The sequence below is a fragment of the Desulfosarcina alkanivorans genome (genome assembly GCF_009688945.1).
In the GTDB taxonomy this organism is placed as follows: domain Bacteria; phylum Desulfobacterota; class Desulfobacteria; order Desulfobacterales; family Desulfosarcinaceae; genus Desulfosarcina; species Desulfosarcina alkanivorans.
Genome location: NZ_AP021874.1, coordinates 6502823 through 6559847 on the forward strand (window position 1 = coordinate 6502823; position 57025 = coordinate 6559847).

52 protein-coding genes (1 of these 52 only partly in view) are annotated in these 57025 nt (G+C 59.0%); 33 read left to right on the top strand and 19 right to left on the bottom strand.

The window, feature by feature from the left end; all coding sequences use genetic code 11:
- A protein-coding gene (locus DSCA_RS28215; protein ID WP_155319617.1) for a hypothetical protein crosses the window boundary here: on the top strand, positions 1-347 show its end. It extends 823 nt beyond the left edge of the window; the window shows 347 of its 1170 coding nt (coding positions 824-1170); the start codon falls outside the window, past its left edge; the stop codon is at positions 345-347.
- A gap of 96 nt (positions 348-443) precedes the next feature.
- Here DSCA_RS28215 and DSCA_RS28220 read toward each other — a convergent pair whose 3' ends face one another.
- Positions 444-1862 (bottom strand): MATE family efflux transporter, encoded by a 1419-nt coding sequence (locus DSCA_RS28220; RefSeq protein WP_155319618.1) that lies wholly within the window; start codon positions 1860-1862, stop codon positions 444-446.
- Between the two features lie 2 nt (positions 1863-1864).
- Positions 1865-2377, bottom strand: a complete 513-nt coding sequence (locus tag DSCA_RS28225) for a MarR family winged helix-turn-helix transcriptional regulator (RefSeq protein WP_197904684.1) — start codon at positions 2375-2377, stop codon at positions 1865-1867.
- Positions 2378-2832: 455 nt separating this feature from the next.
- On the opposite strand from DSCA_RS28225, the gene DSCA_RS28230 reads away from it, so the two are divergent.
- From DSCA_RS28230 to DSCA_RS28250, 5 genes are all read left to right on the top strand, one after another.
- A complete protein-coding gene (locus DSCA_RS28230) occupies positions 2833-4422 on the top strand; it encodes an ABC transporter substrate-binding protein (RefSeq protein ID WP_155319619.1) in 1590 nt (529 codons plus the stop codon).
- Entirely contained in the window at positions 4422-5393 is a 972-nt protein-coding gene (locus tag DSCA_RS28235) for an ABC transporter permease (protein ID WP_155319620.1), read from the top strand. Before DSCA_RS28230 ends, DSCA_RS28235 begins: the two co-directional genes overlap by 1 nt.
- 20 nt (positions 5394-5413) lie before the next feature.
- On the top strand, positions 5414-6241 hold the full coding sequence (locus DSCA_RS28240; protein WP_155319621.1) for an ABC transporter permease: 828 nt from the start codon (positions 5414-5416) through the stop codon (positions 6239-6241).
- Between the two features lie 205 nt (positions 6242-6446).
- A complete protein-coding gene (locus DSCA_RS28245; protein ID WP_155319622.1) occupies positions 6447-8057 on the top strand; it encodes an ABC transporter ATP-binding protein in 1611 nt (536 codons plus the stop codon).
- 159 nt (positions 8058-8216) lie between these two features.
- The gene (locus DSCA_RS28250; RefSeq protein WP_155319623.1) at positions 8217-8780 is read left to right on the top strand and encodes a TM7S3/TM198-like domain-containing protein; all 564 of its coding nucleotides are present in this window, start codon (positions 8217-8219) and stop codon (positions 8778-8780) included.
- Between the two features lie 42 nt (positions 8781-8822).
- Here the strand turns inward: DSCA_RS28250 and DSCA_RS28255 are convergent, their stop codons facing one another.
- Genes DSCA_RS28255 through DSCA_RS28265 form a run of 3 tightly spaced genes read right to left on the bottom strand, consistent with a single transcriptional unit; the run spans position 8823 to position 12349 of the window.
- The gene (locus DSCA_RS28255; RefSeq protein ID WP_155319624.1) at positions 8823-9476 is read right to left on the bottom strand and encodes a potassium channel family protein; all 654 of its coding nucleotides are present in this window, start codon (positions 9474-9476) and stop codon (positions 8823-8825) included.
- Positions 9477-9480: 4 nt separating this feature from the next.
- Positions 9481-10866, bottom strand: a complete 1386-nt coding sequence (locus DSCA_RS28260) for a TrkH family potassium uptake protein (RefSeq protein WP_155319625.1) — start codon at positions 10864-10866, stop codon at positions 9481-9483.
- Positions 10859-12349 (bottom strand): sigma-54-dependent transcriptional regulator, encoded by a 1491-nt coding sequence (locus DSCA_RS28265; RefSeq protein WP_155319626.1) that lies wholly within the window; start codon positions 12347-12349, stop codon positions 10859-10861. The genes DSCA_RS28260 and DSCA_RS28265 overlap by 8 nt, the downstream gene beginning before the upstream one ends.
- Before the next feature lie 256 nt (positions 12350-12605).
- Here DSCA_RS28265 and DSCA_RS28270 point away from each other — a divergent pair, with 256 nt between their 5' ends.
- The 10 genes from DSCA_RS28270 to DSCA_RS28315 all read left to right on the top strand — a co-directional run bounded on the left by DSCA_RS28270 (position 12606) and on the right by DSCA_RS28315 (position 22125).
- Positions 12606-12977 (top strand): response regulator, encoded by a 372-nt coding sequence (locus DSCA_RS28270; RefSeq protein ID WP_155319627.1) that lies wholly within the window; start codon positions 12606-12608, stop codon positions 12975-12977.
- Positions 12974-14734 (top strand): sensor histidine kinase, encoded by a 1761-nt coding sequence (locus DSCA_RS28275; protein ID WP_155319628.1) that lies wholly within the window; start codon positions 12974-12976, stop codon positions 14732-14734. Before DSCA_RS28270 ends, DSCA_RS28275 begins: the two co-directional genes overlap by 4 nt.
- Positions 14731-15114, top strand: coding sequence for a response regulator (locus DSCA_RS28280; protein ID WP_155319629.1), 384 nt, complete (start codon positions 14731-14733; stop codon positions 15112-15114). The genes DSCA_RS28275 and DSCA_RS28280 overlap by 4 nt, the downstream gene beginning before the upstream one ends.
- A 64-nt stretch (positions 15115-15178) precedes the next feature.
- Positions 15179-15907, top strand: coding sequence for a hypothetical protein (locus DSCA_RS28285; RefSeq protein WP_155319630.1), 729 nt, complete (start codon positions 15179-15181; stop codon positions 15905-15907).
- Positions 15908-15939: 32 nt separating this feature from the next.
- Positions 15940-16434 carry a response regulator gene (locus DSCA_RS28290; protein WP_155319631.1) on the top strand — a complete coding sequence of 165 codons (495 nt, stop codon included), beginning with the start codon at positions 15940-15942 and terminating at the stop codon, positions 16432-16434.
- A gap of 61 nt (positions 16435-16495) precedes the next feature.
- Entirely contained in the window at positions 16496-18628 is a 2133-nt protein-coding gene (locus tag DSCA_RS28295; protein ID WP_155319632.1) for a SulP family inorganic anion transporter, read from the top strand.
- Between the two features lie 15 nt (positions 18629-18643).
- On the top strand, positions 18644-19888 hold the full coding sequence (locus DSCA_RS28300) for a response regulator (RefSeq protein ID WP_155319633.1): 1245 nt from the start codon (positions 18644-18646) through the stop codon (positions 19886-19888).
- Positions 19889-19959: 71 nt separating this feature from the next.
- Complete coding sequence (locus DSCA_RS28305) at positions 19960-20454, top strand: response regulator (RefSeq protein ID WP_155319634.1); 495 nt, start codon at positions 19960-19962, stop codon at positions 20452-20454.
- The gene (locus tag DSCA_RS28310) at positions 20451-21299 is read left to right on the top strand and encodes a universal stress protein (RefSeq protein WP_155319635.1); all 849 of its coding nucleotides are present in this window, start codon (positions 20451-20453) and stop codon (positions 21297-21299) included. The genes DSCA_RS28305 and DSCA_RS28310 overlap by 4 nt, the downstream gene beginning before the upstream one ends.
- Positions 21300-21405: 106 nt before the next feature.
- The gene (locus DSCA_RS28315; RefSeq protein WP_155319636.1) at positions 21406-22125 is read left to right on the top strand and encodes a hypothetical protein; all 720 of its coding nucleotides are present in this window, start codon (positions 21406-21408) and stop codon (positions 22123-22125) included.
- Between the two features lie 473 nt (positions 22126-22598).
- Here DSCA_RS28315 and DSCA_RS28320 read toward each other — a convergent pair whose 3' ends face one another.
- Positions 22599-23291 carry a hypothetical protein gene (locus DSCA_RS28320; RefSeq protein ID WP_155319637.1) on the bottom strand — a complete coding sequence of 231 codons (693 nt, stop codon included), beginning with the start codon at positions 23289-23291 and terminating at the stop codon, positions 22599-22601.
- A 406-nt stretch (positions 23292-23697) separates the two neighbouring features.
- On the opposite strand from DSCA_RS28320, the gene DSCA_RS28325 reads away from it, so the two are divergent.
- The 3 genes from DSCA_RS28325 (at position 23698) to DSCA_RS28335 (ending at position 27193) form a co-directional block, all read left to right on the top strand.
- Positions 23698-25083 (top strand): mechanosensitive ion channel family protein, encoded by a 1386-nt coding sequence (locus DSCA_RS28325; RefSeq protein ID WP_167527990.1) that lies wholly within the window; start codon positions 23698-23700, stop codon positions 25081-25083.
- Positions 25084-25158: 75 nt separating this feature from the next.
- A complete protein-coding gene (locus DSCA_RS28330) occupies positions 25159-26166 on the top strand; it encodes a TIGR00341 family protein (RefSeq protein ID WP_155319639.1) in 1008 nt (335 codons plus the stop codon).
- A 19-nt stretch (positions 26167-26185) separates the two neighbouring features.
- Positions 26186-27193: a zinc transporter ZntB gene (locus tag DSCA_RS28335; protein ID WP_231716304.1), complete on the top strand. Its 1008-nt coding sequence runs from the start codon at positions 26186-26188 to the stop codon at positions 27191-27193.
- Positions 27194-27291: 98 nt separating this feature from the next.
- Here DSCA_RS28335 and DSCA_RS28340 read toward each other — a convergent pair whose 3' ends face one another.
- Together DSCA_RS28340 and DSCA_RS28345 are read right to left on the bottom strand one after the other, a co-directional pair.
- Entirely contained in the window at positions 27292-28146 is an 855-nt protein-coding gene (locus DSCA_RS28340) for a mechanosensitive ion channel family protein (RefSeq protein ID WP_155319640.1), read from the bottom strand.
- Positions 28146-28496, bottom strand: coding sequence for a DUF599 family protein (locus tag DSCA_RS28345; protein ID WP_155319641.1), 351 nt, complete (start codon positions 28494-28496; stop codon positions 28146-28148). Before DSCA_RS28345 ends, DSCA_RS28340 begins: the two co-directional genes overlap by 1 nt.
- Before the next feature lie 301 nt (positions 28497-28797).
- Here DSCA_RS28345 and DSCA_RS33395 point away from each other — a divergent pair, with 301 nt between their 5' ends.
- The 3 genes from DSCA_RS33395 (at position 28798) to DSCA_RS28360 (ending at position 30623) form a co-directional block, all read left to right on the top strand.
- The gene (locus DSCA_RS33395) at positions 28798-29001 is read left to right on the top strand and encodes a universal stress protein (protein WP_407924261.1); all 204 of its coding nucleotides are present in this window, start codon (positions 28798-28800) and stop codon (positions 28999-29001) included.
- A 174-nt stretch (positions 29002-29175) separates the two neighbouring features.
- The gene (locus DSCA_RS28355) at positions 29176-30345 is read left to right on the top strand and encodes a phospholipase A (protein WP_155319643.1); all 1170 of its coding nucleotides are present in this window, start codon (positions 29176-29178) and stop codon (positions 30343-30345) included.
- A 17-nt stretch (positions 30346-30362) separates the two neighbouring features.
- Positions 30363-30623: a hypothetical protein gene (locus tag DSCA_RS28360; protein WP_155319644.1), complete on the top strand. Its 261-nt coding sequence runs from the start codon at positions 30363-30365 to the stop codon at positions 30621-30623.
- Between the two features lie 151 nt (positions 30624-30774).
- Here DSCA_RS28360 and DSCA_RS32775 read toward each other — a convergent pair whose 3' ends face one another.
- Positions 30775-33396 carry a mechanosensitive ion channel domain-containing protein gene (locus DSCA_RS32775; protein ID WP_231716305.1) on the bottom strand — a complete coding sequence of 874 codons (2622 nt, stop codon included), beginning with the start codon at positions 33394-33396 and terminating at the stop codon, positions 30775-30777.
- Between the two features lie 367 nt (positions 33397-33763).
- On the opposite strand from DSCA_RS32775, the gene DSCA_RS28370 reads away from it, so the two are divergent.
- From DSCA_RS28370 to DSCA_RS28380, 3 genes are all read left to right on the top strand, one after another.
- Positions 33764-34759, top strand: coding sequence for a calcium/sodium antiporter (locus tag DSCA_RS28370; protein WP_155319645.1), 996 nt, complete (start codon positions 33764-33766; stop codon positions 34757-34759).
- Between the two features lie 184 nt (positions 34760-34943).
- The gene (locus tag DSCA_RS28375; protein ID WP_155319646.1) at positions 34944-36602 is read left to right on the top strand and encodes an adenosylcobalamin-dependent ribonucleoside-diphosphate reductase; all 1659 of its coding nucleotides are present in this window, start codon (positions 34944-34946) and stop codon (positions 36600-36602) included.
- A gap of 98 nt (positions 36603-36700) precedes the next feature.
- Positions 36701-38260 carry a glycerol-3-phosphate dehydrogenase/oxidase gene (locus DSCA_RS28380; RefSeq protein ID WP_155319647.1) on the top strand — a complete coding sequence of 520 codons (1560 nt, stop codon included), beginning with the start codon at positions 36701-36703 and terminating at the stop codon, positions 38258-38260.
- Positions 38261-38308: 48 nt separating this feature from the next.
- On the opposite strand, the gene DSCA_RS28385 is transcribed toward DSCA_RS28380, so the two are convergent.
- From DSCA_RS28385 to serC, 5 genes are all read right to left on the bottom strand, one after another.
- Entirely contained in the window at positions 38309-38725 is a 417-nt protein-coding gene (locus DSCA_RS28385) for a hypothetical protein (protein ID WP_155319648.1), read from the bottom strand.
- A gap of 404 nt (positions 38726-39129) precedes the next feature.
- Positions 39130-39306: a hypothetical protein gene (locus DSCA_RS28390; protein ID WP_155319649.1), complete on the bottom strand. Its 177-nt coding sequence runs from the start codon at positions 39304-39306 to the stop codon at positions 39130-39132.
- The gene (locus DSCA_RS28395) at positions 39296-39898 is read right to left on the bottom strand and encodes a hypothetical protein (RefSeq protein ID WP_155319650.1); all 603 of its coding nucleotides are present in this window, start codon (positions 39896-39898) and stop codon (positions 39296-39298) included. Before DSCA_RS28395 ends, DSCA_RS28390 begins: the two co-directional genes overlap by 11 nt.
- A 103-nt stretch (positions 39899-40001) precedes the next feature.
- Positions 40002-41744, bottom strand: a complete 1743-nt coding sequence (locus DSCA_RS28400) for an aldehyde ferredoxin oxidoreductase C-terminal domain-containing protein (RefSeq protein WP_155319651.1) — start codon at positions 41742-41744, stop codon at positions 40002-40004.
- Between the two features lie 347 nt (positions 41745-42091).
- The gene (gene serC / locus DSCA_RS28405; RefSeq protein WP_155319652.1) at positions 42092-43180 is read right to left on the bottom strand and encodes a 3-phosphoserine/phosphohydroxythreonine transaminase; all 1089 of its coding nucleotides are present in this window, start codon (positions 43178-43180) and stop codon (positions 42092-42094) included.
- Positions 43181-43573: 393 nt separating this feature from the next.
- Here serC and hisD point away from each other — a divergent pair, with 393 nt between their 5' ends.
- Both hisD and ltaE read left to right on the top strand, forming a co-directional pair.
- Entirely contained in the window at positions 43574-44878 is a 1305-nt protein-coding gene (hisD, locus tag DSCA_RS28410) for a histidinol dehydrogenase (RefSeq protein WP_155319653.1), read from the top strand.
- Between the two features lie 187 nt (positions 44879-45065).
- Complete coding sequence (ltaE, locus tag DSCA_RS28415; RefSeq protein ID WP_155319654.1) at positions 45066-46103, top strand: low-specificity L-threonine aldolase; 1038 nt, start codon at positions 45066-45068, stop codon at positions 46101-46103.
- Between the two features lie 110 nt (positions 46104-46213).
- Here the strand turns inward: ltaE and DSCA_RS28420 are convergent, their stop codons facing one another.
- From DSCA_RS28420 to DSCA_RS28440, 5 genes are all read right to left on the bottom strand, one after another.
- The gene (locus tag DSCA_RS28420; protein WP_155319655.1) at positions 46214-46486 is read right to left on the bottom strand and encodes an HU family DNA-binding protein; all 273 of its coding nucleotides are present in this window, start codon (positions 46484-46486) and stop codon (positions 46214-46216) included.
- A gap of 130 nt (positions 46487-46616) precedes the next feature.
- Positions 46617-47867 carry an IMP cyclohydrolase gene (locus DSCA_RS28425; RefSeq protein WP_155319656.1) on the bottom strand — a complete coding sequence of 417 codons (1251 nt, stop codon included), beginning with the start codon at positions 47865-47867 and terminating at the stop codon, positions 46617-46619.
- A gap of 95 nt (positions 47868-47962) precedes the next feature.
- Positions 47963-48649: a hypothetical protein gene (locus tag DSCA_RS28430; protein ID WP_155319657.1), complete on the bottom strand. Its 687-nt coding sequence runs from the start codon at positions 48647-48649 to the stop codon at positions 47963-47965.
- 6 nt (positions 48650-48655) lie between these two features.
- Entirely contained in the window at positions 48656-49357 is a 702-nt protein-coding gene (locus tag DSCA_RS28435) for an HD domain-containing protein (RefSeq protein ID WP_155319658.1), read from the bottom strand.
- A gap of 106 nt (positions 49358-49463) precedes the next feature.
- Entirely contained in the window at positions 49464-50162 is a 699-nt protein-coding gene (locus DSCA_RS28440) for a hydroxyacylglutathione hydrolase C-terminal domain-containing protein (protein ID WP_155319659.1), read from the bottom strand.
- Positions 50163-50488: 326 nt separating this feature from the next.
- Here DSCA_RS28440 and mraZ point away from each other — a divergent pair, with 326 nt between their 5' ends.
- The 6 genes from mraZ to DSCA_RS28470 are packed head-to-tail and all read left to right on the top strand — an operon-like array spanning position 50489 to position 56951.
- Positions 50489-50935: a division/cell wall cluster transcriptional repressor MraZ gene (gene mraZ / locus DSCA_RS28445; RefSeq protein ID WP_155319660.1), complete on the top strand. Its 447-nt coding sequence runs from the start codon at positions 50489-50491 to the stop codon at positions 50933-50935.
- Between the two features lie 3 nt (positions 50936-50938).
- A complete protein-coding gene (gene rsmH, locus DSCA_RS28450) occupies positions 50939-51877 on the top strand; it encodes a 16S rRNA (cytosine(1402)-N(4))-methyltransferase RsmH (protein WP_231716306.1) in 939 nt (312 codons plus the stop codon).
- Positions 51877-52236 carry an FtsB/FtsL family cell division protein gene (locus DSCA_RS28455; RefSeq protein WP_155319661.1) on the top strand — a complete coding sequence of 120 codons (360 nt, stop codon included), beginning with the start codon at positions 51877-51879 and terminating at the stop codon, positions 52234-52236. Before rsmH ends, DSCA_RS28455 begins: the two co-directional genes overlap by 1 nt.
- Positions 52233-53969, top strand: coding sequence for a peptidoglycan D,D-transpeptidase FtsI family protein (locus DSCA_RS28460; RefSeq protein WP_155319662.1), 1737 nt, complete (start codon positions 52233-52235; stop codon positions 53967-53969). Before DSCA_RS28455 ends, DSCA_RS28460 begins: the two co-directional genes overlap by 4 nt.
- Complete coding sequence (locus DSCA_RS28465) at positions 53966-55501, top strand: UDP-N-acetylmuramoyl-L-alanyl-D-glutamate--2,6-diaminopimelate ligase (RefSeq protein WP_155319663.1); 1536 nt, start codon at positions 53966-53968, stop codon at positions 55499-55501. Before DSCA_RS28460 ends, DSCA_RS28465 begins: the two co-directional genes overlap by 4 nt.
- A gap of 1 nt (position 55502) precedes the next feature.
- The gene (locus DSCA_RS28470; RefSeq protein WP_155319664.1) at positions 55503-56951 is read left to right on the top strand and encodes a UDP-N-acetylmuramoyl-tripeptide--D-alanyl-D-alanine ligase; all 1449 of its coding nucleotides are present in this window, start codon (positions 55503-55505) and stop codon (positions 56949-56951) included.
- Positions 56952-57025: the final 74 nt, after the last annotated feature.

Sequence of the window (57025 nt, forward strand, 5' to 3'; positions counted from 1 at the left end):
TGGTCAAATCCAAACATATTCATCGGGGGCTGGTCCGGGTGGCACACGCTTTTACAGCGGTGATGGAAGACCCGCGGCTGCCGGAGCCGGCCCAATTGGCTGAGACCTTTTCAAAATCCAAAAACCTGCCGACCCCCACCTTGAGGGCCTACGCCAGAGATTATCTTTCCGGCCTCGAGCAGCGCATCGCGTCATCCGAAATCCTACTGAAAAAAATCGGTGGAACGTTTGACAGCCACGCCCTGCTCGAGCAGATGACCCGCGATGAATTGTACGCCGTTTTGGCCCTGGACTATTTTAAAAAAATTCTCGGGCATAATCCTGTGATGTCATCCCACCCGTTTTAATTCGGCCCCGGCCATCGGCCGGCCTTCATGCCTTCGCGTCATTATCGATTTTCGCCCCGCGGCACGGATGATCGTGGAAGACGCTGCCGCTATCGATTACCCCTCCTTTTCCCGGTGGGGGGCGTGTTCGACAACCCGCATGTGCTTCCATTTTCCCTGCCGGTAACGGAAAAATGACAGCGCAAAAAGGGAGGTGATGAAGGCCAGGACGCACATCCAGGCATAGACCACGCCACATTGCAGAAGGTGGATACCGACATAAAGGGGCACCACCATAAAGCAGAGGCCCGCACCGCCGATGCTCCACATCACAAACCGGGTATCCCCGGCACCTTTCAGAACCCCGACGAAACTCATGTACAGGGCATCCATGAAAAGATAAACGGCGACGATCCGAAGCAGGCGGCGACCCATTTCCATAATGACCGCGGCTTCCCCGACGGTCTGGCCCCCGACCATGAAAAGGGCCAGCGCTTTATCCGGCGCAAACATGAAGGCCAGATCGACGAACAGGGTATACAACAATAGAAAATGAATGGCGCTGAAGGTTGCGTATTGGGCTTCGGCGGGCTTTTTTCTGCCGAGCGCCTGGCCCACCAGGGTGCTGATTCCCTGGGAAAAACCCATGGCCGGCATGAATGCGATGGAACTGATGGACAGAACGATGCTGGTGGCTGCCAGTTCCAGCGCGCCGATCCGTCCGACCATGAAAATAAAAAAAGTGAAGGCAAAGATATCCAGGCAGAACTGCATGGCGCCGGGAATACCGTACTTCATCAGCCGCATGAGCATATCGGCATCGATCCGGCGGCTACTGATGATCCGATAGTTTTTTTCGTTGGCCGCAGTGAACGTCAGCACCGAAAACAGCAGGGCCATCAGGGCCCAGGACGATACGGTCGCAATGCCGGCGCCGGCGATGCCGAGTTCCGGAAAGATCCAGATGCCGTTGATCAGCGAATAGTCCAGGGGAATGTTGAAGGCCATGCCGATGAAGGAGATGATCATGACCGGCCGGGTCACCCCCCTTCCGGTGAAAAATGCCGAAAGGGCATGGACGCTGATATGGAAAACGGATCCCGCGCACAAGATCTTAAAATAAATTGCCTCGAGGCCTTGAATGGTCTGGGGGTGACCCGCCAGTGAAAATATCGGGGCGGCCATGAACAGCGAGGACAGGCCCAGAATACAACCTGAAGCGAAGCTGAAATACAGGCCCTGCCAGAGTGCCGCGCCAATCCGCCGGCTGGTCCCGGCGCCTTTGTATTGAGCGATAAAGACGGAAAGGTAGGCGGCCACACCGCCAAAGAAGGCCAAAAACAGAAATGCGGCGATCCCCGAAGGCGTCGCGGCGGCAATTGCGTCAAGGCTGAAATTCGCCAGGAAAACCCTGTCGGTGAACTCCATCACCGTGGTGGCGGCCGTTCCCATGACTAGGGGGACGCATACGGTGGCCACCTCCCGGTACCGGCTGTGCTGCCGCCATCTTTTCAACCATTTATCACGTGGCGGCATCCCTATTGGGTATTCTCCGGCGTGATCTCGATGGGGCCGACCGTCAGAACCGGGGAGGCCTTGATGTCCTTGGCGTCAATCATCTGAACCAGCCGCTGCAGGGAACTCAGAATCATGGATTGCTCCCAGTCCTTCAGCGTGTCGAATTGATTTAAGAAGGACTCCTGAATGGGCGGTGGCGCCTGGGCCAACAGCTTCCGGCAGGCCTCTGTCGGCTGGATGACGACGCGCCTTCTGTCGATCTCATTTTTCGTTCTGGTAATCAATTGCCGTTTTTCAAGGCGATCGGTAATTCCGGTGACCGTCGCCTGGCTGAGACTCACGGATGCAGCGACCTCTCCCGGAGACATCTCTCCCGCCCTGGTTAATTCTCGCAGGATGATCAGCTGAGGGCCGGTCAGGCCGAAGTGCTTGGACAGGTATCGGGAGTGAAGATCAATGGCCCGAATCAGTCTTCTCAGGGAAATCAATACCTCGTCGCTGATGCTGCCCTGGGTCGGTTCCACCATGGTCATTCCCCAATCCCTTTTTTTTTGCGTCGTTCGTCGAATACCGTCTGCCGGAAAGCGTTGGAGCGGGTTATCTATGCCCTTGTGCGATTGGCATGTCAACCGCCGACGGTGCATTTATTTAGTACGCTAATTAAAAATATAAGAAAATAAGACCTTTTTATTTTGTAAAACATTGCCATAACAGTCTTTTTTTAGAAGCCGTTTATTTTGACCAGAAAGTATGTTATAAAGTCTTTATGATTATTAAGAGAGAATCTCGCCGTCCGCTTTTTTGGAACACTTATGAATATCGCTGAGGCGATGCCCCGCCGTTATTTATGTGCCCGTCACTAACCCCGACTGATAATGACCATGTGGCTATGCCTGCCAGCAATGCCTCGGCTGGTAAGCATCCGCTTTGAATTTAACCTTTTGCCCAGTGGTGCTTGAATTTTATCTTACCAATCGCGGAGGAGACCATGAAAGACGCACTTAAAGAACTTGAACGGTTATTCGAACTTGGACGCTTGAGCCGGCGGGCATTCCTGCGGCGTGCCGCCGCGTTGGGACTGGCAGCAACGCTGAGCCCGACGCTGATGCCTCGGCAGGCCCATGCCGATACGCCGAAAAGAGGGGGGCGCCTGAGACTCGGCCTGAACGGCGGCGCCACCTCCGATACACTGGACCCGGGCATTCAGCTGGCCATGATGCCGCAGACCCTGGTTTACGGTGCATCGGGCAACAGCCTGGTGGAGATCGATGCGGATGGCCAGCCGGTGCCGGAACTGGCCGAGAGCTGGGAGTCCACCCCGGACGCCAAAAAATGGATTTTCAAGCTGAGGCGGGGGGTTGAGTTTCACGACGGCAAAAGCATGGACGCCGACGATGTGATCTATTCGCTCAACTGGCATCGCAAAGAAGGCACCAAGTCAGCCGCCAAGGCGCTGGTCGAGTCCATCGTCAGCATGAAAAAAGAGGACAAGTACACCCTGGCGTTCGAAATGGAGAGCGGCAATGCCGATTTCCCCTATACCCTGAGCGACTATCACCTGGTGATCGGGCCCAAGGACACGGACCTCGCCAAGGGCATTTTCACCGGTGCCTATGTGATCAAGGACTTTGAACCGGGTGTGCGCGCCTTCTGTACCCGCAACCCCAACTACTTCAAGTCCGACTGCGCCTGGTTCGACGAAATTGAAATACTGGGCATCAACGACGTCAATGCCCGCACCAATGCCCTCAAGACCGGTCAGATCGACGTGATGAACCGATGCGACCTCAAGACCGTGCACCTTTTCAAACGCATGCCCGGCATCCAGGTCATGCGTCAGGACGGGTTCAAGCACTTCACCTTCGCCATGCGCACCGATACGGCGCCCTTCGACAACAATGACGTGCGCCTGGCTCTCAAATACGCCGTGGATCGTGAGCAGTTGGTGAAAACCATCCTGCGCGGCTACGGCCGGGTGGGCAACGATCACCCCATCAGCGTGGCCAACCGTTACCATGCCAGCGAGCTGCCCCAGCGGCAGTATGATCCGGACAAGGCCAAATTCCATCTCAAAAAGGCGGGGCTGTCCGGTACGACCTTCAAGTTTCACGCGGCCGAGGCGGCGTTCAAGGGCGCCGTGGATGCCGGTGTGCTTTACAGGGAGCAGGCCGCCAAGGCCGGTATCACCATCGATGTGGTTCGCGAGCCCAATGACGGCTACTGGAGCAATGTGTGGCTGAAAAAACCGTTCTGTGCGGTTTTCTGGGGCGGACGGTCCACCGAGGACATGATGTTTTCCACGGCTTATGCCAGGGGCGTGGCCTGGAACGACACCTACTGGGATCATACGCGTTTCAACGAGCTGCTGGTGGCGGCCCGGGCCGAACTGGACGAGAAGAAGCGTCGCGGCATGTACGCGGAAATGCAGCACATTGTGCGCGACGAAGGCGGCGTGGTGGTGCCCATGTTCAGTGCCGACCTGGCGGCGGCCAGTGACAAGATCGGCCACGGCAAGCTGGCGGCCAACTGGGAACTGGACGGTTTCAGGGCGCCGGAACGCTGGTGGTTCAAATCATAATGGAACTTCCCAAACTGAACGGTATTGCCGCCCTGGCGCTCAAGCGCATCGGCCTCGGGCTGGTCACCCTCTGGGTGATCTCGGTGTTGATTTTTGTGGGCGTGGAAGCGCTGCCGGGGGATCTTGCCGAAGCGGTTCTGGGGCAGAGCGCCACCCCGGAAACCGTTGAGGCCTTCCGCAAGGAACTCAAGCTCGATATGCCCCCCCACGTACGCTATTTTTCCTGGCTGGGGGGCTTCATCAGGGGCGACTTCGGCAACTCCCTGGCCAACCATCGACCGGTTGTCGACCTGATCAGCTGGCGCTTTGCCAACAGCCTTTTCCTGGCCGGGGTGACGGCCATGATCGCCGTGCCTGTGGCCGTCCTTCTGGGGATCCTGGCGGCCCTGCACCGCAACACCCTGTTCGATCGCCTGATCTCCATGGCGACCCTCAGCACCATTTCGTTTCCCGAGTTTTTTGTGGCCTATATCCTGATCGCCCTGTTTTCGGTGCAGGTGGCCATTTTTCCCAGCATCGCCAACATCAACGACCAGATGAGTTTATGGCAGAAGCTGTACGCCATTATTCTGCCCTGTCTGACCCTGGCGCTGGTGGTGACCGCCCACATGATGCGCCAGACGCGGGCGGCCATCATCAACATCCTTTCGAGCCCCTTCATCGAGATGGCCAACCTGAAAGGCCTCCGGCGCCTGCGTGTGGTGGTCCTGCATGCCTTTCCCAACGCCCTGTCGCCGGTGATCAACGTGATCGCCCTCAACCTGGCCTATCTGGTGGTGGGCGTCGTGATCGTCGAGGTGGTTTTTGTATACCCGGGGCTGGGACAGCTGCTGGTGGATTCCGTTTCCAAGCGCGACATCCCGGTGGTCCAGGCCAGCGGTCTGGTCTTTGCGGCCACCTATGTCCTGCTCAACCTGCTGGCGGATGTATTGTCCATCGTCAGCAACCCCCGTCTGCGCAATCCGCGCTGACGGTTGAACAAGAGGTCCTAATGACAGGCTCGTTGAAATTGTTTCGCACTGCGCCCTTCAGCGCCCGCCTCGGGATGGGCATGGTCCTGATCGCCCTCCTGGCCGCCCTTCTGGCCCCGGCCATCGCGCCCTATGGGGAGACGGAGGTGGTCGGCGATGTCTGGCTGCCGGCCAGTGGCGATCACCTGGTCGGCACCGACAACCTGGGGCGGGATCTGTTTTCGCGTCTGCTCTATGGGGCCCGCAACACCATCGCCATCGCCTTCCTGATCACCGCGCTTTCGTTTATCGTGGGCATCGTCTGGGGCTTTCTGGCGGCCACGGTGGGGGGCTGGATGGATCAGCTGCTCAGCCGCTTCGTGGACATTCTGATGGCGTTTCCCACCCTGATTTTCGCCCTGATGGTGCTTTCGGTGGTCGGGACCTCGATTCCGGCGCTGGTGGTCGTGATTGCGCTGCTGGATTCCACGCGGGTATACCGCCTGTCGCGTGCGGTGGCCATGGATATCGAGGTGATGGAATTTGTCGAGGCCGCCCGTCTGCGGGGTGAGGGCCTCTGGTGGCTCATGCGCCATGAGATTTTGCCCAACGCCATGCCGCCGCTGGTGGCCGAGTTCGGACTGCGGTTCTGCTTCGTATTCCTGTTCATTGCGGCCTTGAGTTTTCTGGGGCTGGGGATCCAGCCTCCCACGGCGGACTGGGGCAGTATGGTGCGTGAGAATTCGGGGGCCATCACATTCGGTATCTTTACCCCCCTGTGGCCGGCGGGCGCCATCGCCTTTTTGACGGTTGGCGTCAACCTGGTCGTGGACTGGTTCCTTCATATCGCCAGTGGTCTGGAGGATTGATTTGGGAAATGGCGGCCCCATGAAAAGTCCGATATCTGCGCTACGCTCAAAATGTAATCCTCGGAATATCGCCCATATGCCTGTGGTTACATTTTTCGCAAGCCTTGTCCCGGGCTTTTGATGAGGCCTTATGGTGGCATGAGTTGCAGCCGCCGATAGTGAATGCGAAGGAAAAAGTTTACCCAATTGAGAAGAAGAGAGAATCATGGCACCATTGCTTGAGATGAAAAATATCGTGATCGACGGTTTGACCGGCGAGTCCTGGGAACCCATTATCAAGGGCCTCGACCTGACCCTCAACAAGGGCGAGGTCCTCGGCCTCATCGGCGAGTCCGGTGCGGGAAAATCCACCCTGGGGCTGGCCTCCATGGGGTATACCCGCCAGGGATGCCGCATCACATCCGGGTCCATTGTTTTCGACGGCCAGGAGCTCTTCGGCGCACCGGAATCACAGATGCGCGATATCCGCGGCGCACGCATTGCTTACGTGGCCCAGAGCGCCGCCGCGTCGTTCAATCCGGCCCATCGCCTCATCTGGCAGTATGCCGAAGGCCCAGTGCAGCATGGGCTGATGCGTGTGGCCGAGGCCGAAGAAAAGGCCATCGCCACATACGAACAGCTGCTGCTGCCCGATCCAGAAAACATCGGCTACCGTTTCCCGCACCAGGTTTCCGGCGGACAATTGCAGCGGGCCATGGTGGCCATGGCCATGAGCTGCCAGCCGGATATCATCATCTTCGACGAGCCCACCACGGCCCTGGACGTGACCACCCAGATCGAGGTGCTGGCGGCCATCAAGGAGATCACCCGCCGGTTCAACACGGCCGCCATCTACATTACCCATGACCTGGCCGTGGTCGCCCAACTGGCCGACCGCATCATGGTGCTGCGCTACGGGGAACTGGTGGAAGAGAACGACGCCCGCGAGATGCTGGCCCACCCTCGGGAAACCTATACCCGCGATCTGCTGGCGGTGCGTTCCTTTAAAAAGGGAAAAAACGATGCGCAGATGGAAAAAGACGTGATCCTTGAAGTCGAGGACGTCACGGCCAGTTATAACGGCACGGGCAATGTGCTCGAAGATATCGACCTGAAGATCCGACGCGGTCGGACCGTGGCACTGGTGGGGGAATCGGGCAGCGGCAAATCGACCCTGGCGCGGGTGATCACCGGGTTGTTGCCGCCGCTTCAGGGGCGCGTGGTGTTCAAGGGAGAGGCGCTGCCCGCAGCCCTCAAATCCAGGAAGCGAAAGGACCTGCAGCGGCTGCAGATGATTTATCAGATGCCCGACACGGCCTTGAACCCGCGCCAGAAGATCCGCAAAATCATCGGACGGCCGCTTAAATTCTACTTCAACTACGGCCGGAAGCAGCAGGAAGCGCGTATACTGGAACTGCTGGAGCAGATTGAACTGCCGGCGGACTACATCGACCGCTATCCCACCGAGCTTTCCGGCGGCGAAAAACAGCGTATCTGCATCGCCCGCGCCCTGGCCGCCCGCCCGGACCTGATTATTTGCGACGAAGTGACCTCGGCCCTGGACCAGCTGGTGGCCGAAGGGATATTGAAGCTGCTGCTCGACCTGCAGCGCAAGCTGCAGGTCTCCTACCTGTTCATCACCCACGACCTGGCAACGGTCAAAGCGATCAGTGACGAGATCGTGGTCATGCTCAATGGCCGCATCGTCGAAAAGGGGTCCAAGCAGGAGATCCTCAAACCCCCCCACCATGAATACACCGAACTGCTGCTTTCTTCCGTCCCGGAAATGGACCCGGAATGGCTGGACAATTTACTGGAAGAACGAGAGGTGGCCTGACGCGGCATACCTTTGCCCGCAGGTCTTCGCTCCGTCGCTGGATGTTGACGCCCGATTTTTGGCGGACATTCCGGTTAAGGGGTGGCAAGACCTTTTTTTTCTAACCCCCCGGGAGGTAAACCGCACAGGGCGCCTTGTTGCGCGGTGGCGATATGCCTTATGGCGGGTATGGCTGCGGGCGCCTGTATTACCTCAATTCTCTGGGAGTACATGAATATGACCCTGTTGCTGGGGATTTCGGGGATGGCGCTTTTGCTGTTTGGCTGGAAATTGTTTTGGCTGTTTGTGGGCGTGGCCGGTTTCACCGTCGGCCTGCAGACGGCGCCATGGATTCTCGGACCGCAACCCCTCTGGATACTCTGGGCGGCGGGGCTGATCTGCGGGCTCATCGGTGCGGTCCTGGCTCTTTTTTTTCAGCATGTTGCCATCGCCGTTGGGGGTTTTGTGGCCGGCAGCACCATCGCGTTTCGCCTGATGCTGATGCTGGGGCATGATCCCGGCGCAGTGATCCTCCTGACCGGAGGCGTCCTCGGAGCGGTGGCCCTCTACCTGCTTTTTGACTGGGCCCTGATTGTTCTTTCATCGATGGTCGGGGCGACTTTAATCCTTGAGGCGCTGGGCCGGCAGATCCCTTATGCACCGGTCCTGCTCTCAGTCGCCATTGTTGCCGGTGTGGTCTTCCAGGTCAGGCTATTGATGACTTCACGGCCGGCGGGGCGTTGATGTCCATTGCGAGTGAGCCCCGATGGCGTAAAACCTATTCCATTATGCCTTTAATCCCGCCAGCGCATGGTCCGGCCCCAGCATGACGAGCACGTCGCTGTCTTTGACGACGAAGCGGCCGGTGGGGATCATGACCACGTTTTCGGGGCCCATCTCCTTGACCGCCACCACCTGGATTCCATGCCGGTTGATCAGATCCAGTTCGATCAGGGTCTTGCCGATAAAACCGGTGGGGGGCGCCAGTTCAACGATGCTGTATCCTTCCATGAAGGGCAGGTAATCCAGAACATTGGGGTTGTCCAGGCGCTGGGCCGCGGCCAGGGCCAGATCCTTTTCGGGGAAATAGATGTCGTCGGCCCCGATTTTCCGCAGAATGCGGCCGTGGGCTTCGCTCACCGCCTTGGCCACCACCCGCTTGACGCCCATATCCTTGACGTTGAGGGTGGCCAGGATGGAGTTGTTGAGCACGGAGCCGATGGCGACCACCACCGCATCCAGTTTTTCCAGCTCCAGTTCCTTGAGCGCTTGGGGGTCGGTGGCGTCGGCAATGACGGCCCGGCTCACCTGATCCCGGATTTCCTGGACCTGACGGGCGTTGATGTCGATACCCAGTACCTCGTGACCTTTTTGAAACAGGGCGGCAGCCAGGTAGAAACCAAAATTTCCCAGTCCGATTACGGCAAATTGTTTTTTCATCTGTTCATCCAATCATGATGTTTTCTTCGGCAAACTGAATCCTGCTGATGAGTTCCCGGCTCACGGCCAGGCCGATCACCATTGGCCCCAGACGGCCGATGAACATGAGCGCTGCAATCGTGAGGCGCCCGAACGGGGTCAGGGTGTCGGTAATGCCGGTGGACAGGCCTACCGTCCCGAAGGCGCTGATCGTTTCAAAAAACAGTTCCAGGAACCGTCCCTGGGTCCGGGTGTGGGAGATGCCCCCAAGTTCGCTGACCATCAGCACCATGACGGTAAGGGTGATGACCACCGCGCTCATCATGACCACACTGGTGGCTTTGGAGATGCTGGCCTCGGTCAGGGTCCTCCGGAATACCTGGGGGCGTCTGAATCCCCGCAATCGAGAGATGGCCGCAACTGACAGACCGGCAATGGTGGTCGTCTTGACACCGCCGCCGCAGGAGCCGGGACAGGCGCCGATGAACATGAAAATGCACAGCATGAAGAGGGTCTCGTTGGCCATGAGGCCCGTGTTCAGGGTATTGAATCCGGCTGTTCGTGAACTGACCGACTGAAACAGGGCCGCCAGCAGACGCCCGGGCACGCTCAGCGTCGACAGGGTGTTGTTCCACTCCATGAACAGAATGGCAAGGGCTCCCAGGAGAATGAGAATGGCACTGGCGGTCAGGGCCAGGCGGCTGTGAAGGCTCAGGCGCTTCAACCTGTCTCTCCCGCCGATAAAACGGTTTTTCACATCGGTAATGACCACAAAGCCGATGCCGCCGATGACGATCAGCACGCCCAGCACGCCATTGACGATCCAGTCCTCCCGATAGCCGACGAAGCTGTCCCGGTAAAGCGCAAATCCGGCGTTGCAGAAGGCGCTCACCGCATGGAAAACGGCCGGGTAGGCGGCCTGCCGCCAGCCTTCAGACGGTGCGGTCCGCAGGTAGAGGCACAGGGCCCCGGCTGCCTCGATGGCAAAAGCGGTCGCGAAGATCGCCCGGAGTACCGAGGTCACTGTCTGCTTCCCCTCGCCGTAGGTGAAGGTGTCCTTGATGATGGCCTGGCCGGACAGGGTGGGGCGCCCTTTCATCATCATGAACAGCAGGGTGGAGACGGTCAGTATCCCCAGACCGCCCAGTTGGATCAGCAGCAGGATGACCATCTGGCCGAACAGGGTCAGCTGGCGGCCGATATCCAGGACGGACAGGCCGGTGACGCAGGTCGCCGAGGTGGACATGAACAACGCATCCACGACGCCCAGGGGGGACTCCGCGGCAGATGCCGGCAGCATGAGCAGGGCCGTGCCCACGGCGATCAGCAGGGCGAATCCCAGGATCGACATCCGCGCAGGGGACCGGAGCAGGTGGACAGACAGACGGGTGCGCATGGGGGTGTTATCCATGATCGGGCCCTTCGGCCTTGAGTTGTTTCAGTTTGCGCCACAACGCCGCCCGGCTGATGCCCAGAACTTGTGCGGTCCTGGATTTGTTTCCATGGTTGGCTTCCAGAACTTCAACGATGTAACGTTTTTCCAGTTCCGCCAGCGTTGAAAACTCACCGGGTTTCGTTGACGGGGCCTTGTTCGGGTTCTCGAGAAATCTTAACGGCAGGTGCTTGCGTTCGATTGTTTTGCCCTCGGCAAGGATCACCGCCCGCTCGACGATATGTTTCAATTCACGGACATTGCCGGGGAAATCGTAATCGACGAGGCGCCTCACAACATCCAGAGAGATAGCCTCGACGGGCTTTTCCATTTCCTGACGGAATTTGTCGAAGAAGTACCGAAGCAGGGGGTGGATGTCATCCCTGCGCTCACGCAACGGCGGAATGGAGAGTTCGAACAGTTTCAGTCGATCGTAGATCCCTTTTCTGAACAATCCCGATTCGACCCGTTTGGCCAGATCCGTGTCGGTGGCAACCAGGATGCGGATATCGAGGCCCGTCTCCTTCAGGCTGCCGGACGGCTGGCCGTCGGCCATGTCGAGAATGCTTTGAAGCTGATCCTGCATATTCAGGGGCATTTCTTCAACCTGGTCGAAAAGGAGCGTTCCCACCCGACCGGAACTGAAAATACCGTCGCGGGTTCGGATGGCCTCGGACAGATTCCCGCTTTTGTAGCCCAGCAGCTGCCCGGCGAGTTGCTCGCTGCTGAAATTTGCGCAGTTGATCGCCAGAAAACGATGCGCCCGGCGCATGCTCCCCGCGTGAATGGCCCTGGCTGCCAGCTCCTTGCCGGTGCCCGGTTCTCCCCGCAGGGTGACCCTGCAGTCCAGTGACGCCGCGCGTTCGATGTTTTTGCGTAACTCCTGCATGGCCGTTGTTTCGCCAACAATGCGCAGGCGGCCCATGCCCCCGGGCGGATTCGGGCCGGTCGACGGCCTGGCGACCTGATCGACGGTCTCAAACCGGTCACGCCGGGGATGGATCTCGATCTCATTGGCAGGGAAGGGCGCGGGCCGATGGACACCGTCGTCCGATGTGCGGGGCGACTCCGCCGTGGGGCGGATCACGACAACGTTTCCGTCGTCATTCAGCTTTTTGATGAACTCCCAGAACGCCCCCATCTCATCTTTTTCGAAATAGAGTGCGTTCAGGGATTCGGTGGCCTGCTTGACCTTATCGCTGCCGTGCCCGGTGAGCAGGACGGTTTTCAGGCCGGGGTGGATTTCCTTGAGTTTGGTAATGGTCACCAACCCGTTCATATCAGGCATTTGAAGATCGACGATGGCCATGTCGATTTTATTTTTGGTGGCAATATCGATGGCCGCCATGCCGCTGGCTGCCGTGAACGGTGCGAATCCCAGCACTTTCATGCGCAGGGCAATGGATTGAAGCAGTTTTTCTTCATCATCGACCAGGAGGACGCGTTTGGCATTTTCGGTCATATTTTATTCGCTCCCGTCAGGGGCAAGAGAATTAAACACTTCTTAAAATATAGATAAAATTTCATCAAGCAGAATACCTTTACCGATCTCCCTTTGACCGGTGCCATCGATTGCTATGGGTTCTCTCGCCAGGCGAAAAGAAAATTGGTTTATCCCCTCAAATCGATCAACAAAGTGTTTACAAATTAAACCTTATATTTTATAGACCATCTATAAGTTATGTTATTAAACGGGTCAACCCAAAAAATGTTTAAATATGAAACATTATGACTTACTAATTGTCGATGACGAACACCGCTACGCCGATATGCTGGCCAGGCGCCTGGGGCTGCGCAGCCTGGCCTGCAAAGTCTGTTATGACGGCCGGACGGCCATTGACATGGTCGAAGCGGAAACTTTTTCCGCGGTTATCCTCGACCTGCGGCTGCCCGATCTTTATGGCACGGAGGTGCTGACACGGATCATGCGGTGCCGGCCCGAAACCGAGGTTGTCATTCTGACCGGTCACGGGACGGAGAAGGATCGGGAGCAGTGCCTCGCCCGGGGGGCCAGCTCCTTCATGAACAAGCCGGTGGACATCGACCGGCTGGTGGCCATGCTGGCCCGGATTAAAGAGAGGTCGTCATGACGACATTGGCGAGCCGGTTTCGGGAGGCCATCTGGCCCCGGTTTCACCGCAACCCAGACGGGCACCCGAATCCATACACCACCTTTCAGGATTATCGACGGACCTGGGGGATGGCTATTTTTATCCTGATGACGACCGCCCTGTTGCCCCTGATCGTGATGACCCTGATCTATTATCAGCTGATCGAAACCTCCATCGACACCGAATCCCTGCTGCGCACCGAGCGGCTGGCCTCCAATGCCCGCCGGGCCGTTACTTTCTTTTTGGAGGAACGCCTGGCCGCCCTGACGTTCACGGTCAATGAAATGGGCTACGAACGGCTGACCAATCCCGGGCGTCTTGCCGAGGTGCTCAGCAATCTGAAGCTGGGTTTCGGCGGATTGACCGATCTGAGCGTAATCGCGGATACCGGAACCCAGGTGACCTACGCCGGCCCCTTCAATCTGGAGGGCAAAGACTACAGCAGTCAGCCCTGGTTTATTGAGTGCCAGCAGCACAATGCCTGCGTCAGTGAAATCTTTTCCGGCTACCGCGACGTGCCCCATATCGTCGTGGCCGTCAAATCCATGCGCCCGGACGGGCGCTTCTTTGTGCTGCGGGCGACCCTGGAGACCGAGCGCCTGATTCAGACGCTCTCCTCCTACAAAACCGGGGCGCATACGGATATCTTCCTGGTTAACCGCAACGGCCTGCTACAGACCCCCTCGCAGTTTTACGAAGGGGCCGCCCATCACGTGGATATCTCTTTACCGGCCTATTCCGATCGGACCCAAGCCGTGATGTCGACCGATCACGGCGGCCGGCCCATTGCCATCGGCTATGCCTTCATCGATACCAAGATCGCCCCCACATCGTTTATCCTCATGGTGGTCAAGCAAAAGGCCGGGATGATGAAAGTGTGGCTGGACCTGCGATCGAATATCAACTGGTTTTTCGGCGTCAGTGCCGTGATTATCGCCATGGTGATCACCCTCACATCCACGGTGATGGTCAACCGGATATTCCAGGCAGACCGTCAAAAAGCCGAAACCATGGTCATGGCCGAACAGAACTGTCAGCTGGCTTCCATCGGACAGCTGGCCGCCGGCGTGGCCCACGAAATCAACAACCCGCTGGCCCTGATCAACGAAACGGCCGGTTATGTGAAAGACCTGTTCTCCATCAAAAAGCAGTACACGGAAGACCCGGAACTGGTCGAACACATCGATTCGATACTCGATGCGGTGGCGCGCTGCGGCACCATCACCCGGCAGCTGCTGGGCTTCGCCCGACGGTTTGACGTTCAAATCCAGCCCATCGACCTGAAGGGCATGGTTGCGGACGTTATCAACTTTCATAAGAAAGAGGCCGAATACCGCAACATTAAGATTGACGTGGATATTCCGGAAAGCATTCCGCCCATTGAAACCGATCGGGGGAAACTGCAGCAGATCATCCTCAATCTGGTGAACAACGCCTTTCAGGCCATCGACAACGGGTGCTTCCTGGACGTCAGGGCCGAGACGGACGGGCCGGACCATGTGCGCCTGTTCATCCGGGACAACGGCTGCGGTATTCCGGAAGATCACCTCAATAAGGTTTTCGAACCGTTTTTTACGACGAAAAAGGAAGGCCAGGGGACCGGTCTCGGTCTCTCCATTACCTATGGCCTGGTCAAAAAACTCTATGGCAGCATTACGGTCCAGAGCAAACCGGGCCAAGGAACCACCTTCGTGGTCACGCTGCCTGTCAACATCAGGAAAGAAGTCCAACCATGAAGATATTGCTGGTAGATGATGAACAGAAATTCGCGCAGATGCTGGCCAAACGGTTAGCATTAAGGGGGATACTGGCGGACGTCTGTTTTTCCGGTGAACAGGCCCTTGAAACGGTGCAGCAGGGCCATCGTTTCGATGTGGCCATTCTTGACGTCAAGATGCCGGGCATCGGCGGTATTGACTTGAAGCGGAGACTGGCCCTGCTGGACGGGCGGATGAAGTATATCTTTCTGACGGGCCACGGGTCCAAAATGGATTATACGACGGCAGCCCGTGAGGCGGAGAACTACCTGCCCAAGCCCCTGCAGATCGATGTGCTGATCGAGACCTTGAATCGCCTGACCGAAGAACCGCCGGGGGCGTCGGAACGCGACGGGTGATCGGGCGGGGCGACGGGATGGATGTTCCCGCGAAAGGAAATGATTTAACCGGTGGGGGATGCGGATGGATAACCTAAAAAATTGGTTTGGATACGACAGCCTGGCCTTTTTCGGGAAGGTCAACGCATCGATTTCCCATGAACTGAAAAACGTCATGGCCATCATTTCCGAAACCGCCGGACTGCTCGGCGACTTGTCGGAAATGGCCCGGGGGGGGACGCCCGTCGACCCCGATATGCTCACCAGCAGCACCGAGAGCATTGTGGAGGAAATCCAGCGGGGGTTCACCACCATCCGACAGATGAACCGGTTTGCCCACAGCATCGATACCCCCGTTTTATCCGTCAATCTGATGGACGTCCTGGACCTGGTGCGCCACCTTTCCGGGTACCTCTCCTTTGCCGGGAAAACCAACCTGCACGCCGGCGATGGGGCGGCCCCCATGGCGGTGACCTGTCCGTTCATTCTCCAGGCAATCACCTATCAGGCGGTGGTTCGGACCTTCCAGAATACCGGTCCCGGGGCCGAACTGGATATCTCCGTTCAGGCCACCAATCCATCGACCTGGCGGATCCTTTTCGACGGCTTCGATCCCAAAGACCCTGTGGCCTTCCCCGATGCCCCTATCAAGGGCATGGCAGCGTCGATCGGCGTTTCCCTTCTTTTGGATCGCAGCTCGGATCGCCTGGCGATCGATGTTCCGGTCTCCATGGACGGCCCCGGGGCACGGCTGGATATACCGGAAATGCAGCCGGGCGAAACGGGTCGCGGAACCGGTTACCATTCGAAGTAGATATATATTCACCCCTGCAGGCGGAGGACCCCATGGAAAAAGAGAACACGATAAAAATTCTTTTGGTTGATGATGAAGTCAAGTTCCTGAAGGCGGTTTCGGACCGATTGTGCCTGAAAGGTTTCGACGTCTTCACGGCAACCAGCGGTGAAGCGGCCATCGACGCCGCCCGAAAAGGCGGCTTCGATGTGGCGGTGGTTGACCTGCAGATGCCGGAAACCGATGGCGCCCAGGTGCTCCGGATCTTGAAGCAGAGCCATCAATACATTGAAATCATCATGCTGACGGGGCACGCCACGGTGGATTCGGCCGTGGAATGTACCCGGCTCGGTGCGTTCAGATACCTGGAAAAACCATACGATTTCGACAAGCTGGTGGACGTTCTCAAGGATGCCTACCAGGCCAGACTGCAGAAGAAATTTGAAAGCAACCTGAAACGAATGGAAGCCATTCAGAAGCTATCCCAGCAACAGTCACCGCTGGGTTTGCTAAGGGAAATGGCCCGGCTCGATGATGGCCGGAAATAAAACAACGGCGGTCATCGGGCAACGGTCCCGGCAATAGAAATCACAAGGATAGGAGTGCTACATGTTGGCAAAGGTATTTCCTTTTTTGGCCTGGTTCAAAAACTACGACAAGGCATCTCTGCAGCTTGACGCGCTTTCGGGCCTGACCGTGGCCCTGGTTCTGATCCCTCAATCCATGGCCTACGCCCAGCTCGCGGGGCTGCCCGCCTATTACGGACTATACGCCTCGTTTCTGCCGCCGATGATTGCCGCGCTGTTCGGGTCGAGCCGACAGCTGGCCACCGGACCGGTGGCGGTGGTCTCACTGATGACAGCGGCCTCGCTTTCTCCGCTGGCCACCGCAGGCAGCCCCGGGTATATCTCCTATGCCATCCTGCTGGCCCTCATGGTCGGATTGTTTCAGCTGACGCTGGGCCTTCTGCGGTTGGGGCTGGTGGTCAATTTTCTGTCTCACCCGGTGGTCAACGGGTTTACCAACGCCGCCGCCATCATCATCGCCTCTTCCCAGCTTTCCAAAATGTTCGGTGTGTCTGTCGACACCGCGCCGCACCATTATGAGACCATCATCCATGTCGTTAAGGCCGCCGTCCACTACACCCACTGGCCGAGCCTGCTGATGGGGGTATTTGCCTTCGGCGTCATGTACGGCCTCAAATGGCTTTCGCCACGGATTCCCAATGTGCTCGTGGCCGTGGTCATCACCACCTTGGTCTCCTGGGCAACGGGATTCCAGCATGACCGAAACGCCAGCATCGAAGACATCGCCTCCCCGGCTGTTCGCAACCTGATCGAACAGTTCAACACGGCGTCTTCATCGCTGCCATCCCTTGCCGAAGGGCGAACGCAGTTCGGTGAAGCACTGGACAAGGCCAGGCAGCGTCACGACGAGATCGGCGTTCTGGATGCCGGGCACCATGTGGATGTGATGAACCTGAATATCTCCCGCCTGCAGGAAAAAGCCCACAGCTACCGGGAGCGGATCAGAGCGATTCTGCTTGCCGGTGTTCCCCAGGCCGATGGTTCCTTGACATTTTATGCCCGAGGCGCCGTTCCCGACGGTATGGAGAGCGACGGACGCACCTGGCGGTTCAAGGTCGGCAACCAGCCCCTGGACACCGGGAACCTCAAGATGACCGGCGGCGGCGCTGTGGTCGGCAGCATACCCAAAGGTCTGCCATCGCTGGACATGCCGCCGATCAACGTCGGGGTCATGTTGCACCTGTTGCCTTTCGCAGCGATTATCTCGCTGTTGGGCTTCATGGAAGCGATTTCCATCGCCAAAGCCATGGCCGGAAAAACCGGACAGCGGCTGGACCCCAACCAGGAACTGATCGGACAGGGATTGGGCAATCTTTTCGGGGCGATCGGTAAGAGTTATCCCACATCCGGTTCCTTTTCACGATCGGCAGTCAATCTCCAGGCGAGGGCGGTCAGCGGATTATCAAGCGTCTTTACCAGCCTGGCGGTGGTGATCGTTCTTCTGTTTTTTACGCCGCTGCTCTATCATCTTCCCCAGTCCGTGCTGGCAGCCGTCATCATGATGGCCGTTATCGGCCTTCTGAACGTTTCCGGTTTTATCCACGCCTGGAAGGCCAAATGGTACGACGGCGCCATCTCCATCATTTCGTTCGTCGGCACCATGGTATTTGCACCCCACCTGGACAAGGGGATCATGATCGGTGTCGCGCTCTCCCTGATGGTCTTCCTGTACAAGAGCATGCGCCCCAGGGTGGTGTTTCTGTCCAGGTCGGCGGACGAGGAACTGCGCTGCGCGACGACCCATGGGCTCAAGGAATGCCCCTATGTGACCCTGGTGCGTTTTGATGGCCCGCTTTTTTTTGCCAATGCCAGCTACCTGGAAGACACCATAACCGAAATCATACGCAGCAAAGAGGGCCTCAATCACATCCTCATCGCTGCCAGCGGGATCAATGACATCGATTCATCCGGCGAGGAAACCCTGTCGCTGCTCGTGGATCGGGTCAGAAGCAATGGCATCGACATATCCATGAGCGGGGTCAACGAGGCGGTCATGGAGGTGTTCGAACGCACTCACTTTCTGGCGAAAATCGGAGAGGACCACCTTTTCCCGACATTGGACAAGGCCATCGTCACCATCCATGAATCCGCTCACACGCACAGTCAGGAAGCGGACTGTCCGCTGTTGACCGCTTGCCGGCTTGTAAAAGCCTGAAAGGAGGAGTTCCCCATGCCAGTCATTTCCCTATTCAGCGGCAGCTACTGCAACGAGAAACAGGTCCTCCGGGAAATTGGTGTGCAGACCGGTTACCGGATGATTTCGGATGAGCAGATCGTTGACCAGGCCAGCCGTCTTTCCCATATCCCTGAAAACAGGATCGCGCGGGTGTTTTCCGATAAAACATCGGTATTCAACCGCCTGACCCGTGATCGGGAGCGTTCCCTGGCATATCTCCGGCTGGCCCTGGCCAAAACCCTTTCCGAAGACGACCTGCTCATCAGCGGTTTCGCCGGTCAACTCATCGCCCGCGATATCCATCATGTACTGCGGGTTTGCCTGATTGCGGATATGGATTCGCGCGTTGCCGCCGCCGCCGGTGAACTCAAAATTTCTCAACCTGATGCCCTCAAACGCATCCACCGTGAAGATGAGAAGTGTGCCGCATGGATGCACATGATTTTCGACGTCAACGATCCATGGCGTGCCTCCCTTTATGACATCTCCTTTCCGACCGACAAGACAGCTTCGGAAAAGATTGCTGAAATAATAGAAAAAAGCATTGCCGCGTCGGTTATCAAACTCGCCGGCCGTTCCAGACAGGCAGTCGATGATTTCACCGTTGCCGCCCACGTGGAAATTGCGTTGGTCGAAAAAGGCCATACCGTGGGGATCGACGTCCGGGAAGGCGCCGTCACCCTGACCATTAACAAGCATGTGTTGAGGCTCAATCGCCTTGAAACAGAACTGAAGGGTATCGCCGGGCAGCTGCCGGGCGTAACATCCGTCGAGACCCGGGTGGGGCCCGGGTATTACCAGACCGACGTCTACCGGCGCCAGGATTTTGAAGCGCCATCGAAGATCCTGCTGGTGGATGACGAGAAAAAATACGTCCAGACGCTGTCGCGGCGGCTGATGATGCGCGAACTGGAATCGGCGGTGGTCTATGATGGCGAATCGGCCCTTGAACTGGCCCGGGAAGACGAACCCGATGTCATGATTTTAGACCTCAGGATGCCGGGAATTGACGGCATCGAAGTGTTGCGCCGAGTGAAACAGACCCACCCGGCGATCGAGGTGATTGTTCTGACCAGCCAGGGCTCGGAAGCCGATAAAAAGATTTGCCTTGAACTCGGTGCGTTTGCCTTCCTGTCGAAGTCGGTCGATATCGATGCACTGAGCAAGACCATCAAGGCCGCTAACGAGAAAATCCGTAAAATGCAAGCAGGCCGGAAGGCGAACCAAACGGATGGTTAGGCTCACAAAAACAGGCCGCGGCCCAGATTTGGCGGATCATGTTTTTTCAACTCACACCGGTGGAGGGTGCCATGGAAACGGACAATACGATTAAACTTCTTTTGGTCGATGACGAGGTCAAATTTTTGAGGGCGGTTTCGGAACGGCTGTCCATCAAGGGCTTCGACGTAACGACGGCAACCAGCGGGGATGAGGCCGTCGAGGCGGCCGGTAAAGGGGGCTTCGATGTCGCGGTGCTGGACCTGCAGATGCCGGGAACGGATGGCGCCCAGGTGCTTAAGATCCTCAAGATGAATCACAAATATATCGAAATCATCATGCTCACCGGGCACGCCACAGTGGATTCAGCCGTGGCATGCACCCGGCTCGGTGCGTTCAAATACCTGGAAAAGCCTTACGATTTCGACAAGCTGGTAGCGGCGCTCAAAGAGGCCTATCATGCCAGGCTGGAGAAAAAATTCGAAAGCAACCAGAAGCGCATGGCGGCCATTCAGAAGCTGTCCATGCAGCAGTCTCCGCTGGGTCTGCTCAAGGCTTTGGCCCGGCTTGATGATGATGAAAAATGAAATCCGTTGACGCAGGTGCATGCGGCAATTTATTGCATGTATTCAGAAACACGCCATTGGGGCGGGAAACCCTGATGCAGTTCCTGTACTTTTGCCGCACCCTGGCGGTGGGCTTGACGATATACGTCCCGGATGCGGTGCGTTTTTTGATGTACTTCGACCTCGACGCCGTTCAGGTCGACCTGGACCGGTCTTATCTCAATGAACCGGAAACGGCCGTCGACCGCGTACTTGCCCTTGCCTCCGAGGCCGGACTGAAGCCACGGTTACTGCGTCCCAAGAATCGTACAGCCAGCGATCTGCCGGACATCCCCACGCATTTTGCGTTCATGTGCTGCCCACGCAGCGTCAGTGATCTGTCCTCAAAAATCGGTTTGGGCTGCATCGGCCCGAAAGTCAGGCGCATCATCCGTTCGGCGGATTTTCCCGTGTTGCTGTCATCACCGGTTTTCAAACCCTGGAAAAGCGTCCCCGTTTTATTCGGTGGATCGGACAGTGCGTTGAATGCGTTTCGATCGGGTATCGAGATCTCCAGGCGCTCCGGATACCCCCTGGACTTTTTTATCCAACTGGAGCAGGACCCCGGTTATTATGAGGGGAGACTCCGGGAGGCATGTCTCGAGAAAGCGGTGGCGCTGTATTGCCGCGATCGATATCAGTTCGCCGGTGGCGAGTTTGTCCACAATCTATATGATCTGCCCCATGACGCGTTGGTCCTGTCGGGAGCCTATGGCCACGGCTTGATCAAAAACATGCTCTTCGGCAGCAAGGTGGAGCGTGCCCAGGCGACGCTGACCAACAGTATGCTGGTCAGCGGCCCGCATTCAGCGGTGAGTTTGAACTGAAGTGAACGCGGGAAGAAAAACTTTTTGACCCCAAGATACCTCAACGCGGCCTTTCCGGATGGTTCGACGCCATGCGGCGGGGGAACCGCCGCCAGGGGGTTTAAAAATGAAAATGAAGACGGCAGCTGAAATCTTATTGCTGGCCGCGGTGCTGATGTACGCGTTCCCGGGAAAGTCGACTGCCGGGACGGATTCGGGCGTCCCTGAAATGCAGACGGTTACGGTGTTTTCGTACCATGCCGGTCCGGGGGATTCCCGCCAGACCGCATGTGCCCTGGCCCTTTTCGGTGCAACATATAAGGCGGTTGTATTGTCGGCCGATCATTTGGCCGGCAAGGGATGGTTAAAAGACTACGGGGACAGGCAAATGGAAGTCTTTTGTCTCGTCGCCGATTCACTGAAAACCGGCATCATCCAGCAATCGTTTTCAGAAAAAGAAGGTGTCGCCACGATTAAGTTCCGACGTCGAATTTCGCTGAACGACTTTGTCCGGGCCGAAATCAGGAACGCTGCTCTGGAGCGGGAAGAACGCCATTTCTCATTGCAGGAAGAGATGGAACCGGTTGTGTCGCCGACCATTGCACCAGGCCAGGAATTGTCCAGAGCGTATCGCTACATCAGAAAATGCCATTGGCGGATGGCAATTATCTACCTGGATCATCTTGAGAATAAATATCCGTGCTGGGGCACGCTTTTTCATGCCAAGGCGATGGCCTATCTGGGGATGCATGAGACCGGGAGGGCACTCAGCGCCTTGTCGTCGGCCTGCCATCTGGGCGACCAGGCAGCCTGCCTGAAAATAAAAGCACCGGGGCCGCCGGATTGAAGCTCGATTGATGCGAAGACCCATGTGGACTTGGTCATGAGCGGACGATACGAACGATCAGCGTGTTGGAAAGGACGTTAAGATGGATGGGGTTGGGTTCCGATTGCCGTTTCTGTAATGGTATACGTGGCCTTGACCTTTGAACTGGTAACCAGGCCGTGGCCGCGCTGCCGGGCGTCTTGATCCTGATTGTGTTGCCGGTGGTGGGTGAACTCACTGCCGGCATGGGGCCGGACCCGATTGTACGTGATCAGCCAGAGGGATGTCTGTGCCTCTGCAGGGTTCGGTGCATTGGGGCGTGTGATGCCAACACCATTACGGGTGACTATCGGGACGGGGTGCGGATGGCCCCGCCGACTTCCACCGCCGGCAATCCAGACCGCTTGCGTAAGGGCTTAAACCGGGTTCCTGGTCCCGGGGGGTAAGCCGGCAGCCCCAACCCTGCAGGTTCTAAATACCACCGGCGTCCATTTTTACTTCAAGGGCAGTTTCCGCAGCACCGATTTGACGCCGTATCCGGCCAACTCGTCGGCTGAGAGCCAGCGAAGCCCCATACCGGCTGCTTTCAAGCCCCCCAGTATATCATCCGTCAGCGCCTTCTGAGTGCCGTCGAAATTGCCGCGCCATACCCGCGCGCCCGTCTTTACATCGATCAGGTAAAGGGCAAAACCGACCGATGCGGGGCTGTCCGGCACATCCGTCAAGGCCCCTTTCTCCCTGTATCGCCACACGGTGCCCACCATCACGACATCCACCCCCATAGCTTCTCCCCATCTGACGGCGCGTTTGCGCGGCGTGTCCGGCGCCGCATCACCGAACCCGTCACGTTGGGCATTTGCAACCTGGGCCGGCGTTATCAGCCTTTCCTGGAAACGTTTTTTCAGGTGGTCATTGACAATGCGGGTCAGTATGAGGTCCGCACCCTCCTTGAGGCCTTGATTCTCGACCCGGATTTTGGAAAAAGGGGTGCTCAGGGGCCTGGCGATCGGCTGGTCGGAGGACTCCAGCTTGCCTGTCAAAAAGGGCATCAGGGCGATCTTCTCGACCTTGATGGCCGCCGGTCCGGTTGACGCCGCCTGTGTCTGTGCGCCGCAGCGGTCTGGGTGAAGGCCGGACAATAGTAACCCCATGGCAAGGACAACGATGCCGACGATGTTTTGGTTCATAGATGCCCCTCCTTTTTCCGGGAGATCCGGTCGGCGTAGGGTTGTTTTTCAGTTTTTACCGTATAAAACCGACAGGTGCCGCCGGGCTTTTTCGTTGGCGAGACGTTTACACACGAATGGATATCAGATTGAACGATTGACCACAACATGGTAAAAAAATAAAGACCCATCCACCGTCGAAATGGGAACGTCCCTGAATCGTTGACCCCTTGCAGAGCAATCTGTATCCTGATGGTTCGGACCTTCTTTCCTTATTCCAGGTCACGATGCATCCCGGGCCCGGTTCACCGGATTCTTTATGGATGGTGACAGAAAATGACACCGCCAGACACGTTGGCACCCATTGCCCCTGTGGATGATGGTTTTTTCGTTCGAGCAACCTAAAGGCCAACAGGAGGATTCATCCATGGAAACTTCCAGTAAAATCCTCACCATCGTTGTGCTCGTCATGATGGTGGCTGTTCTCTTCTGTCAACCGGTCATGGCACAAACGCAATCCGATCGAACCTCGGACGGCTCCGCCACAAAGGTGCAGGAGACTGTCGACGGTCATCATGACCTGAAACCGGATATGGGCAAAATAGATCAGGCCGGAAATAAGGTCGGCGAAAAGATTGAGCAATTCGGGGCAAAGGCCTCGGATCGCGTGGGCGGATGGATCGACAGCAAAGTATATGCGGATGTCAGCTGGCTCATACTGCTCTTCTGCCTGCTGCTGGTTTTTGTCGTGGTGACCCTCGAGCGGTTGGTCCGCCTGCTGATCCAGCGCAAGATTGAAACCATTCCATCGGTCGACGGCCAGATCTCCTGGGCACGCCTTATTCTCAAAGCGGTGATGCGGCCGTTGAGCCTCTTCGTCTGGGTGTACGGCATATACGGGGCACTGTCTCCCCTGTACAGCCATTTCCAGGGGGCCGACGGCAGCAACCTGGTTCACCTCGTGTTCCAGAAAACGGCCACGGTGGGCGGCATCCTGGCCTTTTTCTGGTTTGTCTACCAGTTTGTCCATGTGCTCGACGCCCGCCTGTCCCAATGGGCCGACAGCACGGAGAGCACCATCGACGACATCCTGGTGCCCCTGTTCGGCAAGACCCTCAGAATTTTCATCGTCATCATGGCCGTCATCATCGTGATCCAGAACCTCACCGGGGTGCAGATCGGCCCCCTGCTGGCCTCGCTGGGCATCGGCGGCCTGGCCGTAGCCCTGGCCGCCAAGGACTCCATCGCCAACTTTTTCGGGACCCTGACCATTCTCTTCGACAAGCCCTTTCAGGTGGGCGAGCGTATCGTTATCGACAATTACGACGGCGTGGTGGAGGACGTCGGGTTTCGCAGCACCCGCATCCGGCTGCTTACCGGGCACCTGGTGACCATCCCCAACGAGAAGGTGGTCAATTCCGGGCTGGAGAACATCGGCAAGCGGCCCAACATCCGCTGGCTGACCGACATCGGCATTACCTACGACACGCCGCCGGACAAGATCGAACGGGCCGTGGCCATCATACGGGGGATTGTTGCCGACCACGAGGGCATGCACCCGGATTTTCCGCCCCGGGTGTACTTCAACGGCTTCAATGAGTGGAGCCTGAATATCATGATCCTGGTCTGGTACCACCCGCCTGAATACTGGGATTTTCAGGAGTGGGTCCAGCGTACCTGCCTGGAGATCGCCCGGCAGTTTTCCGCCGAGGGCATCGATTTCGCCTTTCCCACCCGAACCCTGCACCTGGCCGACGATGCCGGACGGCAGGTCAAATTCGAGCTGCCCGAACGGGAGGTGAAACGAACCTGAAATAGGGGCAACCCCTTTTCAGTGATTGCCGGCAGTGCGCTGAAGAAAACACATCACTTTGAGGGACATCGCCATATGGCTCCGCGCCTGTTAAAAATCATTCTACCGGAAAGCCATGGTGCCGTTGCTCTGGATGTTCTCGCCGAGCAGGGGACAACAGATTTCTGGCAGGAGGAGTCGCTGGGGGAAAACCACGTGGTCAGCGTGCTGGTCGATTCCGGACAGAGTGAACCGCTCATGGACCGCTTCGAAAAGGCCTTCTCCACCATCCCGGGGTTCCGGCTGATCCTGATTCCCGTGGAAGCGGCCATTCCCCGGGTCGAAACCAGTGCCGAACCCCAGCCCGGTGAAACGGCCGAACCGGAGACCATCGGCTCCACCCGCATCAGCCGGGCAGAGCTGTATGAAGACATCGTGGACAGTACCCGGTTGTCCGGTTTTTATATCGCCATGGTGCTGCTGTCCACCGTCGTCGCCGCCATCGGCCTGCTCAAGAACAATGTGGCGGTCATTATCGGTGCCATGGTGATTGCACCGTTCCTGGGTCCCAACGTCGCCCTGGCGCTTTCCACATGCCTGGCGGATTATGACCTGGGGAAAAACGGACTGAAGACCCTCGTGGCAGGGGTTTCCGCTGCATTTTTACTCGCCCTTGCCATGGGGTTTCTGCTTGCCGTCGACCCCGGCATCGGAGAGATCGCCTCGAGAACCCGGGCCAGCATATCGGACATCGTCCTGGCCATGGCCTCCGGTGCGGCCGGTGTGCTGGCGTTTACCACCGGGGTGTCGGCGACCCTCATCGGAGTGATGGTGGCCGTGGCCCTGTTGCCGCCGCTGACCGTCTCCGGGTTGCTGCTGGGCGCCGGCCACCTTAACGATTCGTTCTTTGCATTTTTGCTGTTCATGACCAACATTATCTGTATCAACCTTTCCGGCATCATCACTTTTCTGGTCCGGGGGATCAGTCCACGCACCTGGTGGGAGGCGGACCGGGCCAAAAAATATACCCGAAAAGCCCTGCTCACCTGGTCGGTCACCCTGTGCCTGCTGACCGTCCTGATCCTGCTGTGGAAAACAGGATGAGACCATTGCCGGTCAACGAATGAAAACTCGAGAAAAGGCGGGGGATGACATGGCCGAGGTATCCAGCGGGCTGGTATATGCACACCGGATCACCGGTGACAGACGCACGTCGGCTCTGGCCTGGGCCGACATCGACGCATGGCAGCCGGAGCAAGGGCTCTTGTGGGTTCACCTGGATGCGGCCAACGAGACGGCGTTAGGGTGGCTGACCCGCAAGAGCGGATTGAGCCCGATGATCCGGGAAGCGCTGCTGGAACAGGGAACCCGGCCACGCAGCGCGGTCTCCGAAACCGGGGTGCTGATCATCATCCGCGGGGTCAATTGCAACCCCGGAGCCGACCCGGAAGATATGGTGGCCGTCCGCATGTTCATTTCCGACCGGCGGATCATCACCATGCGGCGAAACCGCGTCATGGCGGTTCAGGACATTCACGAGGCATTGTGTTCAGGCAACGGGCCTGCCACAGCCGGGGAGTTCTTGGTCTCCGTGGTGGACCGTATTACCGATCGCATCGGCGAAATCGTCGCGGATATCGAGGATCGGGTGGCCGAGATTGAGGATACCATCGTCAGTGCCGAAACGGCGGCGCTTCGCCCCCGGCTGGCCGAACTGCGGCGCGAGAGCATCAGCCTGAGACGGTATATCGCCCCCCAGCGGGACATGCTGGCCCGTCTGACCCACGAGCGGATCGCCTGGCTGACGGATTCGGACAGGACATTGCTTCGGGAGACGGCCGAGCGGACGGCCCGCTATGTGGAGGACATCGATGCGGCCCGGGAACGGGCACTGATCTCCCAGGAAGAGCTGAACAACCGTCTGGCCGAGCGGATGAACCGGGCCATGTACACCCTGTCCATCGTGGCGGCGATCTTCCTGCCGCTGGGGCTGCTGACAGGGTTGCTGGGGATCAACGTGGGCGGCATCCCGGGGACTGAAAACCCGAAGGCGTTTCTCATCGTCACGGTTTTCCTGGTTGTTCTCGCGATCGTTCTGGTTGGATGGTTTAGAAAAATAAAATGGCTGTAGCGGGCCCCTTTCAGGAAACCCGGGCATGCCTGGCGCATACCGTTTTCAGGGCAACCCACGATGGCCATCGGGCTATACTCGCCCGGCATCAGTGACCCTCATTCGACCCTGTAGGTCACGGTAATCATCCAGGGTGCATAATCCGCATTGGATTTTTTGATGGCCTGGACCACGCTCTCTTTGAATGTTTCTTCGACGATTTTTATTTGTCCGGGCCACAGCTTGAATTTAATCCGCAGATAACGCCATTGGCCGGCCTTTGCCTCCTTGATCCCGAAGGCCTCCGGGGGGGACAGAATGATAGAGCGGTGCTGGTGATACATGCCGCCGGCAATGGCCTGGATCGCCGTGGATATCTTCGCTTCATCGATTTCCTGCGGCAGTTGGATGTCGACATAGGCCCGGATGCAGCCCCCGCGGAACCGGCCGATGACGGCAATGTTCCTGTTGGGGATTAAAATTCGCTGACCGTGCAGGTTGATCAGCGTGGAGAATCGCAGGCCGATGTGGTCGACCCTGCCGATTTCATCACCCAGTTTAACCACTTCCCCGATATTGAGGGCATCCGAAAAGATCAGCGTGAGACCGATCACCAGATCCTGCACAAATCCCTGCAGCCCGAAGCCGACGGCCAGTCCGATGACCGTTGCGCTGGCGAAATACGTTGTCAGTGAAATTTTAAATTCTCGCAGAACCATGCCGACGGCCACGAAATAGATGGCAAACGTCACGGCACTGACCAGGATGGTAATGATGGTGGCAACCTTGGGGTATCTCCGGGTCAGGCTGGTTTCAGATGTTCCATCATGGTCTATTTTGATGGTCAGCAGATATTGACTGAACCGGCGGATAGCCTTGACGGTGAAGTGGGCGGCAACCGCCAGGACGATAATGAGCAGAATTCTCAACATCGGGTGAATTTCGGACAGGATGTCTGCCAGTTTCATCGTCATTATGCCTCACGGTCCAGGCGGTACAGAACGGCAGCCAGAACCAGGCTTCCCGCCAACATCCAGCTTGGACCGAACAGCCAGAGGGCGATGGGCACCGACAGGTAGAACCCCCGCATGCCGATGGTGTAATGCAGCGCACCGTGATTGAGTACCTGGGTAACCGCTTCCGCGGAGACGGTGGAATCGTTTTGCTGAAAGGTGTTGATCATGAACCCGACGTGATTGGTGATGCCGATGGCCGTCGTCAAGGGGGCAAGGCGGACCTTTCTGTAAAGACGCATGTGGTAGACGATAAAAACGACGGCAGTCAATGCAACCAGGATCGTTTCATACAGCGAAATAATTGACATGTCCGGCTTCCGGTATGTAAAATAATTCTTTATGCTATTTCGAAAATACCATGTTTTCTTATTTGGAACGCACTGTCTTAAGGGCAAAGATAGTAATCTTTGCGGTGTATTGGTATTATATTCTTTTTTAACACATACCCAAACACATTAAAATTAATACCTCAATCTTTCATGGAAATGGCCTTGACACGGTTCATATAACGGTATTCGTCCGCAATGCATCTCCAGTTTCTGGAATTCGTCCGACCGGATCCTCCGTCCTTAAAAAGAGTTACAGACGTCAGCGGTTGCCGAGGCGTCTCTGTCCGAAATGGGCAAAGAACTGGAGCTTGCAGGCTTTAACGTGAGAAGTATCATCAAGACCGGTTATCCGTGGCGTAAGATCCTTGAATTAGAGGAACGGGAGGCGCCGTCCATTCTCGTTATCGGATCCCATGGACGGTCCAACGTCAGTGACATGTTATTGGGGTCAGTATCCGACCGGGTGGTTCGAAAATGCAAATAACCGGTGATGGTCATCAAGAGGGACGCGGCGGTGTAGATAAGGCGTTGCGGTCGTTTGGCCCTGGCTCGACCGGTTGGGGCACGCCAATTGGCCGCAGGGGGCCGATCCGGGGCCAGTCGAAGCCACCGGACTTCTAAAATCCCATTAATACCAATTTGCTAAGGGAGCGTTCCAATGCGTCTGATTATGGTGGTTGTTGCAATGATTGCCCTCGTTGGGATGACGGCCAACGCCGCGGAGATATCCATTTCCATGGCCAAAGAGAACTGGTCCGCAGGCCAGCGGATTGAATTCTCGCTGGTCGCCATGGGGGCAGGGCCGGAGGCGCCATCCGATGAATTCTCCGACCATCTGGCCTGCACCCTTGAAAGCGGTGGGCAGGCCCATGCGGTCACCGCCCGAAGGGTCCCGGGGTACGACGTTTCTCTTGCCGGTGGCTTGGCGGGCGTCCAAAAAGCGTTATATGCCTTCGAGCCTCCTGACGGGCTGATGGGGACCGTACAGCTGCGTATTGCGGGCGTCAGGGTGCCGGCAATCCTTTTCGGGATCGCTGCGCCGGCGGAGACACCGGAGGCCAGCGGCCGTTATCCGACGCTGGACTCCCTGTTTACCCTTTACCAGCCGTACCTTGGCAACATGGCCGCATATGAACCCATGTACTTTCTGGTCGGCACGGACCCCGAAAAAAGCAAGTTCCAGGTCAGCTTCAAATATCGCTTTTTCAATCCGGAGTCGGACTTGGCAGAACGTCACCCGTGGGTCAAAGGGTTTAACTTCGGCTACACCCAGACCTCCTTCTGGGATCTGGAGTCCGATTCCGCCCCTTTCGAGGATACCAGTTACAAGCCGGAGTTGTTCTGGATCTCCAGGAACTTCATGGCCGGTGACGCCCCCATCCAGGGGTTGTTTTTTCAGTCCGGATTCCAGCACGAATCCAACGGCCGGGGCGGGGAATTTTCGCGCAGCACCAACTACCTCTATGCCCGGCCGGTTTTCATCTTTTTCAGCGAAGGCCGCCAGTATGGGCTTCAGGTGGCCCCAAAGATCTGGGCCTATGTGAATAATGACGACGACACCAATCCGGACCTGGATGACTACCGGGGCTATTTCGACCTGGAACTCAAGCTGGGCCGACCGGACGGTATCGTGCTGGGATCCGTATTCAGATGGGCCCGGGAGGGACCCTCCGTGCAGTTGGACCTGACCTACCCGCTGCACCGCTTTCTCTTCAACGCACTGGACATCTACCTTCACGCACAGTACACGAATGCGCTTGCAGAGAGCCTTATCGAGTATCGGGACCGCACGGAGGCATTCCGGCTGGGATTTTCCATTGTCAGGTAGACGGCTTTTTACGCAGCGTGTTTATTCCCGATGGCTCCGTCGATCCCACCCGCTTCTGCCATCGCCCGGTTATTGCCGAAGACGGAGAGACCTTGGGCAAAACGCTGCGCCGGTTTCAGGTGCAGGGCATCGCTCCGGACGATGACGTGATCGATCAGGATATCATCCTGGTGTGGGGCCGCTCTCCGAGGATCATTACCGGCGCGGATATTCTCGGCCGGCTGCTGCGTCGGATCGCCGAACCGATCGCCTCGCCGGCGGCGGTCCGGTCCCGCTGATTCTGGTACCCTTTGGTGGTGACTTGCACCCCCGACGTGCCGCGATGTTGCCTGCTACCCCTTTCATCAAAAGGAAGGCCCCCGATATCCATGACCGCCGTGCCACTTCCGGTCCCGGGGGGCACCCCAGGTTTTCGACCTGGCGTGTGTTTTACGCCGTTTCCGGTTTGGCTCCAGGCCCGGCAGGGGAGGGTGACGCCTTTTTCCCCGGGGGGGGGGCGTCGACGGTGAAGGTATTCGCCGCTTGCGCCGTGACGTTGGAGCGAATGTGGATGTCGCGCTGGGGAAAGGCGATTTCGATGCCCTGCTCCCGGAACAGCCGGTCGATTTCGAAGCGGATGGCGGTCCCGACCTTGAGCATGTTGTCCACGTCGGTCCAGACTCGCAGCACGAAGACCAGGGCGCTGTCGCCAAAATCAGAGAAGAGTACATCCGGGCGCGGATACGCGAGGACCTTTTCTGTTTTGCCGGCGATTTCCAGCAGGGTGCTGCGAACCCGTTCGATGTCCGAGCCATAGGCCACACCGACGCTGATCTTGATGCGCAGGGTCAGGTCGCGAAAGCTCCAGTTGGTTACCTGGCTGCTGATGAATTCCGAGTTGGGAATGATCAGTGAGGCGTTGTCGTAGGTTTGTACGACCGTGGATCGGAAGTTGATCTTCTTGACCTCCGCCCAGGTGCCGTTGATTTCAACGGCGTCGCCCACCTGGATGGGCCGTTCGAAGAGCAGGATGATGCCGCTTATAAAATTGTTGAAAATGTTTTGCAGGCCAAAGCCCAGGCCGATGCTCAGGGCGCCGAAGGCCACTGTCAGGGAGGTGCTGCTGAGTCCAAATGCGTGCAGCGCCGCCAATACGCCGATGCCCCACAGAAGGTAGACCGTGATACTGGTTATCGAATGCTGAAGACCGGACTCCAGGCCGCTTTGCGCCAGTATCCGGGTGGAGAGCACGTGACGCCACAGCCGGATCAGCAGATGGGTGAAAAACAGGATCAGGGCGGCTGAGAGAAGGCCCCTCAAGGTGAAGCTGGAATCTCCGACACTGACGGGAAATCGAAGGACCTTCACCAGGCCTGAGAAAACCGTCTGGGTGCCGCTCCAGGCCAGGATCAGGCTAATCAGCAGCACAATGCCCCACATCAGCCAGAAAAGCTGGAACAACGCCCAGCGGACCGGCTGTGCGGCCCGGTGAGGGACGGCCGGGGATGATGGCGGCTCCTTGTAGAACCGCTGGTCCCCTTCCCGCAGGATCAGAAAAAAAAGAAGCCCCCAGAAAAGCGCCGTCGCCGTTGCCCCCCAGGAGGTAAACCAATAGAGTGACAGGGCGCCGTAACCGGCCAGTTCGAGAACCGGACCGGTGATGAAAATGATGTTGGCCAGCACCGAAAGTGTCGGGCGCAGCAGCTTTTGCCAGGTTGCCGGGGCGACCCCCGGCATGGGATGCGCCCTGAATTGGGGGCGAAACCGGAAGATCCAGACAATCAGGGCGGCTTCGAAAGCGATGCGGGCCACCATCAGGAGGACCCCCCCGGATCCGACGAGCCAGGCAAGTACCAGATAGATCGCCGCAAAACAGCGAATCAGGCGCAAAAGGCTTTTCAGGGGGGAAGCCCAGGCGGTCGGCAGCAGCTGGGGGTCTTGCTGCGTTTGCAGGGAGATGAAATTCAGCCCCCACTTGGTAAAGAGCCACACGATCAGCAGGGAAAACATTTCCTGAATGCCCAAAACCGTGTCGAAGAGACTTCGGGCCTGGAAAAAAATGTAGAAAAAAAGAACGGTCCCCAACAGCGGCATGGAGCGGGTCAACAGCCGGATGGCCATCCGGCGCCAGGGGTATTCAGTGGTGAACGCCTTCTCCCGGATCCGCCGGAAAAAACGCCGCAAACGCAGGATCAGGATCATGGTAAGCAGGTAAAGCAGCAACGACGTCACCGGCAGCAGCCCCCGGCTGGCCAGCAGGTCGGCTCCCAGCACGAACCAATACGACAGGGAACCGATTTTACGAAGCTGTTCCCCCAAACTTCTCAATTCACCCCCGATGTTTTTCCATCCGAGGCTGATGAGCGGGTTGACGGTTCTCTGAAAACGGTCCGCCCACCTTTTTTCCTGTATTCCCAGACTGAATTTTTCCGTCAGGTCGACAAAGCCCTGACGGGTTTCACCGACCCGGGCGATCAGGTCGAGATAACCCGCCTGCAATCGTTTCAGGATCTCACCCCGCTTCGCCTGGCTGCGAATCAGGACATCGAGGTCATCGATCAGCGCCTGTGATTCCGGGGTGCGGCTTTCAGCCGCTTTCAGGATCTGGAGTTGCTGCTCGGCAAAGGTCTTCTGGTCGGCTAACTGCCCGCTGAGTTTCTGCGCGTCATCCAGCCGCTTCTTCAACTCGGCCAGCCAGCCATCCAGCTTTTCTATGGTGCTTCGAATGCCGGGCCATGCCTTCTCAAGGTCGTCCATGCGTGTCTCGGGTGTCAGCAGCAGGCTGGCGACGGTCGAGAGTTGAATGTTTTTGAGGCCGAGTTCGGCAATCTGTTCCCGTGCCCGGTTTTCGTGGTCCTGGAGGCTTTTCTCGAGACTGGAGAGGTGGCTTTTTTCAGCCTGCAGGGCGGCCTGGACGGTTTGTTTCAGGTCGGGATATGGGGGCGCCCCGGACGGTGCCTGCCCATCGTCCTGGGCAAAGGCTGTTGACACGGCCAGGAGCAGCATGACGGTCAGGAGAAAAACCCGGCCGCCGCCGGTCGCTGCAAGCGTTGATTGACGTGCTGTTTTCAAATGCCGGAAACTCCTGTGTCGGTAATCCCTGGCCGGCGGGACGCATCCCGCCGGTTGATTTCCCTTGACGGATAAAGGTCGGACTTTTAAACTGTGATTTGGATCCCGCTTTTGCTGAACACGTTAAAAAAATTAGAAATAGCTTCGCCGGTGATCGTTCAGCCCATAAGAGGCGCACCGTAAAAACCTATACACTGAATGCCGTTGGAGAGGCAAGGGCCTTGCCGACTTTATTCGGATGCCAGGTGCTTCAGCGGACGTGGCAACCGTTGCCGTGCCTGCAGGTGCCCCATGGAAAGAGAACCCGCTTTATGAGGAACATCAGAGGAACGGCGTCTCGGACTTCCCCCAGAGGCGCGTTTCGCCCATGATCATCCCTTCACTGTTGCTGCTGGCCGGGTTTCTCGTTCTCATCAAGGGCGCCGACCTGTTCGTGGATGGCGCTGCGCGACTGGCGCGGGGCATGAACGTCCCGCCCGTGGCCGTCGGGCTGACGGTGGTGGCTTTCGGCACTTCGGCACCCGAACTGTTCGTCAACATCTCCGCCGCCGTCAGCGGAAGCAGCGATATCGCCCTGGGCAATGTGGTCGGCAGCAACATTGCCAACGTTCTTCTGATTCTGGGGATATCGTCACTGATTCGGCCGCTCACCGTTTCGAAGGGAACCGTTTGGAAGGAGATTCCTCTCAGCCTGCTGGCGGTGGTGATGCTCTGGATCCTGGCCAGTGACGTCTATATCGACGGCGCCGTCCGTTCAACGATCAGCCGTTCGGACGGCCTCGTGCTGCTGGGCTTCTTCGCCATCTTCATTGCATACACGGCATCTATCGCCGCACCGGTTGACGGGCTGCCGGAATTCACGCCGGCGCCGGCGGACAACGCGGTCGGGATTGCACTGAAAATGACCATCGGGTTTTGCGGCCTGCTGTTCGGCGGGCGCTGGATCGTGGACAATGCCGCCATCATAGGGGAGCTGCTGGCCATCCCCCGGGCCGTAATGGGACTGACGGTGGTGGCGGTGGGCACCTCGCTTCCCGAACTGGCCACCTCGGCCATGGCTGCCAGGCGGGGAGACGTGGAGATCGCGGTGGGCAACGTGGTCGGCTCCAATATTTTCAATGTGTTTTTCATCCTGGGGGTCAGTGCGGTCATCCGGCCGCTGCCCTTCAACCCCGCCGCCAATGTGGACATGGGCGCCATGATGGCGTCCGGCATCCTGCTTTTCGTCTTCATGTTCAGCGGCCGGGTGCGCATCATGGACCGCTGGGAAGGGGGGCTGGCCCTGCTGGTTTATGGGCTTTACCTCGGCTATCTGCTTTATCCCCTGTTCCCGACCGGCACGCCGGTGGGGTCTGCCGGCTGAGGGCAAACGTTGTTATCCCGTTTTCTGCAAGGGGGGCGGAACAGGGCCGACCGGGTGATACGACCGATGATGAAACGACTTTGAACGATGATGACCCTGTTTCCCGATGGATGGGCCACAGCGCCGGGGATCTACAAAACCAACCACCCCTTGAATGCACCAGGTCGGATGGAAAGGCGGAGCCATGAGCATTGACAATCTCACCCCGCTGGCCGTTGAAGTCTTTAAAAAACGCTATCTTGCCCGAAACTATCGCGGAGAGACCATCGAAACGCCGGCAGATGTGTTCGCGCGGGTGGCCCGGGTGGTGGCCGAGGCGGACCGGTTGTTCGACGCACGTGCTTCGGTCCGGGACACCGAGGCGCGCTTCGCATCGGCCATGACCTCACTCTCCTTTCTGCCCAATTCACCCTGTCTGATGAATGCCGGCCGTCCGCTGGGGCAGTTGGCCGCCTGTTTCGTGCTGCCGGTGGAAGACCATCTGGAGTCCATTTTCCAGAGCCTCAAGGATGCCGCCCTGATCCACCATACCGGCGGCGGCACCGGATTCTCCTTCAGTCGGCTGCGCCCCGCCGGGGACACCATTTTTCCGGCATCCGGGGTAACCGGCGGGCCGGTGTCGTTCATCCGGCTGTTCGATGCCGCCACTCACCTCATCGACCGGGACCGCATCCGGCCTGGCGCCAACATGGGTGTGCTGCATGTGAACCACCCGGACATCAAGGCGTTTGTCACGGCCAAGCAAGACCGCCGCCAGCTGTGCCATTTCAATCTTTCCGTGGCCGTGGACGACCTTTTTATCGATTGTGTAAAGAACGGGCGCGACTATCCCCTGGTTCACCCGCGAACCGGGGCCGAGGTGGCACGCCTGCCGGCGGCCGACCTGCTCGGCCTGATGGCAGCAAGCGCATGGGCGACCGGGGATCCCGGCATCCTGTTCCTCGACCGCATCAACCGGGCCAACCCCACCCCGGAAATGGGGCCGCTGGAAGCCACCAACCCATGTGGCGAGCAGCCGTTGCTGCCCTACGAGTCGTGCACCCTGGGCTCCATCAACCTCACCCGGATCATCGACGGCAACGCCATCGACTACGGGAAACTGGATTCCCTCGTGCATTTGGGCGTTCATTTTCTGGACAACGTGGTGGAAGTGAACCGGCACCCCATTTCCCGCACCGGTGAGTGGAGTCGGATGAACCGCAAGATCGGGCTGGGGGTTATGGGATTCGCCGACATGTTGATTCTCCTCGGCATCCCCTACCAGAGTGAACAGGCCGTGGCGCTAGCCGAAGCGATCATGTCCCGGGTTCAGCAAACCGCCGAGGCCGCGTCGGCTGAATTGGCCGTGAAGCGGGGAAATTTTCCCGCTTTTCAGCAGAGCGTATTTCCAGCCAGGGGGGTGACGTGGCGGCGCAATGCCACCCTGACCACCGTGGCGCCCACCGGGACCATCAGCATTCTGGCAGGGGTCAGCAGCAGTGTCGAACCGGTTTTCGCTTTTGACGTCGAGCGCCGGATCGTGGATCAGGTTTTCAAGGACGTGCATCCCCTTTACCAGCGATACCGGCGTGAAGGCCGGCCCATCGACCGACGGATCTTTCAGACGGCCTGGGACGTCTCCCCCCACTGGCACCTCAAGATCCAGGCCGCCTTCCAGAAGAATACGGACAATGCCGTTTCCAAAACGGTCAATCTGCCCGAAGCCGCCACGGTTGAGGATGTCCGTGATCTTTTTCTGGAAGCGGCGGACATGAACCTCAAGGGGATCACCGTATACCGTGACAAGTCTCACCCGGACCAGATTCTCTCCGCCTGTTCGTTAAAAAATGAGGAGTGTTCCTAAGGGCCGGGGACCGGAGGCAAAAGGTCGCGAAACCGACGGCTTCGTTCTGGCTGCGGTTCTCATCTGCGGGCAGCCCATCTTAAACGTGAGGATTTATCATGAACCGAAGACAATCCATCGATGCCATCGACGCCAATGACGGATACTGGGACATGCTGGTGATCGGCGGCGGTGCCACCGGTCTTGGATGTGCGCTGGACGCCGCCTCGCGGGGGTACCAGACCTTGCTGGTGGAGCAGGATGATTTTGCCAAGGGGACGTCCAGCCGCAGTACCAAACTGGTGCATGGCGGGGTGCGCTACCTTCAGCAGGGCAATGTCTCGCTGGTTCTCGAGGCCCTTCACGAACGTGGCCTGCTGATGCAGAACGCGCCCCACCTCGTTCGGAACCAGGCGTTCATCGTGCCCAACTATGAATGGTGGGACGGCCCTTTTTACGGGGTCGGGCTCAAAGTCTACGATCTTCTGGCCGGCCGGCTGGGGTTGGGGACTTCCAAGTGGCTGTCCAAAGCGGAGACCCTTCAACGGATTCCGACCCTGGAGCCGGACCGGCTGCGCGGCGGCGTGGTCTACCATGACGGACAGTTCGACGACGCCCGTCTGGCGGTCAACCTGGCCCAGTCGATTGCGGATGCCGGCGGTGTGCCCGTCAACTACATGCAGGTGACGGACCTGACCTATTCGGGGGAGATGATCAACGGGGTTACCATAAAGGATTCCCTGACCGGGGAAGAACGGACCGTTCGCGCCCGGGTGGTGATCAACGCCACGGGCATTTTTGCCGATGACATCCTGCGAATGGACCGGCCCGGGGCACCCGCTCTCATTACCCACAGCCAGGGCATTCACCTGGTTCTGGACAAGCGGTTCCTGAAAGGAAACACTGCCATCATGGTGCCTCAGACTGAAGACGGACGGGTGTTGTTCGCCGTGCCCTGGCACGACCGGGTGCTGGTGGGGACCACCGATACACCGGTGGATCGCGCCACCCTGGAACCCCGCCCCTTCGAAGAAGAGATTGATTTCATTCTCAAGCATGCCGCCCAGTACATGGTCGAGGATCCCGTCCGGGAGGATATCCTGTGCGTGTTTGCGGGCCTCCGGCCGCTGGTGGGGGCAGGTGAGGGCAAAAAGACCGCTGCCATCTCCCGGGACCATCATTTGGCGGTCTCCCCGTCGGGGTTGGTGACCATTACCGGCGGTAAATGGACGACCTACCGAAAGATGGCCGAAGATGCCGTGGACCAGGCGGCCTTGATTGCCGGTTTGCCCGAAAGCGACTGCCGGACGCGCACGCTGCGCATTCACGGGTGGCTGAAGAACATGGATCCGGCGGATCCGATGCGGGCCTATGGGTCCGACGCGGTTTCCATCCGGCGGATTGTCGACACCGATGCCCGGATGGGAGAAAAACTGCACGACCGTCTGCCCTACGTCGGTGCGGAGGTGATTTGGGCCGTTCGCCATGAAATGGCCGTAACACTGGAAGATGTGCTGGCTCGCCGAACCCGCGCCCTTATCCTTGATGCGCCGGCAAGCATGGACATTGCTGAGAAGACGGCTGCCCTCATGGCACACGAATTGGGAAGGGGGGCGGAATGGGAGCGGGAACAGGTGGCCGGATTCAAGATGCTGGCCCGAGGCTACCAGCCGGATTGAGGCTGGCGGTTCGATGTCGGAAGGTGGAAAGTGCCGACCGGAAGGCGGTCAGGCCACTTTGAGAAAATCCACTTTCCTGATCCCGCTGGTAAATTCCAGGGTGCTGCAGATCATGTCCAGGTTTTCCCTCAGGGCTTTCTGGCGATGCTCGCCCATGGGATAGGCCTTCCCGATGGTTTTGGCCATGGCGGCCAGCAGCTTGACCCGCTGGTAGAATACATGATCGAACCCCATCCCGTCTTTGATCGACTGCCGGTTACGAATGGGAATCAGTTGTTCCAGGTCGATGCTTTCGGCGCCGATGTAACGCGCATTGCCGACCAGCGTGCGTTTGCGCACCGCGCCCAATGGATACCCCTCCAGATATGCTCGCGTCATAATGATCAACAGCTTGAGCCTGGAGATAAAAATATGGTCGAGGTCCATTTCGCAGGCGTTGCCGGTCGAAGCACCGAACCGAAGCATGGCGTTCCTTTCCGGATTGTTTTCGGGGAGTGAAGCGGCAATTGTTAAATAAAGTCACAAAAGCAATAATCGAACCATGTGCGGTTTTTTTCACAATGATACAGTCGGCTGGTTAACCGGTTTCAATCACATGAAAAATGAAAAGTGCGGCGGCGGGCGTGTCCGGTTGGGTGTATGACAAAAACTTCCTATTGTGTCCTTTTTGTAACAGTTTTTGTGAAAAACCTTCCATGGTGGGGGCACAGCACCGGTCGAATCCGGCGTCTGAGGAGGTCCGTGCGGTATAACGCCGATCCTGAAGGTCGTCCACCACAAGGATGGTTTCCATTCTGTCCCGTTAGATGGGCCCCCGGGTGATCCGGGGTGTGGTCAGGAGGCGGGAAGCCAATAGGGGGGGCGTGGGATTACAACGATTCCTGATCCAATTTCATCAGGCCCTTGATGCTCTGGGAGATCAACGCCAGCCTGCGGATGATTTCCAGCCGCGTCTTGTTTTTCGGGAGGGTCTCGTCCGCGATCTGCTTGCGGTATTGCCCGGCCACGGTTGACAGGAGATCGGCAATGGCGTGGTCATCTTCCATGTCCTTGCTCCATGACAACAGACAGGAGTACCCATTGCGAGGACAGGCTTGAGAAGAGATTCATGTCCGCCGAGACCTCGCCGTCATCCACGCGTGCGTTCCGGATATTGCGGGTCAACTCGTCGGGGAAACGCTCAGCAATCCGCTGGAGATCCCTGCCGTGCACCTCCACCCCGGTTTCCAACAGGCGGGAGCCGACCTCCCTGGCGACCATGTTGAACAGTTTGACCGTCACCCGTCCCGTGGATTCGCAGGCACCACAGGCATCGGCGGGTTGAGAGATATCCTTGCGGAAGGCCGCGTAGCGTCCCCCCTTGCGCATGGTGGCTCCCAGCAGGCCGGGCATGGCCGCACTCAGGGCCAGGGTGGCCCCGTCCCGGACCATTGCCGTATCCACATCGTCCACCGGTCGGGCATCGAGGAACAGGGTCTGGACGCGCTGGTCGAGGTAGTCGTCGTCGATACCCAACTGGCCGCAAAGAAACTCCCGAAGGGTGCAGCCGGTTCTTGCAGACAGGACGACACCTTTTTCAAATAGTGAGGAAAACAGGGGGGTGCAGGAACCATCCACCCGCAGGTCGAGTCGAATCATGGCTGATGCTCCGAATGGGGCTGTGGTGTGTCGCTAAGTAAACGGGGAGATCCTTGCGGATCTCCCCGTCCGTTTCAGTGGTCATCCCTGTCAAGCCTCGACCCTACCAGTTGAATACCGTGTCCAGCTCTTCGTCGGTGACGCCGAAGGTGACATTGTGGGGTGCCAGGGCCTCTTTCTTGAAATAGTCGGGCAGACGGTCGTCATTGGCGGTAAAGCCGGCGGCCCGATTGAATTCGCGTTCGTTTTTCAGCACCGACTGGCCAAGGGCGGTGACGTCGTCGGCGGTCATCGGCTGGCCGATAAAGGCGCCGACCAGATCGACCAGGGCATTGAAGGTGTCGGGCTGGTCGAGGATGGCAAAGGCGATGAACAGGCACATGCCGGTGGAGTCGATGGCTGCGGTGGCAATCTGAAGGTTCCTGGACAATTCCACCTGCCCCTCGGGTTTGAGGGCATCCACGCTGCCGCCGACGCCCAGGAGGTTGGTGGCCACGGCATAGCCGGCCGTGTGGTCGGCGCCCATGGTGGTGGTGGCGTAGGTGACGCCGATGCCCTGGACCGCACGGGGGTCGTAGGCGGGCATGGACTGGCGCTTGACCACGGGCACCCGCTCCACGCCGAAGACCTGTCCGGTCACGGCGGCGCCGTTGCCCAGAATTCTTCCCAGCGGCGTTCCGTCGCCCACTTCCTGGAGCAGCCGGATGGCCGCCTGGCTGTCGCCGAACTTGGCCAGTCCGGCTTCCATGGCCACGCCGATGGTGGCGCCCATTTCGATGGTGTCCAGGCCGAAATCGTCATCCATGCGGTCCAGTTGGGCGACCACATCCAGATCGTCGATGCCGCAGTTGCCGCCGTGGGCCCAGACCGTCTCGTACTCGGGCTGTTTGGTGACGAAATTGCCGTCTTTATCGTAAAAGGTCCCCGAGCAGCGGATCACACATCCCCGATGGCAGCCGTGGGTGGCCGATCCTTCGCCTCCGCGTTCGTTTTCCAGTGCGGCCTGGGTTTCACCGGAGAGGTTGGATGCACCCTCGAACTGCCCGGTTTTAAAATTGTGGGTGGGGTATCCGCCGGCTTCGTTGACCACATTGGTGAGCACATTGGTGCCGAATGCGGGCAGTCCTTCGCCGGTGACCGGGTGCTTGCGCAGGCCTGCGGCAAAAGCCTTGTTGGCGGCTTTGAATTTCTCGGGATCGGCGGGCTGGCGCATTTTCATGCCGTTGTCATCCAGGACGATGGCCTTGATGCCTTTGGACCCCATGACGGCACCAACGCCCCCGCGTCCGGCGTGGCGGGTGGGGCGCTGCTCCACATCCGTGAAGGCGATGGAGGCGGCGGACATTTTCATTTCACCCGCCTGGCCGATGGTGACACAGGCCACCTTGCTGCCGTACTGGGCGCTGAGCTTTTCCACGGTGGCGTAGTTGCCCAGACCCTTGAGATCTTCGGCGGACTCCAGTTTGACGCCGTCCTTATCGATGAAAACCTTGTAGAGGCTGTCGTCGTCGGCTTTTCCCTCGAGGATGATGGCCGCATAGCCCAACCGGCCCATCACCTGGGCTCCCTGGCCGCCGGAATTGGCCTCCTTGATGCCGCCGGTGAGCGGGCTTTTGCAACCCACGCTGATCCGGCCGGAAATGGCCGCGGCCGATCCGCTCAGCAGGCCCGGTGCGATGACCAGTTTGTTGGCATCGCTCAGCGGATGGCAGGTGGGGGGGACTTCCTTGGCAACGACCGCCGAGGTCATTGCCCGGCCACCCAATCCTGCATACTCTCCCAAAGCCTCGGTTTTTACAGCCGGGCCTCCCGGAGCGCCCATGTCAATTCTTAAAATTTTGTCCATCTTGTCCCTCCTGTTCATACTATTCTGATGTTAACAAGTAATCCGTGATTGATGGTCGTATGTTGAATGACGTGAGAAAACAGGCTTCCTTCTTATTGTAATTATGAGTGTTCGCCGGTAATGTCAAGGAAAACCAAGAATGACAAGCAGATGACAACCCCGTCCTTTCAGGTGATATTGGGTCGTTATGGTCGGTTCTGTCCACCGTGACGAATAAAGCGGTCAAGGCGAGGGAAAGATCAACCCCTGGCGGCAGGCGTCAACATAAAAAAAAAGCCCGAAACCCTGTTCAACCAATCGGTGAAAAGGGGGTTCGGGCTGGCGATCCTGTACTGACGTGCGGGGGCTTATCCGTTTTTGCGTTCAAAGGTCTTCATGAAATCCACCAATGCGGCCACGGCCGCCAACGGCGTCGGGTTGTAGATGGAGGCCCTGCATCCGCCCACGCTGCGGTGGCCTTTGAGGCCTCCCAGACCGTTTTCCAGGGCCTCGGCCACGAAGGTTTTTTCCAGATCCTCGTCGGGCAGACGGAAGGTGACGTTCATGAGCGAGCGGCTTTCCCGTTCCGCCGTTGCCCGGTAAAAGTCGCTCTGGTCCATGTAGTCGTAAAGCAGGCCGGCTTTCTTGCGGTTCAATGCCTCCATCTTGTCCAGTCCGCCAATGGTTTCTTCCAGCCATTTGAGTACCAGCTGAACCGTATAGATGGCAAAGCAGGGCGGGGTGTTGTACATGGAATTTTTTTCGGCATAGGTGCTGTAACGAAGCATGCTGGGAACGCCCTCGGGGGTGCGGGCCAGCATGTCATCGCGGATGATGGCCAGGCAGACGCCGGCCGGTCCCATATTTTTCTGGGCACCCGCATAGATCAACCCGAATTTTTCCATCTCCAGCGGCCGGGAGAAGATGTCCGAACTCATGTCCGAGACGATGGGAACGCCCCCGGTGTCCGGAAACTGGGCCCACTGGGTCCCCTTGATGGTGTTGTTGGAGGTGATATGGGCATAGGCGGCGCCGGCGTTAAACGGGATCGCCCGGGGGATATAGGAAAAATTGCGGTCTTCGGATGAGGCCACCACGTTGATGGACTTCCCCTGTATGCGGGCTTCTTTGATGGCTTTGGTCGACCATGTCCCGGTGTTGACGTAGTCTGCCGAATCGCCGTCCCCCATCAGGTTCATGGGCACCATGCAGAACTGCATGCTGGCGCCGCCCTGGAGAAAAAGTACCTGATAACGGTCGTTCAGCTTCAGGATCCGTTTTACCCGGGCGATGGCGTCATTGATCACATCGTCGAACCATTTGGAGCGGTGACTGATTTCGGTGACCGACATCCCGGACCCGGCGAAGTTGAGAAAGGATTCCTGGATTTCTTCCAACACCGGGAGGGGCAGGGCTGCCGGTCCTGCGTTGAAATTATGAATTCTGTCCGCTTTCATCGTTTATAACCTCCATTTGAATGTGTCTGGACAGGCCGGTGCCGGGACCTGGCAGAGGATAATGGCTCCTCTCGCGTGCCGCATTCTTTTATCGTCGGCGCTGATCTGTTTTTCCGCTGGCACCGGTCAATTAACCGCTTATTTCTACAGATAGAAACCCATATGTCAACTCGTAATGTCAATTAAATAATAATTGCTGTTTATCAGGCCTTCACGGGGGCCCGTGAAGACGATAGGCGCGGGTGGCCCGTCCCGGCGGCCCGGAGGGAGTCGACGGCAGGTGCGGGCCGCCGCCTTCATGATTCCCGCCGTGTTCCCCCCCCCCCCCTCTATTGACAAACCCTCTGGATTCACAATAAAGGGGGGTAACTTTGACAGAAAGGAACTGTTCTCATGAAAATCTTCCGCTACCCGTCGTCTGCCGCGGATAAGAAGATGAAGGCCATCGTCGGCCGGAATATCGATTTCAGGAAATCCGATGTCCAGGCCGTCACCCGTATTCTCAAGGACGTGAAAAAAAACGGAGACAGCGCGCTGATCCGATACAGCCGGCAGTTCGATGCTCCCCGGATGACCGTCGAGGCCCTTGCCGTTTCCCCTGAGGAGATGGCGGCGGCCAAAAAGAAGGTGGACCGGGGGTTCATGCGGGCGCTGAATCGCGCAGCCTTGCAGATCGAGGGATTCCACCGTCAGCAGCTGCCCAAGTCGTGGATCGACACGCGACGGCCAGGCACCCTTCTGGGCCAGATGGTCAACCCCGTCGATGCGGCCGGCGTTTATGTGCCCGGTGGAAAAGGGGGCACGACGCCCCTGGTTTCCTCGGTGCTCATGGGGGCCATCCCGGCCAGGATCGCCGGCGTGCCCAAGGTCGTGATGGTCACGCCGCCGATGTCATCGGGGGAGGTGGCCCCCCATCTTCTCGTGGCAGCCAAAAAGGCGGGCGTGGACGCCGTCTACAAGGTGGGCAGCGCTTGGGCCATCGGTGCCCTGGCCTATGGTACCGAGACCATCCCCGGGGTCAACGTCGTCGTCGGGCCCGGAAATATATACGTCACCCTGGCCAAGAAAATGGTCGCCGGGACGGTGGGGATCGATATGATCGCCGGGCCCAGTGAAATTCTGGTGATCGCCGACGGGACCGCCGATCCGGTATTTACCGCTGCCGATCTTCTCAGCCAGGCCGAGCACGACCCGCTGGCTTCGGCCATCCTGGTGACCGATTCGGCGCAGCTGGCCCAGTCGGTGGCGTCCGCTGTGGAAGACCAGCTCGAATCGCTGGCCCGCGCCGACATCGCCCGCCGGAGCCTGTCCGCCTTCGGGGCCATCATGGTCGTGGAGAACATGGACTCGGCCATCGACCTGGCCAACCACATCGCCCCTGAGCATCTGGAACTCCAGGTGGCCGATCCCATGGATGTGGCCCCGCGGCTGCGCAACGCCGGGGCTATTTTCCTGGGGCACTATACGCCCGAGCCGGTGGGAGACTACATGGCCGGCCCCAATCACGTCCTGCCGACGGCGGGCACGGCGCGCTTTTCTTCGGCCCTGTCGGTGGATGATTTCATGAAAAAGACCAGCCTGATCCGATACTCGCAGGCGGCATTCAGGAAAGATGCCCGCGATATCATGTGCCTGGCCAACGTCGAAGGGCTGGGGGGGCACGCCAACGCCATTCAGGTCCGTCTGTCCAAAAAATAAATTACCGGCTTAAAGTGAAAAGGTTTGAGAAAAGACGGCCCTGCGAATCCATGCAGACATCCTGCGGTTTCCAGCCGTCGGTTGACGGTCAAGGAGAACAGACGGCAGCTGATAACGATGCCCAAACCGTGAACCGGTAACCGGCAACAATAAACCCGTAGCCGATACCAAAAGGATAACATTGCCTATGGATATCATCGACCTGCGATCGGATACCATCACCCGGCCTACTCCGGCCATGAGAAAAGCCATGGCCGATGCCGAGGTGGGGGACGACGTGTTCAAAGAAGACCCTACCGTCAACCGATTAGAGGAGATGGCGGCCCGGCGGATGGGAAAACCCGCTGCCCTGCTGGTGGGCTCGGGCACCATGGGGAATCTGGTGTCCCAGCTGGCCCACTGCGGCCGGGGAGACGAGACCCTCCTGGGGGACCAGTCCCATGTTTTCTTCTACGAGCAGGGCGGGGCTTCGGCGCTGGGCGGTATTCATCCGCGGACGCTTCCCAACGAAAAGGACGGAACGATTGCCCCGGAGACCATCGAAGCGGCCATCCGTCCCGATGATGTCCATTTTCCGCAGTCCCGCCTGGTCATCGTGGAGAACACCCATAACCGATGCAGCGGCACCCCCCTGACCGCCGCTTACACGGCCACGGTGGGCCGGCTGGCCAGACGGCACGGTCTGAAGCTGCACATCGACGGCGCCAGAATTTTCAATGCGGCGGTTTCGCTGGGTGTGGATGCGGCCGAACTGGCCGCACCGGCTGATTCGGTGACCTTTTGCCTGAGCAAGGGGCTGGCCGCGCCGGTGGGATCCGTGCTCTGCGGCGATGAGGACTTCATTGCCCGGGCGAGAAGAATGCGGAAATCCGTGGGGGGCGGTATGCGGCAGGCGGGCATCATTGCCGCCGCCGGTATCGTGGCGCTTACCGAGATGGTGGATCGCCTGGCCGAGGACCACGCCAATGCCAGGACCCTGGCCGTGGGGCTGGCGGGAATCCCCGGGCTGGGAATCGATCCCGATGCCATTGCAACCAATATTGTCTACTTCCGCGTGACCGCAAAGGGGCTGGACGCACCGGCGGTGGTGGCCCGGCTGGGCGAGTCGGGGGTGCGGGTGCTGCCGACAGCAAAGGATCAGATGCGTGCCGTGCTCAATTACCATGTGACTGGGGCTGACGTGCAGCGGGCGCTGGCAGTATTCAGCCGGGTCATGAAGGGGTAGCGCCGCTCGGGGATCAGACGGCCGTCAACGCATTATCGGCCAAAAAAAGACGGACCGCCGGTCTCGGATGAACCCGACGGTCCGCCATGTATAATCGGCAGGTCGCTGAATTATACAGCGTCTCTCAGTTTCTTTCCCGGTTTGAACTTGACCACGTTGGCGGCCTTGATCTTGATGACTTCGCCGGTCTGGGGGTTGCGTCCCTTGCGGGCCTTACGGCGCACCTTCATGAAGGTTCCGAATCCTACCAACGTCACCTTGCCGTCTTTTTTCTTCAGGGCTTTGCCGACATTGGCGGTGAAGGAATCCAGCGCGGCAGCGGCGGCAACCTTGGTGATGCCGGCATCATCTGCCATTTTCTCAACTAATTCAGCTTTTGTCATCGTTTCCTCCTTTGGATGGTGTGAAATGGGAACCTAATAATGATGCATATGCTCTGGCATTACAGTAAAATGTCGACCGTGTCAACAGCGAAACCCCATGGTACAAGGGTTTGAGGGAAGAAAATGGGTTTCAATGCTTGAAACTCCGCTGTCCGGTATAGACCATCGCCACGTCGGCTTCGTTGCATGCTTCGATGGACTGGTAGTCATTGGTCGATCCGCCTGGTTGAACCACCGCGGTTACACCTTCACGAATACCTACGTCCACCCCGTCCCGGAAGGGAAAGAACGCGTCGCTGACCATGGATGCACCCACGAGTCCACCCTTTTCGGCTGATACGCGTGCATCGATTTCAGCCTTTCGATCCGGATCGTCCAGGTCGTTGTAAGGCGTCTGCCAGGCTTCGAAGCAATAGCGGTCGGCCAGCTTGCGGTAGGCCTTGTCGCGGGCGATCTCCGCCACGCCGACCCGGTCCTGCTCGCCGGTGCCGATCCCCACGGTGACCAGATCCTTGACGTAGAGCACCGAATTGGAGGTGACCCCCGACTCCACCAGCCAGCCGAACAGCAGGTCGTCGTATTCCCGGTCGGTGGGCATGCGGCGGGTCTGGTAGACCTTCCCGTTGGCTTCGCAGCGGGCCGGTGTCAGGTCGTCCCGGGTGCGTGCCTGGGGGACAAAAGACCACTGGGCGATGATCCCGCCGTCCATGAGGCTCTTGAATTCCACACAGCGTTTCCCGACGAATTCCTGCAGCCTCCCGATGTTGCCGATGCGGATGACCCGCAGGTTTTTCTTCCTGGAGAAAATCTCCATCACCCCGTCCTCGAAATCGGGTGCCACGACCACTTCGGCGTACTGGCTGCAAATAGCTTCGGCAGTCGCTTTGTCCACGCCGCGGTTCACGGCGATACAGCCGCCGAAGGCCGCTACCCGATCGGCGAGGTTGGCCCTGGTGTACGCCGCTTCCAGGGATTCTGCCTGGGCAACGCCGCAGGGGTTGTTGTGCTTGACGATCACCGCCGTCGGCCGGTGGGTCAAGTATCTCAGGATGTTGAGGGCATTGTCGGCATCGGTGAGGTTGGTCTTTCCCGGGTGCTTGCCCGATTGGAGCAGTTCGATGTCCGACGCGAGGTATTGTCCGGGCTGGATGGTTTCGGTTTCGCCGAGCACCAGATTGCCGTTGACCATGCGATACAGGGCCGCCTCCTGCCCCGGGTTTTCACCATAACGCAGGCCCTTCTGGACCGCATCGATGGTCCAGGTGACCTTCTCGTAAAACAGGGTTTGCCGACGGTCATGGTCCACGAAGCTGATTTCCATGTTCGGGGGGAAATGGTCGTCCATGATGGTGCGGTACATTTTTTTCAGGTCTTCAGCCATGGTATTGCTCCTTACAAAAAGAGGATTCAAGGATACAAGGATTCAGGGGGTCAAGGGGGCAGGGGAACCCACCAAACCCACCAGGCTCAACGAACTCACCTGTCCTGAAGCTGGTATTCACCTTCAACATCCGCAAACGCGGTGTCGGCCAGATAGCCGGCAATGGTCGTGTCGTAGCCGGCCGTATGGGTAAAGGCCTTGCAGGCCAGTCCGTAGCGCAGACCCAGGGAGATGGTTCCCCTTCCGGCCTCCATTTCGTCGGCAATCTGCTCATAATCGTCGGGGTCCACCACCGATGCGACACGGATGAAATTCTTGGCCGAGGCCCGGATCATGCACGGCCCGCCGATGTCGATGTTGCCGCGGGCCTGCTCCGGCGTGACGCCTGACCGGGAGATGGTTTCCCGGAACGGGTAGAGGTTCACCACCACCATGTCGATGGGGACACCCCCGGTTCGTTTGAGGTCGGACTGGTGGGCGTCGTTGTAAGTTTCGGTGAGAAGTCCCAGGTAAATTTTAAAATCCAGGGTTTTTACCAGCCCCCCCTGGGTTTCCGGCTGGCCGGTATAGTCGGACACCTGGGTCAGGCAGTCACTGGCCCGGTCGCCCAGTATTTCCTTCAGCCGGGCATAGGTGCCGCCGGTCGAGAAGATCCGGATGCCGGGGTTGATCGCCAGCAGGCGGGGAACGAATGCCTCCAGTCCGCTTTTGTCGGACACGCTGATCAGTACATGGTTGACGTGGACCCGATTGTCAATTTTCTCTACCTTATTCATTGCCATGCGAAATCACCTTTCTCCATTGTATTCTTCCAGAAAGCGGTCAAAAAAACCGACCATGAACCGGTGCCGGTCCTCGGCCAGCCGCCGGCCCGTATCGGTGAGTATCCGGTCCTTGATTCTGGACAGTTTGACCACATATTCGCGGTATCCCGTGTCGTCGATGGAATAGGCCGGCGCCCGAACCACGTCCACCTCCGGGCTGTGCAGCCGGGCTCCCAGTTCGCCGGCAAACAGGAATGCCCGGGCCACCCCCACGGCGCCGATGGCGTCCAGCTTGTCGGCATCGAACAATACCCTCGCTTCGAGTGTCTCCGGGGATGCGCCCCGGCGAAACCGGTGGGCGGCGATGCTGTGGATGATATTTTCACGGCGATCGTCGGCCAGGGGGACCGCAGCCAGCATCTCCCGGGCCATGGCGGCCCCTTTTTCCGCGTGGCACAGGTTGCCGCGGCCCCGATCCTGGTGCGCCCTTCCGATGTCGTGCAGGTAGGCGGCGGTTTCCGCCACCAGAAGGTCCGCGCCTTCGGCGGCGCCGATGCACCGGCAAAGCCGGTGTACCCTCAAGGTATGGTCCCAGTCGTGGCTTCCCCTGGCTTGCGAAAAGTGTGACTGCGCCGCCTCCCGGATGCGGGACAGCAGGGCCGCTTCGGCCTCGCCTGTCAGCCGGACATGGCCGTCGTCGGCCTGATGGATGGTGCCGTGTGTCATGGCGGTGCCGCATCCATGCGAATCACTGCCGTGGTGTCCTGGGGGCGGCCGGAACCATCCCTCGCGCCGGTGTCGAAATCGCCCGTGATCAGTTGATGTCGCCGTCTCATTCGATGGACATGATTCCTTCCCAGCGCTGGTATTCGCTGGCCGTGGGCAATCCGTTCAATTTCAGGATGGAGATGATGTCCGGGGCGTTGAACCTCAGGTAGGGGTTGACGGCCAGTTCGTCGTCCAGGGTGGAGACCACATGACTCCTGTCATAGCGGGCCGCATAGGCGTCGATGGCGCTGTTGTCCGGGGTCAGCTGCCGGGCAAATGCCAGTGAGGCCGCCACATAGTCGTGGCCGGCGTAAATTCGATGGCTTCCGGGGTAGCCCATGAGCAGGCGGATGGACCGGTGAAAGGCTTTCAGGTCTCCGGAGAAGCAATTGCCCACCGTTCCGTTGAACAAGGTGTCGCCCGTGATCAGAAAATCATCTGCGGCAAAGGTCACCGAATCCGTGGTGTGGCCCGGCGTCAGGCGGACCGTGACACTCCCGCCCGCCAGGCCGATGGTCTGGCCGTCAACGAACCGGCGATGGTCGAGGTAGGACGCCCCGGTTGCATTCACGAGCTGCCGGGTTCCCGTGGTGTGGTCGCCGTGCCCGTGGGTGTTGGTGACCAGCGACAGCGTCAGGTTGTTTTTCCTGACAAAGCCCACGATGTCATCCACGGCGCCCCCGTCGATGGCCAGTGCATGGGTACCCGTGTACAGGAGATAGCCCAGATTGTCGCCGCCGTATAAAAATTGTTTGATTTTCAATGGTCTGTTGCCCGCCGCGTGTCAATGCCGGGATGAATTCGAATTCTGCTTTGATATCGATATATTAAACTGAGCATCCAGGCAACAAAAAAAGCATCTTGCGCCCGTTGCCGGCAAGTGCCGGGGCCGTTGGCCCCTTCGCCGGTTTTGGTGGAATGATAACTCCACTTTACTCCACCCTATTGACCCAATCGGCTATTTATGTTTAACTTTCAAAAATTATTGATAAAATTTTATGTCATAAATACATTTTTTGTCTTGACAGAAAAAGGTTTTTGTACTTTTATCCCTAAGTAGTGGATCAAAGTGGATAATACTGGTGAATAATGTTTCGGGGAAGCTCCTTTCATACGATTGACCCAAAAGGGCGGATTATCATTCCGGCACGGTTTCGTGATGTGATCAAGGCCAGCGGTGCCGACAGCATCATGATCACCCGTATGGACAGATGCCTGTTCGCCTACACCCAGGACGAATGGAGCAAGCTGGAACAGAAAATACTTCATCTTCCCGAAAAAAGCGAGGCCATGCGCCGCTTTCAGCGCACTTTTATCGGCGGGGCGCACGACTGCAGGTGCGACGCCCAGGGGCGCGTATTGATACCCCCCTTTCTGAAGCAGTACTCCGGTTTGGGCAAGGAGATCGTCCTGGTGGGCGTGCTGGACCGTTTCGAGATCTGGTCCCGCGAAAACTGGGACAAGGAAAACGGGTTGGCGGAGAAGGATATGGGCAACGAGCAGGTGAGGCACGAGATCGCCCAGTTGGGGCTTTAGTCCGTGTCTGCCTATCATGTCACCGCCATGCTCGAAGAAGCGGTGGATATGCTGGCGTGCCGGCCCGGCAGGACCATCGTGGACGGGACACTGGGCGGTTGCGGGCATGCCCGCCGGATCTGCCGGCAGATCCGGCCCGGGGGCGTTTTTGTCGGTATCGATCAGGACCGGGATGCGATTGACCGGGCCCGCAGGGTTCTTCCTGCCGGCGATTCCCGGATCCATATCGTTCACGGCAATTTCGTGGACCTTCCACAGTTTCTTTCTCAACTTGGTATCGGAAGCGTAGACGGCATTCTTATTGACATCGGGCTTTCTCTTCATCAAATCGAGGCCAGTGGCCGCGGTTTCAGCTTCAGTCGGGATGAACCCCTGGATATGCGTATGGACGTCCGGTCAGGCAGAACCGCGGCCGACCTGCTGGCTACCCTGGATCAGCGGGAACTGGCACGGATTTTCAGTCGATACGGCGAAGAGCGGTGGTCGGCGCGGATCGCCCGTCATCTGGTGGATCGCCGCAAGGCCCAGCCGGTGACCCGCAGCGGCCAGCTCGCCCGCCTGGTGTCGGAAGCGGTGCCCGCCGCCGCGGCGCGAAAGCAGAAGATCCATCCGGCCACCCGGGTGTTCATGGCCCTGCGCATTGCCGTGAATCGGGAACTGGAAGTACTGGATCGATTTCTGGAAACGGCCGTGGATCAGCTCAATCCGGGCGGACGCCTCTGTGTGCTTTCCTTCCACTCCCTGGAGGACCGGATCGTCAAGCATCGATTCCGGACCATGGAACGGCCGTGTACCTGTCCGCCATCGTTTCCCCGGTGCGTCTGCGGACAAGAGCCCACCGTGCGGTTGCTGACGCGCAAGGTGGTGCGGCCCACGGACGCGGAGGTCCGGGACAATCCCATGGCGCGCAGTACACGGCTGCGGGCCGTGGAGAAGTTGTGATGGCTGCCGCGGGCCAGATTAACCGTCGCCGGCCGGAAAAAAAGGGGCCGGCCGGGAGGGATGCCCCCCGGAACCGCAGGCGGCGGCCGCCGGGAAAAGTCATGACCGGACTCTGGATTGCCCTGATGGCCCTGTTTTTCGTGGAAGCCCTGTTTTACGCCTGGTGCCGGGTTCAGTGCGTCAATGCCGGGTACGGCATCGACCGGGAGACCCGCCGGCACCAGGCACTGCTCAAAGAGCGCAATACCATGAGAATTGAACTGGCCCGGCTCAAGTCGCCGGAACGGATCGAAACCATTGCACGGACACGGCTGGGACTGGTCATGCCGGATGCACAACGGACGGTGACATTGCCATGACAAATCCTGCAACCACAAGGACCCGCCTGCGGGCCGGAATCGTCGCGGCCCTGTTTCTGGCTGCGCTTGTCGCCATCAGCGTCCAGGCCGTCCGGCTGCATGTGTTCAAGGGCGCCTGGCTTTCCGAACGGGCGGCCCGGCAATACGAACGGGCCATGGTGGTGCAGGGCAAGCGGGGCGCCATCACCGATCGCAACGGCAGTCCGCTGGCCGTGAGCATCGACAGCCCCTCCATTGCCGCCTATCCCCGACAGGTGGCGGATCGCAGGGCAGCGGCAAAGCAGCTGGCCCGGGCGCTGGGTCGGCCGCAGCGAAGCGTCTTCAAAAATCTGGACCCCAAGCGCACCTTCGTGTGGCTCAAGCGCCAGGCAACGCCCCGGCAGGCGGAAGCGGTAAGGCGGCTGGGCCTCAAGGGCGTCGACTTCATCACCGAGCACAGCCGCTACTATCCCAGCAAGACCCTGGCGGCGCAGCTGGTGGGGTTTTCCGGCATCGACGGCCAGGGGCTGGAAGGCATGGAGTTTTACTTCAATGCCAGCCTGAAGGGAGGGGAGAAGGAGATTACGATCCTCAAGGATGCTCTCGGCCGCCGGTTCGAGGGAGCCGGGATGCCGGCCAACCTGTCCGGGGGCAACAACGTGGTGCTGACCATCGATCGCACCATTCAACACATTGCCCAGAAGGCCCTGGAGTCGTCGGTCACCGAATACGCGGCACAATCGGGTATGGCCATCGTGATGGCCCCGTCCACGGGCGAGGTCCTGGCCCTGGCGCACTACCCTTTTTTCAATCCCAACCGCTACCGGGATTTCAGCCGGGAAGCCTGGCGGAACCGGGCCATTACCGACCCCTTCGAGCCCGGCTCGACAATGAAGATGTTCAGTGTGGCGGCGGCCATCGACAGCGGGGTCTGTTCGCCATCCACCATTTTCTTCTGTGAAAACGGAGAGTATCGCATCGGCAGGAACATCATTCACGATACCAAGTCCCACGGGTGGCTTTCCCTGCAGCAGATTGTCAAGTTTTCGAGCAACATCGGTTCGGTAAAAATGGCCGAAAAACTGGGGCCCAGGCAGCTTCATGATTACCTGAACGCCTTTGGCTTCGGTGCGCGTTCGGGAATTGCCTGCCCCGGTGAAACCGCCGGCAGCCTGAGCAATTTCAAGGTCTGGTCGGCCATCGATGCCGGGGCCATTTCATTCGGGCAGGGCATCTCGGTCTCGGCCATCCAGCTGATCACCGCCGCATCGGCCATCGCCAACGACGGGATGCTGATGAAGCCGTTGCTGGTCAGGGCCATTACGGACCGAAAGGGACGGACCGTACAACGGTTTTCCCCGGAGCCGGTTCGGCGTGTCATTGCCTCCCATACCGCGGCCACCGTGCGACGGATACTGAAAACCGTGATCACCGAGGGCGGAACGGGTGTCAACGCCGCCCTGGAAGGCTACTCCGTGTGCGGCAAGACCGGCACCGCCCAGAAGATTGATGAAAGCGGCACCTACGCCAAAGGCCGCTATCTGTCTTCTTTTTTGGGGTTTGCGCCGGCGGATCATCCGGAGGTGGCTATCCTGGTGATCGTGGATGAACCCACCATTCAATCCTATGGCGGTATTGTGGCGGCGCCGGCATTCCGCCAGATTGCACTGGAAACATTGACTTATCTCAATATCCCGCCGGGACCCGATGCGGATCGGCTGCGGGTGTCCCGGGGAAACAGGGCTAACGGATGAAGCTTTCATTGCTTACGGATCAACTGCACGTCGAAGCGACAACCGGTGCCGATCCGTCTTTGGATCCCGACGTCACCGCCATCTGCTACGATTCGCGCAAAGTGGCCCCGGGGGCCGTGTTCGTGGCCATCGAGGGGTTTGCTGCGGACGGCCATCGCTTCATCCCGGACGCCGTCCATCGGGGCGCGGTCGCCGTGGTCTGCCGCAAACCGGTGGCGGCCGATGTGGTGGTGATTCGCGTGACGGACCCCCGGGCGGCGCTGGCGCAGCTGTCCTGCCGGTTTTACGGACAGCCCGCAGACCGGATGACCCTGGTGGGGGTGACCGGCACCAGCGGCAAGACCACCGTCACCTATTTACTGGAGAAAATCCTGGAGAAAGCCGGTCATCGGCCGGGTGTGGTCGGGACGATCAACTACCGCTATGCCGGCCAGGCGTTTGCGAATCCGGTGACCACACCCGAATCGCTTGAGCTTCAGGACATGTTCCGGCAAATGGCGGACAGCGGAACCACCCATGTGGTCATGGAGGTCTCTTCCCATTCACTGGACCTGCACCGTGTCGACGGCTGTGATTTCGATGCGGCCGTATTCACCAACTTGAGCCATGACCACCTGGACCACCACGGCACCATGGACCGCTATTGGCACAGCAAGAAACGGTTGTTCCTCGACCATCTGAAACCGGTGGACCGCACCCATCCGGTTCGTGCCGTGGTCAACACCGACGATCCCAGGGGAAGAGAGCTGGCCGCAGCTTTAGGGGCCAAGGTATTGCGGACGGCTGCATACGGAGACGGAGACCTCGTTCCCCAGGGCGTGGTTCGTGATCTGGCGGGCATTCGCGGCAGCATCGCCACGACGCACGGTGAGATTCCCTTCGATTCACCCCTGGTGGGGGATTTCAATCTGGAGAATATTCTCAGTGCCGCGGGTGCGGCCCTGGCCTTAGGTATTCCTCCCGCAGCCATTGCTGCGGGAATCGATGCCACCGTATGTGTGCCCGGACGGTTGGAGCGGATCGTGGAGGGCGGCGATCGTTTCATTTTTGTGGACTATTCCCACAAACCGGATGCTCTTGAAAACGCCATTTCGGCCCTGCGGGCGCTCACAACGGGGCGCCTGATCACCGTTTTCGGATGCGGCGGGGATCGGGATCGCTCAAAACGGCCGGTCATGGGAGAGATTGCCGCCCGGCTCAGCGATGTGACCGTGGTGACCTCGGACAACCCCCGGTCGGAGGATCCGCTGACGATTATCGCCCAGGTGGAGGCGGGCGTGCGGAAGGTCTGCACCCGGCGACTGTCGGCCGATGCAATGTCGGGCGGGTGGCAGAACAAAGGCTATCTGGTGGAACCGGACCGGGGAGCGGCGATTTCCTCGGCCATCACTGCGGCCCAAGCCGGCGATGCCGTGCTGATAGCCGGCAAAGGACACGAAACCTATCAGATCCTGGCCGGCGAAACCATCCATTTCGACGACCGGGAAGTGGCCCGCCAGGTGCTGGCGGCCATTGGCCCGTCAGGAGCATGAGATGGTGACTCCCTACCGATGGACCCTCGATCAGATTCTGGCCGCAACCGGCGGCTCCCTGGTATCAGGGACGGTGGACGCGGATTTTGCCGGCATCGGTATCGATTCCCGAACGGTTGCACCGGATGACCTGTTTGTGGCCATCCGCGGAGAATCCCACGACGGCCACCGTTTTGTGGCCGAAGTGCTCGACCGTGGCATCCGGGGAATCGTGGTGGCCGGGGGACAGACGTCCCAACTGCCCATGGATCGTATCACCGGCGGCCCGGTGGCGTGTGTGGCGGTGGCCGACACCGTAACCGCCTTAGGGGCGATGGCGCGCTACAACCGCAACCGGGGCGACCTCAAGGTACTGGCAATTACCGGATCCAACGGCAAAACCTCCACCCGCATGCTGGTGGACCGGGTGCTGGCCGGGACGCTGGAGACATTGAGCACGCGCGGCAATCTGAACAACCACATCGGCCTTCCCCTGACGCTGTTCCGGCTGGCACCGGCACACCGGGCTGCCGTGCTCGAACTGGGGATGAACCATGCCGGTGAAATTACCGACCTGGGCCGCATCTGCGAGCCGGATGTGGGCGTGATCACCAACGTGGGCCCGGCCCACCTGGAAGGGTTGGGGTCGATCGACAACGTGGCCCGGGCCAAGGGGGAACTGCTGCACACCCTTCGCCCCGGCGGACTGGCCATTCTGAACCGAGACGATCCGCGGGTCGCCGCCCTGGCCGGCATCGTGGACCGTGAGGTCATCTATTTCGGCAGCGACCGCCAGGCAGATGTCCGGGGCGACGATATTCGTCTGACCGAAGCGGGAATGCGGTTTACCCTCTCCACCCCGGCGGGCAGCACCCGGGTGGCCCTCTCCACCCCGGCGCGGGTGATGGTCTCCAATGCGCTGGCCGCGGCAGCCGCCGGCCAGGCCATGGGCGTGCCCCTGGAGCGGATCAAGGCGGGCCTGGAAGCCTTTTCCCCCCAGGCCGGACGCATGGGCATTCGCCTGGCGGGCCGGGACATCCGGCTGCTGGATGATACCTATAACGCCAACCCCGGCTCCATGGCGGCGGCCATCGAGACCCTGGCCCGCATGCGCGGCACCCGGCGCACCCTCGCCGTTCTCGGGGACATGCTGGAACTGGGAGACCAATCGGCGGTCCTGCACCGTGAAATCGGCCGCAAGGTGGCCGATGCCCGAATCGACCGGCTGTATGCCGCCGGCCGTTTCGCCACCGACGTGGCCGACGGAGCCGGGGAACGGCAGATGGGAGCGGATCGGCTCTTTACGGGAAACCGGGACGCCATCATCGATCGGCTGAAAACAGAGCTGCGGCCCGGCGACCTGGTCCTGGTGAAAGGGTCCCGCGGCATGGCCATGGAGACGGTTGTGGATGCGATTATGGGTTGGGCAGATGGGGAAGAAAAAGAAGCCGGAAGCCAGGAGTCAGAATGAATCGGATGTCGCTGCGATCCTCTGATTTTAAAGAGAACGGTACGCCGAAGGCGTCTCCTTTTGCTGGATCCTGA

What these genes read in the sequence shown, in the direction of transcription:
- DSCA_RS28220 (WP_155319618.1), bottom strand. Translation starts at nt 1,862, where the DNA reads ATGCCGCCACGTGATAAATGGTTGAAAAGATGGCGGCAGCACAGCCGG.
- DSCA_RS28225 (WP_197904684.1), bottom strand. Translation starts at nt 2,377, where the DNA reads ATGACCATGGTGGAACCGACCCAGGGCAGCATCAGCGACGAGGTATTG.
- DSCA_RS28230 (WP_155319619.1), top strand. Translation starts at nt 2,833, where the DNA reads ATGAAAGACGCACTTAAAGAACTTGAACGGTTATTCGAACTTGGACGC.
- DSCA_RS28235 (WP_155319620.1), top strand. Translation starts at nt 4,422, where the DNA reads ATGGAACTTCCCAAACTGAACGGTATTGCCGCCCTGGCGCTCAAGCGC.
- DSCA_RS28240 (WP_155319621.1), top strand. Translation starts at nt 5,414, where the DNA reads ATGACAGGCTCGTTGAAATTGTTTCGCACTGCGCCCTTCAGCGCCCGC.
- DSCA_RS28245 (WP_155319622.1), top strand. Translation starts at nt 6,447, where the DNA reads ATGGCACCATTGCTTGAGATGAAAAATATCGTGATCGACGGTTTGACC.
- DSCA_RS28250 (WP_155319623.1), top strand. Translation starts at nt 8,217, where the DNA reads ATGGCGGGTATGGCTGCGGGCGCCTGTATTACCTCAATTCTCTGGGAG.
- DSCA_RS28255 (WP_155319624.1), bottom strand. Translation starts at nt 9,476, where the DNA reads ATGAAAAAACAATTTGCCGTAATCGGACTGGGAAATTTTGGTTTCTAC.
- DSCA_RS28260 (WP_155319625.1), bottom strand. Translation starts at nt 10,866, where the DNA reads ATGGATAACACCCCCATGCGCACCCGTCTGTCTGTCCACCTGCTCCGG.
- DSCA_RS28265 (WP_155319626.1), bottom strand. Translation starts at nt 12,349, where the DNA reads ATGACCGAAAATGCCAAACGCGTCCTCCTGGTCGATGATGAAGAAAAA.
- DSCA_RS28270 (WP_155319627.1), top strand. Translation starts at nt 12,606, where the DNA reads ATGAAACATTATGACTTACTAATTGTCGATGACGAACACCGCTACGCC.
- DSCA_RS28275 (WP_155319628.1), top strand. Translation starts at nt 12,974, where the DNA reads ATGACGACATTGGCGAGCCGGTTTCGGGAGGCCATCTGGCCCCGGTTT.
- DSCA_RS28280 (WP_155319629.1), top strand. Translation starts at nt 14,731, where the DNA reads ATGAAGATATTGCTGGTAGATGATGAACAGAAATTCGCGCAGATGCTG.
- DSCA_RS28285 (WP_155319630.1), top strand. Translation starts at nt 15,179, where the DNA reads ATGGATAACCTAAAAAATTGGTTTGGATACGACAGCCTGGCCTTTTTC.
- DSCA_RS28290 (WP_155319631.1), top strand. Translation starts at nt 15,940, where the DNA reads ATGGAAAAAGAGAACACGATAAAAATTCTTTTGGTTGATGATGAAGTC.
- DSCA_RS28295 (WP_155319632.1), top strand. Translation starts at nt 16,496, where the DNA reads ATGTTGGCAAAGGTATTTCCTTTTTTGGCCTGGTTCAAAAACTACGAC.
- DSCA_RS28300 (WP_155319633.1), top strand. Translation starts at nt 18,644, where the DNA reads ATGCCAGTCATTTCCCTATTCAGCGGCAGCTACTGCAACGAGAAACAG.
- DSCA_RS28305 (WP_155319634.1), top strand. Translation starts at nt 19,960, where the DNA reads ATGGAAACGGACAATACGATTAAACTTCTTTTGGTCGATGACGAGGTC.
- DSCA_RS28310 (WP_155319635.1), top strand. Translation starts at nt 20,451, where the DNA reads ATGAAATCCGTTGACGCAGGTGCATGCGGCAATTTATTGCATGTATTC.
- DSCA_RS28315 (WP_155319636.1), top strand. Translation starts at nt 21,406, where the DNA reads ATGAAAATGAAGACGGCAGCTGAAATCTTATTGCTGGCCGCGGTGCTG.
- DSCA_RS28320 (WP_155319637.1), bottom strand. Translation starts at nt 23,291, where the DNA reads ATGAACCAAAACATCGTCGGCATCGTTGTCCTTGCCATGGGGTTACTA.
- DSCA_RS28325 (WP_167527990.1), top strand. Translation starts at nt 23,698, where the DNA reads ATGGAAACTTCCAGTAAAATCCTCACCATCGTTGTGCTCGTCATGATG.
- DSCA_RS28330 (WP_155319639.1), top strand. Translation starts at nt 25,159, where the DNA reads ATGGCTCCGCGCCTGTTAAAAATCATTCTACCGGAAAGCCATGGTGCC.
- DSCA_RS28335 (WP_231716304.1), top strand. Translation starts at nt 26,186, where the DNA reads ATGAAAACTCGAGAAAAGGCGGGGGATGACATGGCCGAGGTATCCAGC.
- DSCA_RS28340 (WP_155319640.1), bottom strand. Translation starts at nt 28,146, where the DNA reads ATGACGATGAAACTGGCAGACATCCTGTCCGAAATTCACCCGATGTTG.
- DSCA_RS28345 (WP_155319641.1), bottom strand. Translation starts at nt 28,496, where the DNA reads ATGTCAATTATTTCGCTGTATGAAACGATCCTGGTTGCATTGACTGCC.
- DSCA_RS28355 (WP_155319643.1), top strand. Translation starts at nt 29,176, where the DNA reads ATGCGTCTGATTATGGTGGTTGTTGCAATGATTGCCCTCGTTGGGATG.
- DSCA_RS28370 (WP_155319645.1), top strand. Translation starts at nt 33,764, where the DNA reads ATGATCATCCCTTCACTGTTGCTGCTGGCCGGGTTTCTCGTTCTCATC.
- DSCA_RS28375 (WP_155319646.1), top strand. Translation starts at nt 34,944, where the DNA reads ATGAGCATTGACAATCTCACCCCGCTGGCCGTTGAAGTCTTTAAAAAA.
- DSCA_RS28380 (WP_155319647.1), top strand. Translation starts at nt 36,701, where the DNA reads ATGAACCGAAGACAATCCATCGATGCCATCGACGCCAATGACGGATAC.
- DSCA_RS28385 (WP_155319648.1), bottom strand. Translation starts at nt 38,725, where the DNA reads ATGCTTCGGTTCGGTGCTTCGACCGGCAACGCCTGCGAAATGGACCTC.
- DSCA_RS28390 (WP_155319649.1), bottom strand. Translation starts at nt 39,306, where the DNA reads ATGGAAGATGACCACGCCATTGCCGATCTCCTGTCAACCGTGGCCGGG.
- DSCA_RS28395 (WP_155319650.1), bottom strand. Translation starts at nt 39,898, where the DNA reads ATGATTCGACTCGACCTGCGGGTGGATGGTTCCTGCACCCCCCTGTTT.
- DSCA_RS28400 (WP_155319651.1), bottom strand. Translation starts at nt 41,744, where the DNA reads ATGGACAAAATTTTAAGAATTGACATGGGCGCTCCGGGAGGCCCGGCT.
- serC (WP_155319652.1), bottom strand. Translation starts at nt 43,180, where the DNA reads ATGAAAGCGGACAGAATTCATAATTTCAACGCAGGACCGGCAGCCCTG.
- hisD (WP_155319653.1), top strand. Translation starts at nt 43,574, where the DNA reads ATGAAAATCTTCCGCTACCCGTCGTCTGCCGCGGATAAGAAGATGAAG.
- ltaE (WP_155319654.1), top strand. Translation starts at nt 45,066, where the DNA reads ATGGATATCATCGACCTGCGATCGGATACCATCACCCGGCCTACTCCG.
- DSCA_RS28420 (WP_155319655.1), bottom strand. Translation starts at nt 46,486, where the DNA reads ATGACAAAAGCTGAATTAGTTGAGAAAATGGCAGATGATGCCGGCATC.
- DSCA_RS28425 (WP_155319656.1), bottom strand. Translation starts at nt 47,867, where the DNA reads ATGGCTGAAGACCTGAAAAAAATGTACCGCACCATCATGGACGACCAT.
- DSCA_RS28430 (WP_155319657.1), bottom strand. Translation starts at nt 48,649, where the DNA reads ATGGCAATGAATAAGGTAGAGAAAATTGACAATCGGGTCCACGTCAAC.
- DSCA_RS28435 (WP_155319658.1), bottom strand. Translation starts at nt 49,357, where the DNA reads ATGACACACGGCACCATCCATCAGGCCGACGACGGCCATGTCCGGCTG.
- mraZ (WP_155319660.1), top strand. Translation starts at nt 50,489, where the DNA reads ATGTTTCGGGGAAGCTCCTTTCATACGATTGACCCAAAAGGGCGGATT.
- DSCA_RS28455 (WP_155319661.1), top strand. Translation starts at nt 51,877, where the DNA reads ATGGCTGCCGCGGGCCAGATTAACCGTCGCCGGCCGGAAAAAAAGGGG.
- DSCA_RS28460 (WP_155319662.1), top strand. Translation starts at nt 52,233, where the DNA reads ATGACAAATCCTGCAACCACAAGGACCCGCCTGCGGGCCGGAATCGTC.
- DSCA_RS28465 (WP_155319663.1), top strand. Translation starts at nt 53,966, where the DNA reads ATGAAGCTTTCATTGCTTACGGATCAACTGCACGTCGAAGCGACAACC.
- DSCA_RS28470 (WP_155319664.1), top strand. Translation starts at nt 55,503, where the DNA reads ATGGTGACTCCCTACCGATGGACCCTCGATCAGATTCTGGCCGCAACC.